General features: G+C 42.6%; 44 protein-coding genes and 1 pseudogene (2 of these 45 only partly in view). 21 read left to right on the top strand and 24 right to left on the bottom strand.

From position 1 onward, the window contains the following. The 4 genes and pseudogenes from J6836_RS17575 to J6836_RS17560 all read right to left on the bottom strand — a co-directional run. Nucleotides 1-1,383, bottom strand: partial view of a TonB-dependent siderophore receptor gene (locus tag J6836_RS17575; RefSeq protein WP_219245191.1) — the 5' portion only. The gene continues 762 nt to the left of window position 1, outside the view; 1,383 of the gene's 2,145 nt are visible here — the first part of the coding sequence; the start codon lies at nt 1,381-1,383; its stop codon lies beyond the left edge, outside the window. 135 nt (nt 1,384-1,518) lie between these two features. Then, nucleotides 1,519-2,361: a helix-turn-helix domain-containing protein gene (locus tag J6836_RS17570; protein WP_219245190.1), complete on the bottom strand. Its 843-nt coding sequence runs from the start codon at nt 2,359-2,361 to the stop codon at nt 1,519-1,521. Between the two features lie 121 nt (nt 2,362-2,482). Next, a complete protein-coding gene (locus J6836_RS17565) occupies nt 2,483-3,298 on the bottom strand; it encodes a hypothetical protein (RefSeq protein WP_219245189.1) in 816 nt (271 codons plus the stop codon). Between the two features lie 64 nt (nt 3,299-3,362). Next, nucleotides 3,363-3,895: pseudogene (locus tag J6836_RS17560) on the bottom strand (TetR/AcrR family transcriptional regulator). Nucleotides 3,896-3,989: 94 nt separating this feature from the next. Here J6836_RS17560 and J6836_RS17555 point away from each other — a divergent pair. After that, nucleotides 3,990-5,489, top strand: coding sequence for an MFS transporter (locus tag J6836_RS17555; protein WP_219245188.1), 1,500 nt, complete (start codon nt 3,990-3,992; stop codon nt 5,487-5,489). Between the two features lie 95 nt (nt 5,490-5,584). On the opposite strand, the gene J6836_RS17550 is transcribed toward J6836_RS17555, so the two are convergent. Next, on the bottom strand, nt 5,585-6,994 hold the full coding sequence (locus tag J6836_RS17550) for an MFS transporter (RefSeq protein WP_219245187.1): 1,410 nt from the start codon (nt 6,992-6,994) through the stop codon (nt 5,585-5,587). Between the two features lie 74 nt (nt 6,995-7,068). Between J6836_RS17550 and J6836_RS17545 the strand changes: the two genes are divergently transcribed. Continuing rightward, entirely contained in the window at nt 7,069-7,728 is a 660-nt protein-coding gene (locus J6836_RS17545; protein ID WP_219245186.1) for a helix-turn-helix transcriptional regulator, read from the top strand. On the opposite strand, the gene J6836_RS17540 is transcribed toward J6836_RS17545, so the two are convergent. The 5 genes from J6836_RS17540 to nagK all read right to left on the bottom strand — a co-directional run bounded on the left by J6836_RS17540 (nt 7,707) and on the right by nagK (nt 17,426). Next, a complete protein-coding gene (locus J6836_RS17540; RefSeq protein WP_219245185.1) occupies nt 7,707-8,273 on the bottom strand; it encodes a rhomboid family intramembrane serine protease in 567 nt (188 codons plus the stop codon). The two genes, J6836_RS17545 and J6836_RS17540, sit on opposite strands and share 22 nt — an antisense overlap. Continuing rightward, the gene (locus J6836_RS17535) at nt 8,270-13,210 is read right to left on the bottom strand and encodes a DNA repair ATPase (protein WP_219245184.1); all 4,941 of its coding nucleotides are present in this window, start codon (nt 13,208-13,210) and stop codon (nt 8,270-8,272) included. The genes J6836_RS17540 and J6836_RS17535 overlap by 4 nt, the downstream gene beginning before the upstream one ends. A 78-nt stretch (nt 13,211-13,288) precedes the next feature. Continuing rightward, entirely contained in the window at nt 13,289-15,490 is a 2,202-nt protein-coding gene (locus J6836_RS17530) for a flotillin family protein (RefSeq protein ID WP_219245183.1), read from the bottom strand. Between the two features lie 76 nt (nt 15,491-15,566). Beyond that, nucleotides 15,567-16,202: an OB-fold-containig protein gene (locus J6836_RS17525; protein WP_219245182.1), complete on the bottom strand. Its 636-nt coding sequence runs from the start codon at nt 16,200-16,202 to the stop codon at nt 15,567-15,569. 312 nt (nt 16,203-16,514) lie between these two features. Next, on the bottom strand, nt 16,515-17,426 hold the full coding sequence (nagK, locus tag J6836_RS17520; RefSeq protein ID WP_219245181.1) for an N-acetylglucosamine kinase: 912 nt from the start codon (nt 17,424-17,426) through the stop codon (nt 16,515-16,517). 278 nt (nt 17,427-17,704) lie between these two features. Between nagK and J6836_RS17515 the strand changes: the two genes are divergently transcribed. The 3 genes from J6836_RS17515 to ykgO all read left to right on the top strand — a co-directional run bounded on the left by J6836_RS17515 (nt 17,705) and on the right by ykgO (nt 18,878). Then, complete coding sequence (locus J6836_RS17515; RefSeq protein WP_219245180.1) at nt 17,705-18,328, top strand: YagU family protein; 624 nt, start codon at nt 17,705-17,707, stop codon at nt 18,326-18,328. A gap of 146 nt (nt 18,329-18,474) precedes the next feature. Then, nucleotides 18,475-18,735, top strand: a complete 261-nt coding sequence (locus tag J6836_RS17510) for a type B 50S ribosomal protein L31 (protein WP_219245179.1) — start codon at nt 18,475-18,477, stop codon at nt 18,733-18,735. A gap of 2 nt (nt 18,736-18,737) precedes the next feature. Further along, entirely contained in the window at nt 18,738-18,878 is a 141-nt protein-coding gene (ykgO, locus tag J6836_RS17505; RefSeq protein ID WP_004906789.1) for a type B 50S ribosomal protein L36, read from the top strand. Between the two features lie 84 nt (nt 18,879-18,962). Here the strand turns inward: ykgO and yidZ are convergent, their stop codons facing one another. Further along, nucleotides 18,963-19,931 (bottom strand): HTH-type transcriptional regulator YidZ, encoded by a 969-nt coding sequence (yidZ, locus tag J6836_RS17500; protein ID WP_219245178.1) that lies wholly within the window; start codon nt 19,929-19,931, stop codon nt 18,963-18,965. Further along, nucleotides 19,924-21,096, bottom strand: coding sequence for an MdtL family multidrug efflux MFS transporter (locus tag J6836_RS17495; RefSeq protein ID WP_219245177.1), 1,173 nt, complete (start codon nt 21,094-21,096; stop codon nt 19,924-19,926). The genes yidZ and J6836_RS17495 overlap by 8 nt, the downstream gene beginning before the upstream one ends. A gap of 331 nt (nt 21,097-21,427) precedes the next feature. Here J6836_RS17495 and asd point away from each other — a divergent pair, with 331 nt between their 5' ends. Further along, a complete protein-coding gene (gene asd, locus J6836_RS17490) occupies nt 21,428-22,534 on the top strand; it encodes an aspartate-semialdehyde dehydrogenase (protein ID WP_219245176.1) in 1,107 nt (368 codons plus the stop codon). Between the two features lie 78 nt (nt 22,535-22,612). Here asd and J6836_RS17485 read toward each other — a convergent pair whose 3' ends face one another. From J6836_RS17485 to dnaA, 6 genes are all read right to left on the bottom strand, one after another. Next, complete coding sequence (locus J6836_RS17485; RefSeq protein WP_219245175.1) at nt 22,613-22,960, bottom strand: DUF1622 domain-containing protein; 348 nt, start codon at nt 22,958-22,960, stop codon at nt 22,613-22,615. Between the two features lie 180 nt (nt 22,961-23,140). Next, nucleotides 23,141-26,035, bottom strand: a complete 2,895-nt coding sequence (locus J6836_RS17480; RefSeq protein ID WP_219245174.1) for an autotransporter domain-containing protein — start codon at nt 26,033-26,035, stop codon at nt 23,141-23,143. A gap of 377 nt (nt 26,036-26,412) precedes the next feature. Then, entirely contained in the window at nt 26,413-28,827 is a 2,415-nt protein-coding gene (gene gyrB, locus J6836_RS17475) for a DNA topoisomerase (ATP-hydrolyzing) subunit B (protein ID WP_219245173.1), read from the bottom strand. Nucleotides 28,828-28,845: 18 nt separating this feature from the next. After that, entirely contained in the window at nt 28,846-29,940 is a 1,095-nt protein-coding gene (gene recF, locus J6836_RS17470) for a DNA replication/repair protein RecF (protein WP_219245172.1), read from the bottom strand. A gap of 9 nt (nt 29,941-29,949) precedes the next feature. Beyond that, the gene (gene dnaN / locus J6836_RS17465; RefSeq protein ID WP_206085625.1) at nt 29,950-31,050 is read right to left on the bottom strand and encodes a DNA polymerase III subunit beta; all 1,101 of its coding nucleotides are present in this window, start codon (nt 31,048-31,050) and stop codon (nt 29,950-29,952) included. Nucleotides 31,051-31,055: 5 nt separating this feature from the next. Next, nucleotides 31,056-32,447: a chromosomal replication initiator protein DnaA gene (gene dnaA / locus J6836_RS17460; protein WP_219245171.1), complete on the bottom strand. Its 1,392-nt coding sequence runs from the start codon at nt 32,445-32,447 to the stop codon at nt 31,056-31,058. A 762-nt stretch (nt 32,448-33,209) separates the two neighbouring features. Here dnaA and rpmH point away from each other — a divergent pair. The 7 genes from rpmH (at nt 33,210) to J6836_RS17425 (ending at nt 40,095) form a co-directional block, all read left to right on the top strand. Next, the gene (gene rpmH, locus J6836_RS17455; protein ID WP_004906236.1) at nt 33,210-33,353 is read left to right on the top strand and encodes a 50S ribosomal protein L34; all 144 of its coding nucleotides are present in this window, start codon (nt 33,210-33,212) and stop codon (nt 33,351-33,353) included. A gap of 21 nt (nt 33,354-33,374) precedes the next feature. Then, nucleotides 33,375-33,734: a ribonuclease P protein component gene (gene rnpA / locus J6836_RS17450; protein WP_004906229.1), complete on the top strand. Its 360-nt coding sequence runs from the start codon at nt 33,375-33,377 to the stop codon at nt 33,732-33,734. Then, complete coding sequence (gene yidD, locus J6836_RS17445) at nt 33,698-33,958, top strand: membrane protein insertion efficiency factor YidD (RefSeq protein ID WP_102140049.1); 261 nt, start codon at nt 33,698-33,700, stop codon at nt 33,956-33,958. The genes rnpA and yidD overlap by 37 nt, the downstream gene beginning before the upstream one ends. A 2-nt stretch (nt 33,959-33,960) precedes the next feature. Continuing rightward, nucleotides 33,961-35,610, top strand: a complete 1,650-nt coding sequence (yidC, locus tag J6836_RS17440; RefSeq protein WP_219245170.1) for a membrane protein insertase YidC — start codon at nt 33,961-33,963, stop codon at nt 35,608-35,610. Between the two features lie 111 nt (nt 35,611-35,721). Next, the gene (gene mnmE, locus J6836_RS17435) at nt 35,722-37,086 is read left to right on the top strand and encodes a tRNA uridine-5-carboxymethylaminomethyl(34) synthesis GTPase MnmE (protein ID WP_219245169.1); all 1,365 of its coding nucleotides are present in this window, start codon (nt 35,722-35,724) and stop codon (nt 37,084-37,086) included. Nucleotides 37,087-37,377: 291 nt separating this feature from the next. Then, nucleotides 37,378-39,255, top strand: coding sequence for a trypsin-like serine peptidase (locus J6836_RS17430; RefSeq protein WP_219245168.1), 1,878 nt, complete (start codon nt 37,378-37,380; stop codon nt 39,253-39,255). A gap of 72 nt (nt 39,256-39,327) precedes the next feature. Then, nucleotides 39,328-40,095 carry a GNAT family N-acetyltransferase gene (locus tag J6836_RS17425; protein ID WP_255586252.1) on the top strand — a complete coding sequence of 256 codons (768 nt, stop codon included), beginning with the start codon at nt 39,328-39,330 and terminating at the stop codon, nt 40,093-40,095. Here the strand turns inward: J6836_RS17425 and fdhD are convergent. Then, entirely contained in the window at nt 40,092-40,922 is an 831-nt protein-coding gene (gene fdhD / locus J6836_RS17420; RefSeq protein WP_219245166.1) for a formate dehydrogenase accessory sulfurtransferase FdhD, read from the bottom strand. The genes J6836_RS17425 and fdhD overlap by 4 nt on opposite strands. 173 nt (nt 40,923-41,095) lie before the next feature. On the opposite strand from fdhD, the gene fdnG reads away from it, so the two are divergent. The 3 genes from fdnG to fdoI are packed head-to-tail and all read left to right on the top strand — an operon-like array spanning nt 41,096 to nt 45,755. Continuing rightward, nucleotides 41,096-44,143, top strand: a complete 3,048-nt coding sequence (gene fdnG / locus J6836_RS17415; protein ID WP_219245165.1) for a formate dehydrogenase-N subunit alpha — start codon at nt 41,096-41,098, stop codon at nt 44,141-44,143. Between the two features lie 11 nt (nt 44,144-44,154). Further along, complete coding sequence (fdxH, locus tag J6836_RS17410; RefSeq protein WP_219245164.1) at nt 44,155-45,102, top strand: formate dehydrogenase subunit beta; 948 nt, start codon at nt 44,155-44,157, stop codon at nt 45,100-45,102. Then, nucleotides 45,099-45,755 carry a formate dehydrogenase cytochrome b556 subunit gene (gene fdoI / locus J6836_RS17405; protein ID WP_219245163.1) on the top strand — a complete coding sequence of 219 codons (657 nt, stop codon included), beginning with the start codon at nt 45,099-45,101 and terminating at the stop codon, nt 45,753-45,755. The genes fdxH and fdoI overlap by 4 nt, the downstream gene beginning before the upstream one ends. Nucleotides 45,756-45,807: 52 nt before the next feature. Here fdoI and J6836_RS17400 read toward each other — a convergent pair whose 3' ends face one another. The 5 genes from J6836_RS17400 to manD form a co-directional block, all read right to left on the bottom strand. Next, nucleotides 45,808-46,458, bottom strand: coding sequence for a YoaK family protein (locus tag J6836_RS17400; RefSeq protein WP_219245162.1), 651 nt, complete (start codon nt 46,456-46,458; stop codon nt 45,808-45,810). 124 nt (nt 46,459-46,582) lie between these two features. Beyond that, nucleotides 46,583-48,070: a mannitol dehydrogenase family protein gene (locus tag J6836_RS17395; RefSeq protein ID WP_219245161.1), complete on the bottom strand. Its 1,488-nt coding sequence runs from the start codon at nt 48,068-48,070 to the stop codon at nt 46,583-46,585. Continuing rightward, nucleotides 48,051-49,466 (bottom strand): MFS transporter, encoded by a 1,416-nt coding sequence (locus tag J6836_RS17390; RefSeq protein ID WP_219245160.1) that lies wholly within the window; start codon nt 49,464-49,466, stop codon nt 48,051-48,053. Before J6836_RS17390 ends, J6836_RS17395 begins: the two co-directional genes overlap by 20 nt. A 60-nt stretch (nt 49,467-49,526) precedes the next feature. Beyond that, nucleotides 49,527-50,540, bottom strand: a complete 1,014-nt coding sequence (locus J6836_RS17385) for a Zn-dependent oxidoreductase (RefSeq protein WP_219245159.1) — start codon at nt 50,538-50,540, stop codon at nt 49,527-49,529. A 24-nt stretch (nt 50,541-50,564) separates the two neighbouring features. Further along, nucleotides 50,565-51,779, bottom strand: a complete 1,215-nt coding sequence (gene manD, locus J6836_RS17380; RefSeq protein WP_219245158.1) for a D-mannonate dehydratase ManD — start codon at nt 51,777-51,779, stop codon at nt 50,565-50,567. A gap of 281 nt (nt 51,780-52,060) precedes the next feature. Here manD and J6836_RS17375 point away from each other — a divergent pair, with 281 nt between their 5' ends. The 5 genes from J6836_RS17375 to selB all read left to right on the top strand — a co-directional run. Next, entirely contained in the window at nt 52,061-52,807 is a 747-nt protein-coding gene (locus tag J6836_RS17375) for an FCD domain-containing protein (protein WP_219245157.1), read from the top strand. A gap of 17 nt (nt 52,808-52,824) precedes the next feature. Continuing rightward, nucleotides 52,825-54,018, top strand: coding sequence for a mannonate dehydratase (gene uxuA / locus J6836_RS17370; protein ID WP_219245156.1), 1,194 nt, complete (start codon nt 52,825-52,827; stop codon nt 54,016-54,018). Nucleotides 54,019-54,728: 710 nt separating this feature from the next. Then, complete coding sequence (gene fdhE / locus J6836_RS17365) at nt 54,729-55,664, top strand: formate dehydrogenase accessory protein FdhE (RefSeq protein ID WP_219245155.1); 936 nt, start codon at nt 54,729-54,731, stop codon at nt 55,662-55,664. Nucleotides 55,665-55,686: 22 nt separating this feature from the next. Further along, on the top strand, nt 55,687-57,078 hold the full coding sequence (gene selA, locus J6836_RS17360; protein ID WP_219245154.1) for an L-seryl-tRNA(Sec) selenium transferase: 1,392 nt from the start codon (nt 55,687-55,689) through the stop codon (nt 57,076-57,078). Next, nucleotides 57,075-57,671, top strand: partial view of a selenocysteine-specific translation elongation factor gene (selB, locus tag J6836_RS17355; protein WP_219245153.1) — the 5' end (the start) only. It continues 1,272 nt past the right edge of the window; 597 of the gene's 1,869 nt are visible here — the first part of the coding sequence; the start codon lies at nt 57,075-57,077; its stop codon lies beyond the right edge, outside the window. Before selA ends, selB begins: the two co-directional genes overlap by 4 nt.

Here is a 57,671-nt window from a genome sequence, read left to right as displayed (position 1 = left end):
TTTTCGATTGCGTGTTTTGCTATTCGACCAATCTTCTCTACCGCTTAAAACCAAGATCACGCCGTTATTAAATTTCGCTTGCTGTTGTGCATAAATGCCTATTTGGTCGCTGGTTTGTAGCGTGTTGGACATCATATTATTGACAGGGCCGTAATCACCACCGTAGCTCGGGTTGTAAATATCGATTGAGCTCGCCTTTCCGGTCATCAAAATATAGTCTTCGCGGGTATGACGATAATCCACGCCTGCAAGTGAGGTCATTTCGATGTTATCTACCCACCAGTTAGCCTGTAAGTTGTTGTCTAAACTCAGAACATCACCTTTAATACGAAAATGGTAAGCCACACGGTTTAAGGTTTTCATATCGGGAGAAAGGTTCATTCCCTGCGCAATATTGGTATTTAAATCGGTATGGCTAAAACGTGCACCTGAGTGAGCCGAAAAGGTTTCGTTAAAATCGGTATCTAATTGATAACCAAGAGAAGCTTGAGTTCTGTCATTTTTTAACCCAGGCTCATCGAGGAAAACATTGGGGTTCACTTTACCGTTAGGGTTCGGAAGCAGCGTGCCATTTAACGGTAAGAAAGGCCGCGGGGCACCAAATTTATCATGGCTGTAATCGGCTAATACCGTGAATGTGGTATTGTCATTCGGTAACCAAGTAAAGGCTGGGGCGATATAAACTTTATCGTCTTTGATGTGTTTGATTTGCGTATCACTTTTACGTACCAGCCCTGTTAGGCGATAAAAGTATTTATCGCTGCCATCGATTGGGCCACTAAAGTCCCCTTGTAGTTGTCGGCGGTCAAAGTTACCCCCTTGCACCTCGATTTCATGAAGTGGTTGGTACAAAGGCCGCTTAGTAATTTGGTTAACAATCCCGCCCGGTGAGTTTTGACCGTATAAAACGGAAGAAGGACCACGAATGACATCAACGCGCTCTAAGCCATAAGGCTCCACTTTAGGCCAGGCTTGCGCGGTGGTGTTGCGTAAGCCATCTCTTAACATCCCTGTACTGGATGCATTAAAGCCACGGATATTTAAGCTATCAAAGCGCGATGATGCCGCCCCGTTGGTTTGTAGCACACCAGAGGTATAGCGCAGCGCTTCACCGACAGACTGTGCGTTATGCGCACTCATCTCGTCACGCGTGACAACACTGATGGCTTGTGGTGTTTCAATTAACGCTGTATTGGTTTTTGTTGCGCTGGTACTGCGTGTCGCTACATAACCCTCTATTTCCCCTGTTGGGGATTGTACAGGGGAGGCGGTGACGACAATTTTCTCGTGTTTGGCTTGATTGTTTTCTTTTGAATAGGCAGCAGACGAAAAAATTAATGAAATAACAGTAAGATAAATAGGTGAATACGGATAATTTTTCATTGAGACGCGAACCCTAGCAAGAAAGATAAAACGAGAATGTATCTCATTTACACTTTTTCGGTATTCACGTCGCTTTGGGTATTCGGACTATTTGTTTGTGAATATAAATATCCTATTGATTGGATTGATTAATAGTTAACACAATGTTTTAGGTGAAAAGCCAAATCGTTTACGAAAAGCCGTTGAAAGGTGTGCTGGTGAATAACCGACTTTCCATGCAATTGTCGAAACTTGTTCTGCACCAGTTGATAATAGGCGATAAGCCAACTGGAGGCGTTGTTCTTGGATAAATGGCGCAATAGAAGAGCCAAACAGTTGTTTAAATCCAAAATTGAGTTTGCGAATGTTGAGCCCTGAGAGTCGACTAAGTTGGTATAAACTTGGCGGTTGCGCTAAATCGGCTAGAATTAACGCTTTGGCTTCATTGAGTTTGCTTATGTCATGGCTGCTAAGTTTTGGGTGATGAATAGATTGGTGGCTTTGTTGGATGTGCTCAAATGAGTAAGCACAAAGCTCGAGTATTTTTCCCGTTAAATACATATCCCCAAGAGCTCCATTGAGAGGGCTGTTCAGTATTTGATTTCCTAACGCAGTGAGGACATTACCTGCGTGTTTAGAAAGTAATTGGGGCCCTTGATTTTTGGCAGCAAGTAGCAACTCGGGTTGTTTAATGTGAAAGGAATCGAGTAAGTGTTCAGATAAGCACACGGAGACATAACGCACGTCATCCGCTTGTAAAAAGCGTTGCTGGCTTTCTTGCTCGTGTTGGTTTGCAATCACGCATAATGATGCACCTGACAACGAAACCGTATTTTTATTATCAGGCTGGCATTCAAGTTCACCATTCATCATTAAGACGAGTTTTACCCCTTTCCATAAAGGCTCACTGACCCATTTCCCTGCTTCTGGGGTCATTTTTCCCCGCAAAAAGAAGGAATTGCTGTTTGGCAGTAGTGTTGTAACTTGGTTATTTTGCATACCACCAACCTTTGGGATATTGACGTTGTGAATAGTAATTCTAACTGATAATTATTATCATCACTACTAATAAAACCCAAGGATCTACAAGGTACTGGGGTTTATCTAATCCTCATTTAGATTATTTTTTTACTTTAAGTTTTAAATATTCACGAGTATATTTTGGAAATAAATCATACAGTTGGTTACTACCAAGGGAATTACGCCTTGCTTCAATGGGTAATGTGGCAAAATCTGCATCAATTAAGTGCAGTTTTCCTTGTTTGTCTTTTCTTACATTGCCATCAACGTTGTAGTCATGCAAGATTCTCCCGCGTGACTTAACGAATTGATAAGCTTCTTCCCCTGTAACAGATTGCCCATCAATAAATTTTGAAATTAAAACCTGTGCGCCATTTTTTAGTGTTAATACGCGGCAAAAATCTTTATTTTGATTAATATCTGCCAAGATCCGTCTACTACGGCCTAATTTAGCAAAGTGAGTAATTAGGTGTTGTCTATGTGTCGGTATTTTTATGGCGAAGTTGCCTACATGATAAGCGACCCCGTAGGATCCATCACCAATATAATTTTTTTCCTTTAATATAAGTATATTTGGGTCATTTAAATTTTCAGAACGAGATTTTAAGCATTCATCAATAAAAGTAGACTCTAGGATATTTTCTACATAAATATTTTTATCTTTTAATATATCAATAAATGTATTGATGTTTTTTGTGTTTTTTAATTTGATATTATCTATTTTTAATAAAAAACTATCTTTTATTTTATTGATAATAGATGTGTTTTTTGTTTTAAATAGATTCGTGATGAAATTTTTAATTGGATTTTTATTTCCGATTGAGTGGATATTATCAGTGATAAAATCACAATTACTTTTTGGGGCTGATGGAATGTAAATAGAGCTTTTAACGGGTGCTATCTGGGTGCTTTTCATGGTAATCCTCCATTTTTATAAACTATATAAAATGAAGAACTACCTCGATATCAAAAACAGATTTTTAGTTTAACTTTAATAAATTTTCCATATCACTAAATATAGATTGCCATTCACTATCATCGATTTCCATTAACCCCATATAGCGCAACATAAAAGCCCCTTCAGTTGCTAAAAATACCATGCGGGCTAATTTTCCTTTTTCTGTTGATGTGTCGAGGTTTGCGATGCGTTCCCGATACCAAATACGCGTGCTTTCGAGGTATTCAGGGGTTTGCAATAGCGAAGCCATCAATGAAGCGCCTTTTGCCATGGCGATTTTATCGTGCTGGTGGGTGGCTTGCATATGCGCCAAAACTTGGCCTTCTGGGGAGTTATCTTGTTCAACGGCTTGATTAAAAATCGTATCGTAGGACTGGCCCCATCGCTCAAACATTGCGTCGATTAAAGCGTCTTTATTGCCAAAACAGTATTGAACGCCCCCTTTGGAGATACCCATCGCTTTCGCAACCGCATCAATCGTTAGAGCTGCTGCACCTTGATGAATAACACAGCATCAAGCAGCTTTTCTCTGTCGATAGTTCGTTGACGTCCCATTTAGGAAAACCCCTTTTCAATACGTACGTATGGATTTATATTATAGCACGATCACCAATAAATGATGATCAAATAAACTCATTGAGAGAATGTTATGTTGACCGATTATAAGCGCTGGATAGTGCTTCTGTTAGTTTCAAGTGTGTTGTTTCTTATCGTTATTGATGTCACGGTGCTTTATACCGCGTTACCTAAATTAACGCACGATTTAGGGGCGACATCATCCGAAAAACTGTGGATTATGAATGCGTACCCGCTGGTGGTCGCTGGGTTATTGCCTGCTGCGGGGATGTTGAGTGACAAAGTCGGCCATAAGCGGATGTTTTTATTGGGACTGCCATTATTTGGTATCGCTTCTTTGTGTGCAGCATTTTCACCTACTGCAACCAGTTTAATTTTATCACGAGGTTTTCTTGCTGTTGGTGCGGCGGTGAGTATGCCTGCGACACTTGCCATTGTTAGGCACGTTTTTTTAGACCCAAAAGAAAGGGCGTTGGCGATTGGTATATGGTCTGCTGTGGCATCAGGCGGTGCAGCTATAGGCCCTTTAATTGGTGGAATTTTACTTAACCACTTTTGGTGGGGGTCAGTTTTCCTGATTAACGTCCCTGTCGTGTTACTGGTTATTCCTTTTGCTTATTACCTGATCCCGCAATGTGGTGGGCAAAGTCATAAAAAAATCGATATTTTAGGTTCAGTTCTAGTGCTAGTTGGCTTAATTGGTTCAATCTACGCATTAAAAGAGCTCGGTAAACCGTATATTGATTGGGTGAATGTACTGGTTGCAGGGGCGATTGGGGTTTTCTTTTTGGTGGCATTCAAACGCCGACAGATGGCATCTGAATCGCCCATGATTGATTTTGCGTTATTAAAGCAACCGAAATTCAGTGCTGGCATCATGATGGCGATTTTATCCATCGTGGTTATTGTTGGGGTTGAATTATTACTTAGCCAGCGTTTGCAGCTCGTTTTAGGGTATAGTCCATTTGTTGCCGCGTTGTATATCATCCCTATTCCATTGGCTTCTGTGATAGCAGCACCATTAGCGGGTATGTATTTGCATAAACTTGGTGAGGTCAAACTGACCCTTTTTGGCTTTATTTGTACATTAGTCGGTGTTGTCGGTTTAACGATGGTGTACCAAATCTCGACAGGGATTTTGTTACTGTCATTCCTTTTTTTGATTGGTTTTGGTTTGGGCGCCATTTTTACGACAGCGTCAACGACGGTGATGTTAAATGCCCCTGATGAAAAAGCGGGTATGGCAGCCTCAATCGAAGAGATTGCCTATGAAATTGGTAGCGTACTTGGCGTGACATTTATGGGTGGATTGATGAGTGCGATTTATACGTTAAAGCTCTCTCTACCAGAAGGTATAGCGGTTAGTGATAAAGTCTATGACAGTATTGATGAGGCGTTATTAGTGGCAGAAAAGTTACCTCAAGATAATGCGAGTTTATTGGTTAATCAGGCGAATATTGCTTTTGACCATGCATTTTTAGCGGTTATGGTCGCAACGATATTTGTTTTGTTAATCAGTATTATCGTTTTGCCTGTTTTCTTGCGGTCAAAAAAGACGTCATCAGTTTATTGATTTTCCTTTGTTTTTTCAAAACCTATCCAACCAGCAGTCAAACCTAATCGGTTTGTCAGTAGTCTGAGGGAGCAATTAGCTCCCTCTCTTCTTTTTTACTTCACTTTACGGATCAAAAAAATAGCTAATAATGGGCTAAGTGCGAATAACGCAAACAGCCAAATTGAAGCTTGTTGTGCACCCGCTATTCCCCCTGGGTTTATTAACCCGCTATTGTTCACGACCACACCAACTAATGCAGCAGAAAGAGCGGTAGCATACAGCTGAATTGTAATGATGGATGAGGAGGCTAAATTTTCTTCACCTTCAGGGGCGGCATTGAAAACACGCAGAACAAGGTGAGGCCAGCAAACGCCTATCCCAAGACCGACGCCCGTCATTGCCACTAAATACACAAGAAATAGCGGTAATGACTCAATGAGTTGCTGATTATGGGTTAAAACGGCTAACACAATCAGAGAGATAAATATGATGACCGGACCGGTTCGGATTATCTTCAGAACAATTGTTCCTGTTTTATTAGCGCTAAATAACGCACCGATAGTCCAGCCTGCCGCCATGATTGCGGTTAAATACCCAGCAGATAGTGGTGAGAAGTGATGGATTGTTTGTAAGAAATAAGGCACATAAATTTCAGTCGTCATACCGCCAACAAGCAAACACATGGTTAAGAAAATGACGCCAAGCGGGCTTTTCAGCGAATAACCGCCTGTGGGTAAAAGCCGTTTTCCGTTTTTACCATCTAAGCGTGCCATCGTAACTAACAAGGCAATACCGACAACTAAGCCAATAAGGTTTATCAATAGCTTGTCGGATAAGCTACCAATGGAAATGGCGAGCACTGAAATAACTAATAATGAAATCGCCAAGAACGGTATCTTATTATTCTGTGGTGTTTGAGATTGTTTTTTAGGTAATTGGTTAATCACAATAACGGAAAGAAATACCGCAACAGGAAGTAACGCCCAAAATGCCCAACGCCAGTGGCCACCTTGTGCGAAAATTCCCCCAATGGCTGGGCCGCATAATGTGGCTATTCCCCACATCCCAGACACAACGCCCATGGCTCGAGACCATAAATTTTCGGTAAAGACGATACGGATTAAGGCATAACTAAGTGCAAATAAAATTCCGCCGCCTAACCCTTGAAGAGCGCGACCGCCCAGTAAAACTAACATTGAAGGGGAGGCTGCACACCAAATGGAACCTAGTGAAAAGAGGGTGAGGGCGATTAAATACGCCAACTTTGGCCCAAAGCTATTGAGTACTTTGCTTGAGAGAGCGGAACCAACGATAGATGTAGCCACAAATAATGTCGTATTCCAGGCATAATATTCAAGGCCGCCAATATCATTTACGACACTTGGTAATATTGTTGTTACGATATAAATATTGATAGCATGTAAGGCAACGCCCCCAGTAAGGGCAATAGTCAGTAATGCATTGGTACCGCTGAGTAAATCAGCCCACTTAGCCTGTGGTAATGTCGATGTTTCATTGCTCATAGAGAGACCCGCTAGACGGAATAGGAAAAAAAGAGGTATTATCCAAGTAACAGCTTGGATAATAGAGTCGCATAATGATTAATGCAAGTAATTACTTTGATAATTTAAACCTAACACAAGCCGTCGATAAAGTGCTTTTTTGTATTAAAACCAAAGGGCCAATTTCGACGTCAGTGATTGCTAATGATTTAAATATGACAGGAGAAGCCGCAAGGCAACATATTCAAAAACTGACGTCGATGGGGTTAGTTGAAGGAGCTCAGTGTTTATCACAAACAGGCGCTGGTCGGCCGCGGCAAAACTGGGTGTTAACCGAATTGGGGCATCAGCGTTTTCCTGATACGCATGCTCAGCTGGCGTTACAGCTGATTGATTCCGTTCGGACAATTTTTGGCGATGATGGCTTGGAAAAGCTTATTCACCAAAGAGAGGTTGAAAGCCGTGAAAAATATATCAGCCGCTGCCAAAATTTACCGTTAGCTGAGCGCCTTGCTGTATTAGCTGAAGTTCGCAGCGAAGAAGGTTACATGGCAAAAGTTGAGCAAGAGGGTGAAGATTGGCTCTTTATTGAAAACCATTGCCCGATTTGCGCCGCCGCAACGGCTTGCCAAAATTTTTGCCGCTCAGAATTAGTGCTCTTTCAAGAAGTGATAGGTAAAGAGGCGAGTGTCGAACGTGAACAGTATTTGTTAGAGGGCGCAGGGCGCTGTGTTTACCGTATTTCAGTACGCTGACGGCTTTTTTCCCTTTTGGTGATTATCCAAGCAAACAAAATACCTGATAACGCGCCAGCAATATGGGATTCTGTCGAAATATATTGATGAACGGGTAATAAGCCGCTCGCCATTGCACCAAAATAAAATAGCACTAACAATGCGATGGCAATGTCAGTGATTTTTCGGCGTAAAAAACCTTGGGCAATCAACAACCCCCATAAGCCAAAAATCCAGCCACTCGCACCAACATGCACGGCATTGCGACCCACGAGCCACACCAGAAAACCACCCACAACAATAATAAATAGCGATGCAACAAGATAAAACTTGATGGTGCGGTGGAGTAATAGGGCGCTGAGTATAATCAGTGGGGGAAGGTTACTGAGTAAGTGATCCCAACTTCCGTGAATAAAAGGGGCAAACAGAATACCCACCAGCCCGTTGACAGTGCGAGGGATAATACCAAAAGGAATCAGTCCACCCGCGGTTAAGCTATTAATCAGCTGAATGCCAACTAATATGGCAACTAAAGCCACTAATAGCGTCACGCGGGGGTATTTCATTCCGCTTTACCTAATGCTTGAACGCTTTCGACTAAAGAGGCGAGCTGGACAACCACCCGATCACCAATATCTGTATTATCACCACCAAGGGCTTTATGGCGCATAAAGTCTTTCTTGATTTGTTGCCAGCGCTCGGCTTCTTTTCCGGTCAGTGTTCCTCGTAACTCAGCAAGTTTGAGTAAATTTTCCTCTGCACCCATCGTGAGCAATTGGGCTTCACCGAGGTAGTGGTCATCTAATAACCGCTCCAGTTCTTCATCATTCATAACAGAAGAGACTTTTTCGCTAAGTTTATTCATATTTCGGTAACTGCCCTGCAAACGAAATGCAGGTTCAGTGCGGTATTTATCCGACTGGGCGGCGCTGGCAATGTACTGTTGATTAACCTTCAATACAATGTCACGAAGTTTAATTAATTGTTTGATAACTGAAGTGATTTCATTAATTTCAGCATCGGAGTAAGGGTAACTTAGTGTATTGGTTGAAACCGATTTCCCCATGGCCTTATCAACAAGAAGGTATAAGTCATTGAGGTCTCTCAGTGCCAAAGGGGCTAAAACTGGGTTCGAAGTCAGGCTATTTTCGATATAGCTTAATGCGAAAGCATCATCCATCCCGCCTAATACCTCCCCGAGGTTATAGATATCGGCACGGTTGGCTAACATATCAGGGATACGGAACACTTCACCTGATTCGGTATAGGGGTTCCCTGCCATCACAACACAGAATTTCTTACCTCGCATATCGTAGGTTTTGGTTTTGTCTTTCCAAACCCCTTCAATACGTCGTGTTCCATCACACAGGGAAATAAATTTCTGTAAGAATTCGGGGTGTGTATGTTGGATATCATCCACATACAGCATGACGTTATTTCCCATTTCGAGGGCTAAATTGAGTTTTTCCAGCTCTTGCCTTGCGGTGGCATTCGGTGCCTGTGCAGGGTCAAGGGAAAGCACATCATGACCCAGAGCAGGGCCATTCACTTTCATGAAAATCAACCCTAAGCGATCGGCTGCGTACTCCATTAAGGTAGTTTTACCGTAACCTGGTGGAGAAATCATTAACAAGAGCCCCATGAGGTCGGTACGTTTCCCTTCACCCAGTGCGCCAATTTGCTTTGCCATGTTATCGCCAATAATTGGCAAATAGACGTCATTAATCAGCTTGTTACGGACGAATGAACTTAATGGCTTCGCTTTAAATTCATGCAGTTTTAGGCGGCTACGTTCTTCTGTGACGATACGTTGGCGCAAAGCTTGGTATTGGCGGAACTCAGGGATAAAGCGTTTTCGCTGCCCGCGCATTCGGCTAAAGTAATTATCCAAACTGAGTGACAACGTTTGGTTTTCAATGGTTGGGTGTTCCCCCAGTAAGCCACTGACTTTAAAGTAAAGATCGGCTTCACTGTAACGAGCAGAAGCGACTTTATCTAAAATAATAATGGCAATTGCACCGGGTATATAAGGCACCAGATGTGCAAATTCAGGGGTTGAGCACAGCCCTTGCAGCCAATTTTGAATCAATGACCAACGTTGAGCGTAGCGCGTACCTAAATTTTGCTGAGAACGATTGAAATCAAGCCACATGTGGGCTTCTTCTAAGCGGTCTTGTAATGCTAAAACCAGTTCTTTTGCATATTTGCTGTAGACCAATTCAATCGGTGTCCGTGCTAATGCAAAGCTGAGGTATTCCGCGGCTTGTGTTTGCTCATAACTTTGGCACTGGATTGGATTATCTTGTAAAAACAAACTGATATTGGCTTCAATTTCCGCTTGTAGATCAAGTAAGGCATTATCATTATGGAACAGCTGATGAATATTCATCGCGGTTCTGGCGCGTTCAGGCCAAAGTGCGGGGAACTCTTGGTTTTGGGCGGTTTCCCAGTAAATGGCAGCAATTGCCCGCGCAGTTGGACTATAACGCAGGAGATCGGCGCTTTCCCCAATAGGAATTAATTTTTTTAAGATAGCAATGGCATCATGGTCGTGAATACCCTTTTCATAGCCTTCTTTATAGCGCGGGCCTGCAAAATCACGCACGATTTTTTCCAGCTTTTCAGGGGACGTTAACGCACTGGTTAACAATGCCATGCTGAGTTCATCTTGGCGCTTAGCCGCTGAATAAATAATTGAATAAGCAAGGTATTCAGCGCGATAAACCGTCTCCGACTCAGATTCTAATGTTGCTGTCCAATATGGCTGTAACTGTGTGAGCTCTGTATTTTCGATAGGTTCTTGAAAATCAGTGCCTGTGAGATATACCCAAAGTTGGTTATTTTTAGGCAAGATAGTCAGGTCTAACTCTTGGGTGTTGACGCTAAAGCGGTGGCGACCCAATTTGATGACATTACCACCATCTTCAAAAATATCGGTTTTATCACGCAAAATGCGGATCGCTTGGTCGCGAGACGCTTTTAAGCGCGCATCGATATCATCGGCTTTAACGTTGTCGTTAATTTCCCGCAGTTTTTCGATGATTTCTCGCGTTTTTAACGCAAGTGGGTCTGAGGCAAAGAAGGCATTTAGCTCATCTTGAGATTGCAGACGGGTCGTTCGGCGTTGCAAGCTATCGAGTAGGCGGTCAGCGGCAGTTAATAAGTTTTGTGCGCGGCGCTGGCGGTCATCAATTAAAATTTGTTTATGGGATTCAAAGGTTTCGAGTAACTCTTCACGCTTGGCTAAGATATCATCAAGAAACTCATCGTGGCCACTAAACTGACTTTCCAGCTCTTCTAATTGAACCAATAATCTTGATAGCTGATCATCACAACGCTCTGGGTCTGTCGCAAGGGACAATGCGTTGGTGATCCCTTGGCTAAATAAGCGGAATTGTGCGCCAAATTGTGCCACAGTTTCAACGCTGGTTTGGGACTTACGCTTTTGTTGTAAGCGAGCCCGTGACTGATTCAACTGCGCATAAATTTGTGAAATAGAATCAATGATATGAGTTTGCTGAGTTACATCATTGAATGACAGTGATGCCATTAAGTTAGATAGCATATCCAAATCAGCTGACATTTTTTCCATGTCATTCATTGGGATATCTAATTGTGCGCTATTTTGCGCTTTTTCGGTTTGTTCTTCAAAAACCGTTAATTGTGCTTTAAAAGGTTGTAGTGCTTTATCACTAGCGAGAAAAACAGCGGTTTCTTGGGAGACATATTGTTGATTTTTTTCAATTTCACCTTCCATTTCGCTCAGTTTTTCTAAATCCATATAGCGAAATTCACGCAGCGAAATCAAGTGCCCACGTTGTGCGTTTAGGGCATTTAAACCATCTACAAATTGCTGAATATCATTCCAACTGTCGGGTAATGTGAGTGCTAGGAGCGATTTCTGGCGGCTAATGGCCTCATTCATCGATTTAGCCGACTGCTGGCGGATGCTCTCCACCTTTTCATACTCATCGAGTACTAATTCACTGGTTTGCGTGATTTCTTTGAGTAGCTTACCAATTTCTAAACATTGCTCATCACTAAACCAGTAGTACAAATCCAGCAAGTTTTTAGGTTGCTGGCTGAGCTGCTCATAGCGGGAGATAGAAACATGGTTGCCTTCAATCTCTTTGGCAACATGCAAGATTTCAGAAATACCGCGTACCAAATCTGCGTTACCAATTCGGCCAAAAAAGCCCCCACGGGTAGGCTGCTTATCCGCAAACTCATCGGAATAAAAAGGCGTTTGCCATACTTGCATTGGATGCACACGGGTGGCTTCTTCCCCCTCACCTTCAAACAGCACCATTTTGCCATCTTCAAGCATGGCATAGCCGTGCCCAATCAATGGAACGGATAGGGTTCGTTCAATCAGGTTATAGTTGAAAAGTGCGATGCGGCCTTGGTTCGGCGAATAAAAAACGTATAAAACGTCTTCCCCATTGGGTGAGCGACGCAAGCGGCGAAAACGCATACCATCCATCGGTTGCTCAAAGGTTTTGTATTCACCATTTTGCAGGTAATACCCACCAGGGAAAATAATACCGTGATCTTCAGGGAGTTGAACACAAGCCTGCCCAATGGCGTCAATGCGTTGCACAGACTGGGTCAGAGTGTTGTAAACCAGATAACGCCAGCTTTCTTCCCGATAAGGCAAAATCTTTAAAATAATCAAACTGCCCGTTTGGGCATATTCAATTTGCGCATCATCGAGGGACTGGTTTTTATCCAGCACCGCTTCACGGTAAATTCCCAAACCATCTTCAGTGTTATTTTCACACTTGATTGTTAAGTCACCACCGATAGTTTCAACGAATACGGTATCGAGGATATTAATGTGCGGGTAACGGCCATTTACGGTATCTTCGCGAGTGGTTTTTTGCCACTCAAAGTCATACGCGGGGGGCAGGGCGATATCGCGCTCCCCTCGATTATCAATATATTCAATACGTTGCTTATCGCTTGAAATCGACCAACGAAAAACGCGTACATCGGTAATGCGCTCGCCTATTTGGAAGCTAGCTAGCAGCTTGCCATCACGCTCGACAAGTTGCAGTAATTGGGTGTTTTTATAATAGGTATAGAGTTCAGTAAAATCCTGAACAAAGCGGGTATCATTTAAAAAGGTATCTTCATTGTCGACGGCTTCAACGTCAAATTCGCCTTCATTTTCAATCAAACGATACAATGAAAACACATCATCCAGATGCGTTTCTTTTTTTAATCCAAGGAAAACGTTATAACCAAATAACAACCATTCACCCACTCGAATAATATCTCGGGCTTGGCAGTTATTTTCAGTACGAATACGAATACGCCCAATAATATCCATTTGGCTTTGGCCAAATTCTTCTAGGCGTTTTTCATTGAGCTGTATGGCTTTTTGATGAAGTTGCTGGCCTTGTTCGGTCAGTCGCTTACGTAATATTTCATAAGCGCCCCCTTCTGCAACAGCACTATCGAGTATTTCTTGCTCGCGATCCGTTTCCTGAAAATCTGACATGGTGCAGCGAATTCCCTTAAGGTGGATGAAAAAATAAAGGCAATAGGGGGCAAAAAAGCCCCCTCAGATTTTGATTAACTAAAGTTGGTCATCAGCGGGTGGAACAGGTTTCGCTGTTACTGTTTTTGCTAATTGACCTGCGCCTTTTGCCGCCATAAATCCATTGATAAGGTCTTGAACTTCAGGGTTTTTCAGTAAAGCCGCTACATCGATTTTTTTATCTTCTTTGCTGCGGTTAATCAGCTTCTCGACATTTTCTTTGGCAAAGCTGCTCTTATCCATGAAGCCATCGACAGCCTTACCTAAGCTAAGTGCTTTAGAGAAAGTATTGAAGAAGCTGCCATCGCCGCCGACAATTTCGATGTTAGTTTTGCTAAGTGCTGCGGCCAAGACATCTGCCTGCTCACGGGCAATTTCTTTGTTCGCATCAATAGAGGCCATGGATTGTTCAAACTCTTTCTCGAGGCGCATACGGAATTCTTCATGGGAACGCGCGGTGTCACTGAGATGATCCATGGATTTGAATTTGTCAGTTAAACCGTCTGCTTCGGCTTTCAGGCGTTGGCGGATAACTTCTGCTTGTGCTGAACCTAATTGGCCTTCACCGCGTGCTTGTGCCGCGAGTTTCTCTTCAAGTACTTTCGCGTCAGCTAAACCTAATTTTTCTTTCGCGTTAGCTTGTTGCTCTTCACCACGCGCTTGCGCAGCGAGTTTCTCTTCTAGGATTTTTGCTTCGGCAAGGCCTTGTTGTTGCTCAGCTTTCGCTTTGGCTTCCATCACTTGCGCTTCGGTTAAGCCTTTTTCTTTCAAGCCACGAGCTTCGGCTAACAGTTTCTCTGCGGTGATATTGGCAAGCACTAAACCTTCTTTTTCTTCTGCTTCAGCCGTTGCTTGGCGAACGCGTGCTTCTGCTAAGCCTAACGCGGCGTGTTCTGCCTCAATCCCTTCCGCTAAGCGTTTTTTCGCTTCTGCTTGTTTGGCGGAGGCTTCTAATTCGGCTTGTGCCATGGTGCTGATTTCTTCCGCTTTGTGTTTCGCGCTGGCTTCATCGGCTTCGGCTCTTTTCACTTGGCGAACTAATAACTCTTCTGCTTCTGCTTGCGCATTGATCACGGTGACTTGGCGCATACGTTCAGCTTCAGACACTTCACGGACTTCTTTAATGCGCTCCTCTTCTTGTGCGACAGTTTTTTCAACGGCAACACGTTCGCGGATCACATTCGAGATATTTTTGCGTTCTTCTTCTAAAGCTTTTTCTTTTTCAATGCGTTGCAGTTCAACTTCGCGCTCACGGGCGACAATTTCTAATTCACGTGCACGGCTAACGCGCTCTTCTTCAATCGCAACGGCACGGGTGCGATTTTGTTGAGCAACTTCAACTTCACGCATACGGTTTTCTTCACGAATTTCAATCTCTTGCTGAGTTTGAATACGTGCTTGTTCTGATTTTAGGCGTTCTTCTTCTTGAACACGTAGTGTTTCCGCTTGTTCACGGGAACGAATATTGTCAATTTCACGTTTTTGACGAGCTTCTGCATCGGCTTGCTGGCGCTCTAAGGCTAAGCTAGCTTCACGCGTTTCCACATTTTTCTTTTGAATCGCTAACTCTTGGTCACGCTCTTTTTGGTTAGTTTCAATATTATGGATAGCGGTAATTTCAGTGATTTTACGAATACCTTCGGAGTCAAAGATATTGTTTGGATCAAGGGCGGATTTCGGCGTTTGCTCTAAGTAGTCAATGGCAACGTCTTCTAATGCATAGCCATTAAGATCTTTACCAATCACATCAACAATACGGTCACGGAAGTTTTGGCGGTCTTCAAAAAGCTTTGCTAAATCAAACTGCTTACCGACAGTTTTTAGCGCCTCAGAGAATTTTGCACTAAATAAGGTGCTAACAGCTTGGTGGTCAGAAGCACGGTCGACCCCAATCGCTTTTGCCACTTTCAGGACGTCTTCGGTGGTTTCATTCACACGTAAATAGAAGGCAACGGTGATATCTGCACGTAAGTTATCATGGCAAATCAAACCGTCTTTACCACGGCGGTCCACTTCTAATGTGAGAAGGGAAATGCGCATAAATTCTTTTTTGTAGATAACAGGGTAAACCAGTGCACCGGTGAAATGCACTTTGGGTTGTGACGACATATCGTTCACAATCAGTGCGGTACCTTGTGGAACTTTGATATAGAAGGCTTTAAATAATCCAAAGAAGCCTAAAATAATGACGATGATCCCGCCAATAATGGTTAAAAAGGGCATTAATGCAGCCAAATCCATATTTCTTCTCCATAGGTTCCGACGTGGTCGTTATTTTAAATAGGCAAGCAAAGGTTTATTGTCTATATCGTAAACATTAATGACGAAACTCATCTTCCGTCACGACTTGGTAACTGTGGGATTGCGCGTCATAGCTAATTATGATGACGCGATCACCCCGTTTTAAATTCTCGGTTGATGGTGCGCGTATCTGTAAAATTAACCCTGCACCGCCATCTTCCAGCGTCGCTTCCCCATTTTGTTCACTCACAGACCCTGAACGCACGGTCGCTAATTTGCCAATAAGCTGATGTACAGTCTTGGGTTTATTAAGGCTGACGAGTTTTTTACGAACGGGTTTTAAACATAAGGCGGTGAGGTGAAGGGAAATAAACAGTGTGATGGCAAATACGGCGAAGCCAACAAGATAGCGTAATAAAGTTGAATCAATAAAACGGATAAAACCATAAACGCAGAAGTAGCTGATAACCCAGCCAAATAGCGTAAATAAGGTTAGAATAATGGTGACTGGAATACCCGCTAAGCCCAGTTTAGTGAGCCAGCCCGCGAAGCCTGATGCATCAAGCCCAGCATCAAATTCAGTATCAATATTAAAGACATCAATATCGAGTAAGCCAAATGCAGCACATAGCCAATAAAAAAGCACAATAATGAGCAAACCACTAAAAATAATGGTGGGAAACATCAAACTACTCTGGAAAAACAATCCCATAAGATATTCTCTTTATTGTTGTTTCGGGTTAACGGCAGATGTTTTGTTTATGGCCTCATTGTATGTAACGCAATAATAGCGTTTTTAGTCAAAAGCTGTATCAGACAAGTCTTTATCGCCAATATTTAATAATATCTTGCTGTTTTCTAGTTATAATTTACTGAAGTTATTCTTAAAGTAGTAATGATAACCAAACCGATTGATATTGGGTTATTTTATCACCATTCACAAATGAATGATAATGATTATCATCTGAAAATAAAGGGAAATATGCTCCTTAGCAGACAATTGCCAAGGAGCAAGAAAGGAAAATTAGTCGATTAAGTTGAGGAAAGCCGCGCCGCGAGCTCCGCCTGAGTCACCATAGCGGGCTTTTTCAATGGCGGGTAAAGTGGCAATGCCATATAGGTATTGAGGAAGTACTTCAGGCAAACGTTGGTAAATTTCTTCAAATTGCGACAACCCACCGCCGAAGACGACTAAATCAGGGTCAAAAACTGTAATGACTTGCCCCATAAACATCGCGAGCACTGACATATATCGTTCAACGTGTTCAATAGCTTCAGGGCTTTGTTGATGGTATCGCTCAATAATTTCAATAGCAGAGCGTTTTTCCCCAGTAAATGCAGCATAAATACGTTCAAACCCAGGCCCTGAAAGGTAAGTCTCGAAACAACCTATTTGTTGACAGCCGCAGGTTATTTCTGGGACGGTATCCCCTAATAGTTTTGCCGCACGAACACTAAGGTTCATATGGCCAATTTCACCTGCAATGCCATTTTTCCCTGATAGCACTTTGCCATTAATGACAAATCCACCACCAACACCGGTACCTAAAATTAAGCCTAGCACGGTTGGGTAGCGCTTAAATTCTGGATCCCAAGCTTCAGATAAGGCAAAGCAATTGGCATCGTTTTCCACTTTTACGGAGCGCTGTAAAGTATTGGCTAAGTCATGGATCAGTGGTTTGTACTGCGCTGCAGGGACGTTAGTGGTAAATACGGTACCTTCTGCATGATTAACAATACCGGGAACACCAACGCCAATTTTCCCTTGGCAATTGAATTTTTCATCGGCTTCTTGGGTGAGTGCAAGAAAGGCATTCAGCAGAGCTTGGTAGTCATCTTTAGGAGTCGGAACGCGTTTTTGCCAGACTTGATTGAGTTCATTATCAAAGACTGCCAGTTCGATTTTGGTTCCGCCCATGTCAAAGCCGTAATACATTTTCCTCTTCCCCAAATGGTGTGTTTATCACCGGTAATGACGTATCCATTTGATAAACAATTAAATGGTCGTATGTGATGGCTTAATTATACAAAAGATTATGCCTAGAGAAATTATCGTTTTGGTTTTTATTTTTGTTCAGTGAGCTAGGTGCAGCAATTAGAGCGGTAATTATTTCTACTGGTGATTATTATTTTATTGATTCACATCATTTACGGATGTTCACAAAAAGAGAATAAATGGATCTCAAAAAAACTTAAGTCAAATAAAGAGGTTCTATGGCTCGGGGATTCTTTTATATCACAGAAAAAAAACGTCGCCGTTATGGTGTTGCTTTCTTTGTCGGTATTATCAGTGGAATTGTTTCTGCTTTCGTGAAGTGGGGGGCAGAAGTGCCTTTACCGCCACGTAGCCCAACCGACATGTTTAATGTGGCTTGTTCACCTGAAACGCTAATCCGCGTTGCGGAGCAAGTTGATTGCTCACGTAATTTCCTCAATCCACCGTATGTTTTTTTAAGGGATTGGTTGGGGATGGTGGACCCCAATGCCGCCGTGTACACATTTGCAGGGCATGTTTTTAATTGGGTTGGCGTGACGCATATTCTATTTTCATTAGTCTTTGCGATTGGTTATTGCATCGTTGCCGAAATTTTCCCAAAAATTAAATTATGGCAAGGCTTGTTAGCTGGGGCATTAGCTCAGTTGTTTGTCCATATGATTTCATTTCCTTTAATGGGCTTAACACCACCACTTTTAGATTTACCTTGGTACGAAAATGTCTCTGAAATTTTTGGCCATTTAATTTGGTTTTGGTCGATTGAGATTATTCGTCGCGATTTAAGAAACCGTATCACCGGTGAGCCAGATCCTGAAGTTCCGTTATCACAAGGTTATCGTTAAGGTTTTTGATTATCACCCCACTTACTGGCGTTATTAGAAAAATAACGCCAGTCTTCTTCTCTTTTCACTTTAGATAAAGAAAATAATTGCGCGCCATTTTTAAACGGTGTATTGTTATATTATAACATTACATTTAGGTGGTTATTATGAAACAAGGGATCCATCCTCAATATCGCACAGTGGTTTTCCATGACACCAGTGCGGATGCCTATTTCAAAGTGGGTTCAACGATTAAAACTGAAAAAACGATTGAATTTGAAGGCGAAACCTTCCCGTATGTCACGCTGGACGTCTCTTCTCAATCCCATCCGTTCTATACCGGAAAACAGAAATTAATTTCTCAAGAAGGGAAAACCGCACAATTTCAGAAACGTTTTGGGCGTTTTCTGCAAACAGAGGATAAGTAAACGTGAAAGTGTTGAGTTCATTAAAAACAGCAAAAACACGCCACCCAGATTGCCAAGTGGTTCGCCGTCGTGGGCGCGTGTATGTGATTTGTAAAACAAATCCGCGTTTTAAAGCAGTACAAGGTTGTAAGAAAAAACGTTAAATCTGCGTTTCATTTCCCTGTATTTTGATAAAGCTGGAATGTATGGATATATTTCGTACATCTCAGCTTTTAAATAACAATCAGTTATATTCCATTCATAAAAGCAGAAATGCCCGTTTTAATTTGCTCTCTTAACCATAATGTCTTGGAATTATAGGCATTTCGTTTATGCCACAACATTAAAAAAGGAATATCAAGTTGTTGGTACAAACTTTCGTCGATAGGGATCGGAAGGCATACTAAATTGAGTTTGAATTGATTGACATAATGTTGGCAATAACTTGGCGCACAGGTGACCAATGAATGCCCTGAATGAGATGCCATTAATAATGATTGTTCAAATGATGAGTACGATAAATGAATATGACGAGCGAGCTTTATACTTTGTAGTAGGTCATCTAAAGCCCAAGGAATGCGGTTGCTGTATTCAGTGCTAATATGTGGGTATTTCAGAAGGTTAGTTAAATTCCATTCTTCCTTTAGAAGTGGATGGTCCAGCCGTACAAAAGCGAGAGGCCTGTCAGTGAAGAGTATTTCAAAATTAAGAATATCTGGAATTAATTTAATGGATTCTTTTGATTTGTGATGACTTTCCCGACCTAAAACACCGATATCAGCATCACCAGCAATGATACTTGCAAGGGAGTTATAATCCCAATCATGGACTCTTACACTTGATTCAGGGTATTGATTTAATATTTTTAATGATAAGTCATGTAGCATGATGAGATTAAGAGGCGCTTCCATCATTAGACGGAAGTTGATCCCTTTGGGTTTTTCTGTATCGCGAATATTGGCTATATAGTTTGATAAATTTAAAAATTCAGGTAGTGATTTTTCAATTTGGTGCATTAGCGTAGTTGGAACTAACCCTTGCGGACTTCGAATAAATAAGGGGTCGCCAAACCAATCACGTAGTTTTGCCAATGATTTACTTACCGAAGATGGTGTCACAGATAAGCGGTTAGCCGCTAAGCTAACGCTACGTTCCTCAAGAAGATATTGCAAAATAACCAGTAAGTTTAAGTCTAATCGATGCAATATCTTATTCATAGATAGCAACCTTACTCTTCGTTTGAGAAACGGGTATTTTGAGTAATGTGAACCCAACCATACCTGTCACTAATAAGATAATTAAAAGCATATTTAAAGACGATATGCCAATCCAACCCATTATCCAAATATACAATGAAGCAAAGCTTAATTGCCCTATAGCTAATACTGAGCTGGCCAATCCAGCACGTTGAGTAAAGGGAGATAAGGCTTGGCTCATAATGATCCCAAATAACATTGAAAACCCAGCACCACAGAATGCAAATACGATGAATAACAGAGCTATGTGGTTAAGATAAGTCATAAAGACCAATAGTATTAATGCATTAAGTAAAAATAGGCTGAGTGCAGTATATAGGATGGATTGATTTTTAAATAAGGAAATTAATTTAGGCATTGAGAACGATGTCACCATACTGACTACAGCCAGCAACGCCATTGATGTTGAAAATTCCCCTGCCGTAAAATCAAGGTTAGTCATTAAGATGATAGGTGCAACATTGACATAGGTTAGAATAACAGCCATTCCGAGACAGGATATAGCTAAACGAGAAAGAAATAATTGATTAAACAATTGTTCATTTGATTGTGGTGACTTTTCTATTGTGGAAATTACAGGTTTAGTTTCTTTAATAGAAACTAAGCAGAAAACGAAGCTGAGTGCGGAATAAGCTGCCATGAAATAGAACATCGCAGACCAGTGATAGAACAGTAAAAGAATAAAACCGATAACTGGGGCAAGGACAGGGGCGATGCATGTGATACCATTCATGGCAGATAAAACCTGAGTTCTTACTTGAGCAGACAAGACATCACGTAATAATGCGAAGGTGACGACATAACAAAAACCTGCCCCAATTCCTTGCAGAAAACGAGCGCCTAGAAAGACAGAAACGGTTGATGCCGTGCCCACCATTACGGATGCAATGGTAAACAGCAGAGTTCCAACCAAGAGAACGGGTTTTCTGCCTATATGGTCGGCACACCAGCCAGCGATGAGCATGGTTGATGCCATGCCCGCAAGATAAATGGAAAATGCCATGTGTAATTGGCTTTCACTGGCTTTTAGGTCTACAGCAATGAGAGGAAGACCTGTTAGGTGTAGGTCAACGCCAATCGGATAAATTAACACTATCCAAAAACTAAAAAGGACATATTTTTTCATCGTGCAAGACTCATTTCTATGATAATTAGCTTGATTTTACTTGTCTGAGTAGGCTCTATGTAGGGATGAATGGCGAAAGGCAATTTTCCAATTTGGAAAAAATATTCAGATATTTCGTCGATCATTAGTTTTGTTACTAATCATTCAGTTAATAGTGATGAAATTCACTTGCACACTGGGGCATATTTTGTCAGGTTTAATACATCCGAAAAATTTCTAGCTTCAACTTATGTGAATGCCCGATGAATGATAAAAATGGCAGCATCTAAGAGGGCTTGAGTCGGAACTGGAAATTTCTTGGTAAAATATTAAACAAACAGGGTGAATAGAAATGAAAAATGTAGGATTTGTTGGCTGGCGAGGAATGGTAGGCTCTGTACTGATGCAGAGAATGGTTGAAGAGCGTGATTTTGATGGAATTCGTCCTGTGTTCTTTACGACCTCACAACATGGTGCTGAAGCACCTACTTACTGCGGCCACCGTAGTACGTTACAAGACGCGTTTGATATTGATGCACTAAAAGCATTGGATATTATCATTAGTTGCCAAGGTGGTGACTATACCAATGATGTTTATCCGAAACTGCGTGAATCTGGCTGGAATGGCTATTGGATTGATGCAGCATCTTCATTACGTATGAAAGATGATGCAATTATCATTTTAGACCCAGTGAATAACCAACATATCCAAGATGGATTAAATAAAGGCATTAAGACCTTTGTTGGTGGTAACTGTACGGTCAGTTTGATGTTGATGTCTTTAGGCGGGTTATTCACCAATAATTTAGTTGAATGGGCATCTGTTGCCACCTACCAAGCGGCATCAGGTGCTGGTGCACGTAATATGCGTGAACTTTTAGCGCAAATGGGTTCATTACACACACAAGTGGCAAAAGAACTGCAAGACCCAGCATCCGCAATTTTAGATATCGAGAAAAAAGTAACCGACTTTACCCGTAGCGGCACAATGCCAACGGATGCTTTCGGTGTGCCATTAGCGGGCAGTTTAATTCCGTGGATTGATAAAGCGCTGGAAAACGGCCAAAGCCGCGAAGAGTGGAAAGGCCAAGCGGAAACTAACAAAATCTTAGCAACAGGTAATAACATCATTCCAGTGGATGGTTTATGTGTTCGTGTTGGCGCACTGCGTTGTCATAGCCAAGCTTTTACCTTAAAACTGAAAAAAGATATCCCATTAAAAGAGGTTGAGCAACTGTTGGCTTCTCATAATGACTGGGTAAAAGTGGTGCCGAATGACCGTGAAATTACTATGCGTGAGCTAACACCCGCAGCAGTCACAGGTACATTAAGCACGCCAGTAGGGCGTCTGCGTAAACTGAACATGGGCCCAGAGTATTTGTCTGCCTTTACAGTTGGTGACCAACTGTTATGGGGCGCCGCTGAACCGCTGCGTCGTATGTTGAGAATTTTACTGTAATTACAAACGAATACCGAGTTTTATCAAGCCTGCACATGAATGTTGTGCAGGCTTTTTTCGTTAAAGGGGCTCGGTAATTTATTGTGTTTTGTGAGTATGCTGTTGTGGTTGGTGTTCTAATTCTTTTGCTAAGAAATAGTTCAGGAACGTTCTGATCACGGCGATGATACCTAATTTGATCAGGCTGTCTAAATCAGGGTCAACCGTGGTGGCTAAAATATCTGCGGCTAACTGAAATTCCAACGCAGTAGCTAGCCAGTCACCAAAACAATAACGTGCAGTACGCGCGATTTTGACACGGAACCACACAATCAATGTTTTGATTAAACCAATAATCACACAGATAACCGAAATAGCTTCTAACAATAATTGAAGCACGTGAACGCTAGAGCCTAATAATTCACGTAAAAAAGTTAACTCAAACATAAAAGCCTCGATATTTAGATGAAACTCAATGCGTTAACTATGGGCAAAGATTAGCAAAATATCGAGTTTTATTGTGGGTCTATCGTTTCTGACTTGTCTTTCAGAAAAACAAAAAATCGCCTAATAATCGATAATTTAATTTTTAGACGATTTTCAATCATATAATTCTGTCAGCAAAGGTTAAAACGACAAGGAAAACTTAGCATTAACATTGTTATTGTCGTAATCGTTAGATTTTAGCTTGCTGTAATCAAGAGATACTTTATAACCGTCACCAATGTCTAAATTTGCCCCAACCCTTGCAGTCACACTATCCCGAGGGGCATCAACGCTTTGTGAAACAAACTCAGCACCTGTTTGTGGGAACTTTAAGTTTATCTTTCGCTCTAGGTTGCCATATTGGTGTTGCCAGCCAAGTTCACCATATAGGCCAAGTTGAAACTGGCTGTTGAGAACCCAACGGTTATCAATACGTAGCCCTAACATGGAAAGTAAAGTGGCAGTGCTTTGTTTGTCAGCACTTAATATTGATCGAGTCCCATCTTCATACATGGCTTGGTTGTGTGTATTGATATAGGCAAAATTTGTAAAAGGCTCGATATTTATGAAAGACGTTGTGAAAGGATAAGCCGCTTCAATAAAAGCTTGGCTTGATGCAATGTCGTAGGTCGATGTATTGGTATCAGTAGACGTCTGTAGGTTCACATATCTTTTTATATCGATGGCAGTGCTGCTATATTCAAAACCACCTCGAAGAACAATCGGTTTTATGTGTGCGCCGCCATAAGCTGCTATATGGTAGCTGACATTATCGCTCGTGTTACCCGCGCTGGATAATGAACCTTGTGTGGCACCTAAGGCGATGCCCGCCATAATGCTATCATGATAAAACCGCTGGCCTAGGCCGATGAACACACCATTTGCAGAGGCGTTATAGCTGGTCGAATTATTGTCACTGGGCCTATTTTCTTGTTGAAATAGCGTGCTTAGCCAGAAGTCCCTTTTATTCTCATTGACCTGATTTAATGACTCGGAGGCGCGAACCTGCTCAAGCAGTTTTCGTCGAATAGGCAGCGTGTTGTTGATTTTATTTGATAATATATGCGCATGAATTGGTTTGGATAATTCATATATTGTATCTTTCACCGTGTTTTCATCAGACAATATCAGGCTGGTATATAACGGGTGCTGCTTTGGCAAAGTATCAAGTACGGTTGCAATGGCTTTTTGGTTTGGTGTTTCAGCGAAAGAGGCAAACGGTATTTCACTGCGTGAAAAGTTTAGGATGACGTCATTTGGTGAATACATGAGTTTAGATTTAACAAAGGTATAGCCGGGTTGTACCGAATCGAACTGGCCTTTTACCCCTTTTTTTGCACTCAAGATGACGTATTCTTTATCCAGCAACTGAACGATTTGTTCTGCGGTGAGCGCGGTTTTTTTACCCTGAAACGTAACACTGACAGCTCCTCCATTTAACACCGCTAAGCCTTGGCTATTAATCTTGTCACTTTTTCCATCCTCTGTAATTTCAACAGGATATAAGCTATTGGGTTCAAATGTGACAGAGTCGGCAATCTCGATAGTCACGGCTTTATTTTTGCCAGGGGTAATCGCCCCACCGCTTTTTACGGTTAAGTTGCGAATTGGTCCATTACCCTTAAGTAGCCCTCCATTATGAATACTGACATCGTGCATTTTCCCATTATTGATAACGAGCCCTGTGTGTATATCTAATGGGGAATTCAAACTACCGTTTATGGTTAGCTCCCCACCATTGACGGATGACCGTGTTGCGTAAGTATTTTCGCCAGCTAAAGTGATATAACCTTCGTTGAGGTGTAGGCCAGCAAAGCGATTGTTGCCTGATAAAATGAGTGTGCCAGTGCCGGATTTGATTAATTTCCCAGGGCCATGAATGTTTTTTTTCCACTCATCGTTAGTTAAATATGTCTCTAAGCTATACGCACTTTTGTTTTGGCTAATCATAAAGTCGTCATAGAAATAAGTCGGGCCATCATAAGCTTCAGGTAGATTGATTAACCCCCAATAAGTATTTGGGTCATCTTTATTGATGTTCCAACCTGAAATAGATTCAGGGGAATAGGCGGTATTGGCGATAATACTCAGCCGTTGTTCTTCGGTCAGATAGGCAAAACGCATCCGCAGTAAGTTATTGGCTAATTTAGGAAATTTATCGGGGGTGAGTGTGGGGATGGTATAGGCATTTCCAACTTTGGGGCTGCCTTCTGGTTCGGTAGCAAAGCAGTTATTGAGAGAATGCCGACATTGACTGGGTAAGCTGGAATAGGCATCTTTGGCTAAGGTAGCAAATGATTCAGCAATCTTGTCATCTGCTAAGTGTTGGGCAAGTAAATAATAATTCCCTGTTCGCGAAGCGATGATATCAGTTGGGAAATGCGCCCCAACGATGACTCTGCTTTCACCATATTCAGCAGCTCGGCTGTCTATCGCTTTTATTTTCTTAGGGAATAACATTGATAAGGTTGCTGCTTGTTTATAAGCACTCCAAGCATGGCCACTTGGGTACGATGAGCCTGTTATTTTTGTATAATCTGGCAGGTACTCACCATTGGGGTCGAGAACGTGTTTTGGCCGACCGCGAAGAAAATGGTCTTTTAAACTAAATTCCATCGCCTTTTCGGGCTGTTTAGGGTCTAACTGAGTGGTATGGCCTTGGTTAAATAAAGATTGCAGCTTTTTGAAGGGGCGATTCTCTGCTAAATCAATGTTCTGTTTATTTTCACCGAATATAACTTTATTAAATGTGCTTGATAAATAATCTTTTTTTTGGTTTTTATCCGCTTCTGCGAGTGTTTTTCGCTCACCCGTTATTTTTCTTTTTTCATGGTAAATCACCCTGTCTTTCTCTGCTGCGAGGGAGTTTTCAGAGGGGGGGGGTGTGATTGCTTCATTTTTAATGCCTTGAAGCCAGTCATTTCTTTTATCTAAAATTTGCTTTTCTGTATCTTCATAGCCTTTTAATGCCAATGAAGGATAAGCATAAAATATTGATACCAATATAATGGGTATAGATTTAAATGGGCTTTTCATTATATTCCTACAGGCTTATTTAGTGAGTTTTAAATTAGCGATATTCTGTTTTCAGAACGTAATCTGTTTTATGCCGAAGGAAATAAAAATAATAGAGTTATTTTTTTTGATTTAGATGTGTGTTTATTTGTTTTTTTATTTTTCTTTTACTGTGGTATTTGTTTATGTGTTTGATTTTAAGTGATTTTTATTTTGTTTTATCTGTGCTGGATAACGGTGTTTTGTTAGATGGTCGATAAGTTGAAAATAAGACTAAATTTATTTTTTCAATCTAATGATTAAAGTAAAAAAATATAATTTTAATACTATTTAATATTTAAATAAAAACCCCTGATATTTGCATATCAGGGGTTTTATAAATAGCACCAATATAATAATTAAATATCGATATTTGCGGCTTTTAAGGCGTTCTCTTCAATAAAGGCACGACGTGGTTCAACAGCATCACCCATTAATGTGGTGAAGAGTAAGTCTGTTGCGATTGCATCTTTCACTGTTACACGCATCATACGACGAGTTTCCGGGTTCATGGTGGTTTCCCAAAGTTGTTCAGGGTTCATTTCACCAAGACCTTTATAGCGTTGTACATACAGGCCACGACGTGATTCACGTGTTAACCAAGCCAGTGCTTCTTCGAAGTTGCTAATGTCTTGACGGCGTTCACCACGTTGGATGTAGGCACCTTCTTCAATCAGCCCACCAATGATATCACCTAAGTGAGTGATACGGCGGTACTCACTACCGTGTACAAAATCAAAATCGAGGTTGTAATCAGTATCAACACCGTGGGTGCGAATACGGATGGTTGGTTCGAACAATTGACGTTCACGGTTTTCGTTAATAGTGTAGCTGTAGGTGCTACCGAATTGCTCGTTGTCCGTTAAGCGCTGAACAAGCGTTTTTGCCCATTCTTCAACTTTTTCTTTGGTTTTTAAATCATCTTCCGTCAAAGTTGACTGATAAACCAAGCTATTGAGTAACGCTTGTGGGTAAAGGCGCTCAAGACGGCGAATAATACGGTGAGCCGCATTGTATTCAACAACCAACTTCTCTAATTCCTCACCTTTCATGGCTGGTGCATCTGCACTTAAATGCAGCTCAGCGCCATCAAGGGCGATAGAAATTAGGTAATCGTCCATCGCATCGTCATCTTTAATGTACTGTTCTTGTTTACCACGCTTCACTTTGTACAGTGGTGGCTGAGCGATAAAGATATGGCCACGCTCAACAATTTCAGGCATTTGACGATAGAAGAAGGTCAACAGTAACGTACGAATGTGTGAACCATCGACGTCGGCATCCGTCATGATAATAATGCTGTGGTAACGCAGTTTGTCTGGGTTATATTCATCGCGACCGATACCACAACCTAATGCGGTAATAAGGGTTGCAACTTCCTGAGAAGAAAGCATTTTATCAAAACGCGCTTTTTCAACGTTAAGAATTTTACCTTTCAGCGGTAGGATGGCTTGGTTTTTACGGTTACGGCCTTGTTTTGCTGAGCCGCCCGCTGAGTCCCCTTCCACAAGGTACAGTTCGGATAATGCAGGGTCGCGTTCTTGGCAGTCAGCCAGTTTACCCGGTAAGCCTGCTAAATCTAACGCGCCTTTACGACGTGTCATTTCACGGGCTTTACGTGCTGCTTCACGCGCACGTGCGGCATCAATAATTTTCCCAACAACGATTTTGGCGTCATTTGGGTTTTCCAGTAAATACTCAACCAGTTTCTCATTCATCATCGTTTCAACCGCAGTTTTCACTTCGGATGACACCAGTTTTTCTTTGGTTTGTGATGAGAATTTAGGATCAGGGACTTTTACAGAAATAACAGCAATCAGACCTTCACGGGCATCGTCACCTGTTGCGTTGACTTTGCTTTTTTTCTGATAACCTTCTTTTTCCATGTAGTTGTTCAGTGTACGCGTCATCGCGGCACGGAAACCAGCAAGGTGAGTACCACCATCGCGCTGTGGAATGTTATTGGTAAAGCAGTAAACGTTTTCTTGGAAACCATCATTCCACTGCATTGAAACTTCAACGCCAATACCGTCTTTTTCTGTAGAGAAATAGAATACGGATGGGTGGATCGGGGTTTTGTTGCGGCTTAAATACTCAACGAATGCTTTGATACCACCTTCATAATGGAAATGGTCTTCTTTTCCATCACGCTTATCAATGAGTTTGATAGAAACGCCCGAGTTTAAGAAGGATAACTCACGTAAACGCTTCGCTAATATGTCATATTCGAACTCAGTGACGCCTTTAAAGGTGTCCATGCTTGGCCAAAAACGGACGCGTGTCCCTGTTTGGTCAGTTTCACCAACAACGGTTAAAGGGCCTTGAGGCTCACCGTGTTTGTAGATTTGTTCGTGGACTTTGCCATCACGCTTGATGACTAATTCTAATTTTTCAGATAAGGCGTTAACAACCGATACCCCTACGCCGTGCAATCCGCCGGAAACTTTATAGGAGTTATCATCGAATTTACCCCCTGCGTGCAGAACTGTCATGATGACTTCTGCAGCAGAGACACCTTCTTCTTCGTGGATACCCGTTGGGATACCACGTCCATCATCCTGTACGGAGATAGAGTTATCGGCATGGATAGTGATAACGATATCGTCACAAAAGCCTGCGAGGGCTTCGTCGATAGCATTGTCGACAACCTCGAAAACCATGTGATGAAGACCTGTTCCATCGTCTGTATCACCGATATACATGCCCGGGCGCTTACGCACCGCATCCAGTCCTTTTAATACCTTGATACTTGAGGAGTCATATGTATTCGACATCAACGTTTCCTGCTCTTTCTATTCCTGAGGTTGAACTTCTATTTTGCCATGTTCTACGCTAAACATCTTGCTATTTGCATCTATCATATCATTAACTTGCTCGGGTGTAATGGCACTAACAAACACCTGTGCTTGCGTAGCTTTGAGGCGAGCTGCCAATAATTGACGGCGACCCGCATCGAGTTCGGAGGCAAAATCATCCAGCAGATACAGGCATTGCTGCCCGCTCTGACGGGTGAAAAACTCACCCTGCGCTAACCTAAGTGCACACATCAACAGCTTGAGCTGTCCCCGTGAAAGCATGTCTTCAACAGGAATCCCATTGGCTCTGATCCGCAAATCCGCTTTATGTGGTCCTGAAGCGGTGTAGGTTAGTGCTCTATCACGCTCAAATTGGCGTTCTAGTTGCTCTGAATAATCAATTTCTTTATCCCAACCACGTTGGAAGGAGACAGATAATGAAAATTCGGGTAAAAATTGTTGGCAAGTCTGCTCTATATTCTCTGCAATACCAGAAATATAGTCTTGTCGCCATTGACTTATTTGCTCTGAAAGTGGTGCTAACTGAGCATCCCAATGGCGAATTTGATCATAACGAGTGACTTGCCGTAAAGCGGCATTTCGCTGCTTTAATAACCGTTTTAAATCTGACCAAACAGAGAAAAACAGTGGGTCGTTGTGAAAACAGCCCCAATCAATGAATGCGCGGCGGTATTTAGGGCCGCCATTGAGTAAGGTAAAACCTTCTGGGGTAATCAATTGCATTGGCAATAATTTTGCGAGTTCAGCAATTTTATGGCCATCTGTTCCGTCAATTCGGACTTTACTGTCACCTTCGCGGTTTTTACTTAAGCCTAATGAAAGGTCGTTACGCGTTTCATCTAAGTGACTCAGTTTACCATGAAGAATAAATTGTTCTTGTTCATGGCGTATAACTCGGTTCGCTTGAATACTGCGAAATGCACGGCCATGGCCTAAAGTGTATATCGCTTCCAATATACTGGTTTTACCGCTCCCATTCGGGCCAATGAGAAAATTAAACCCATTGGCTAAGGAGAGATCCGCATTTTCTATATTTCGAAAATCGCGGATCAATAAACGCGAAAGGATCATAAATACCGATTATAAACGCATTGGCATGACGACATAAACTGCCGCTTTGCTGTCCGCATCTTCAATTTGTACGCTAGAAGTTGCATCAGTGAGTAGGAGTTGCACATTTTCACTTTTCAGCGCGTTAAGGACATCTAAGATGTAGCTGACGTTAAAGCCGATTTCCATTTCAGTGCCTTGGTAGCTGACGTCAACGATTTCTTCAGCTTCCTCTTGCTCAGGGTTATTCGCCGTGATGCGCAATTGATTTTCACTAAAATACAGACGGACACCGCGGAATTTTTCATTTGATAAAATTGCAGCACGGGAAAACGCTTGTTTAAGTAAGTCACAACGCGCTTCTAATGTTTTGTCTGGGTTTTTCGGTAACACGCGGCGGTAATCAGGGAAACGACCATCCACTAACTTAGACGTGAAGATAAAGTCCCCAACATGGGCACGAATATTGTTGCTGCCGATTTGCAATTGCAAAGGGGCATCGCCACCGTCTAATAAGCGCATTAACTCAATCACGCCTTTACGTGGTACGATCACGGAGTGAGACGGCAGAGATTGCCCAATATCCATCGCACAAACCGCCAAGCGGTGGCCATCGGTTGAAACCGTTCTGAGCATTTGGTCTTCTGTTTCAAATAACATACCGTTGAGGTAATAACGAACATCTTGGTGTGCCATTGAAAACTGAGTCGCTTCAATTAAACGTTTCAGTATTGATTGCGGAAGAGAAAATTCAACTTCGCTTTGCCAATCATCCAAGTTTGGAAAATCAGCCGCAGGCAACGTTGATAATGAGAAGCGGCTTCGCCCAGAACGGACGAGCAGTCTGTCATCATTGAGCTCTACATGAATTTCAGAACCCTCTGGTAATCCACGCCAAATATCGAAAAATTTGCGTGCGGGCACCGTTGTTGCGCCAACTTCATGTTCCCCTGTTAGGGTGACATTGGCCATCATCTCCATTTCGAGGTCGGTTCCAGTGAGTTGGAGGGTGCCTTCTTTTACCTGTAATAAAAGGTTACCTAAAATAGGCAGAGTTGGACGCCCACCTAAAGGACCACTAACCTGTTGTAACGGTTTTAATAACTGCTCGCGTTCTATTATAAATTTCATAGCAATTAAGATGATAATGTTCTGATTAAATTAGAAAAATCTTCTTTGATGTCATGGCTTTCTTCCCGTAACTGTTCAATTTTACGACAAGCGTGTAACACCGTGGTATGGTCACGGCCGCCAAAGGCATCCCCGATTTCAGGTAAACTATGGTTAGTCAGCTCTTTCGCCAGTGCCATTGCCATCTGACGCGGACGAGCGACAGAACGAGAACGACGTTTTGAAAGTAAATCAGCGACTTTAATTTTATAATACTCAGCAACTGTTTTCTGAATATTATCAATAGTTACCAGTTTTTCTTGTAGTGCTAATAGGTCACGTAGTGCTTCTCTGACAAAATCGATTGTTATCGCGCGGCCAGTAAAGTTTGCATTGGCAATCACACGATTTAACGCGCCTTCCAATTCACGGACGTTGGAACGCAGACGTTTTGCGATGAAAAAGGCCACTTCACCTGGAAGCTGAATCTCATTTTCATCCGCTTTTTTCATTAATATCGCCACACGCGTTTCAAGTTCTGGTGGTTCAATAGCGACGGTTAGACCCCAACCAAAGCGTGATTTTAAGCGATCTTCCACCCCGTTAATTTCTTTAGGATAACGGTCGGACGTTAAAATAATTTGCTGATTGCCTTCAAGTAGCGCGTTAAATGTATGGAAGAATTCTTCCTGAGAACGCTCTTTATTGGCAAAAAATTGAATATCATCAATTAATAATGCATCGACAGAACGGTAATAGCGTTTGAACTCTTCAATGGCGTTGTTCTGTAGAGCTTTGACCATATCTTGAACAAAACGTTCAGAGTGCATGTAAACGACACGTGCATTGGCCTTGTGTTGCATAATGCTGTTGCCCACAGCGTGCAATAAGTGGGTTTTACCTAAACCCGTTCCGCCATAAAGGAATAACGGATTATAAGCCCCACCTGGATTTTCAGCGACTTGTCTCGCCGCTGCGCGAGCCAACTGGTTCGATTTACCTTCAACAAAGTTATCAAAATTGTGCTTAGGGTTCACATTTGAACGGTAAGCCACATCAGGTTGTACTTTTGCTGAATTGTCCCAACTTGGTTTAACGGGCGCTGACGGTACGGCAAAAGCAGGCACTTCGTGAGTAGTACGAGCTTGAGGTGCTGCTGGCGCGACAGTAATCGGTTTATTGCCTACTTCAAAGTGTAGTGCAGGTGCGTCAGTTCCACAAAAGTCATTCAATAATTCGTTGATATTATTGATGTACTTATCCCTAACCCAGTCGAGAACGAAACGATTTGGGGCATAAAGAGCCAGCGTATTGTCGTTTAATTCAGCTTGAAGAGGGCGTATCCACATACTGAATTCTGTGGCAGGTAGTTCATCCTGCAATCGGGCAAGACATTGCTGCCAAAGCGAAAGTGACACGTTGGACTCCCCTAAACAAGGTCAATGGAACAAAAAAGAAGTACGGATGTAAATACAGAATTTTCTATGGGGCATTTTTTAAAACGACCCTAAGTGGTTTAGATTAACTTTAACTCACTGCATATTGCTGATCTGTGGATCAGAAATAGACCAGCGATCATACCGTAAAATTCGCCAGAGATCTTCATTCTTTTACACAGTTTTTATGCTTTTTATCCACAGGCAAATGTGATAAGGCATCGCTTATAAGGAAGACATTAGCTGGGGGATCTGAGTTTTTGTTATTTTTTCCACATGGCTGGGGATAACTTTAGACGATTTAGCGAAAATATTCCTTAAGATCAAAAAATATTTTTAGATCGCGGGAAGATCCTTGCGCTTTGGGGCGGAGTCCGTATAATCTTCCTCCCTGTGTACAGTGCTGATGTGATTTTTACACGAAACTGCGGTATACTTGTTGGGTTCTTTGTTCAGTTCTAACCTAAAGGTTAGGCATGAATACAGGCAAAAGCAGGTTGTCAGTCAGTATGAAAATAGAATCATGAGTTGACTGTCACAGCATATGTCGGCAAACCGGTCAGCCAGGCTATAAATAAAAGTGGTTTGATTGCGTCATTTTATTGACGTGACCCCCTATGTTTTATTACAATCCTGCCTCTTTCTATATTGTTGCGATAGAGGCACAGGTGTAAATCAGTTTCCACTGGTTGCCAACGCGTTTACTGAATCAGTAATAAATTTAAAAGTTAGGTAGAAATCGTTATGAAACGCACTTTTCAACCGTCCGTACTGAAGCGCAACCGTTCACACGGTTTCCGTGCTCGTATGGCCACTAAAAATGGTCGTCAGGTTCTGGCTCGCCGTCGTGCTAAAGGCCGCGCTCGTCTGACCGTTTCATCTAAGTAATAAAGCTAGCCCTCTATTCCAGTGGTTACGCTCGCTTTTACCCGGGAGTTACGTTTGTTAACTCCCAGGCATTTCGATAATGTCTTTAAGCAGCCGCAGAGGGCGAGTTCCCCAGAGATAACAATCCTTGGTCGCCTAAACGAGCTGGGGCATCCCCGCATCGGTCTTACCATCGCCAAAAAAAATGTTAAACGAGCTCATGAGCGAAATCGTATTAAACGATTAGCGCGTGAATACTTTCGTCTGCATCAACACGAGTTGCCTTCAATGGACTTTGTGGTATTGGTAAGAAAAGGGGTTGCCAATCTCGACAATCAACAGATCACGGAAGCATTGGATAAGTTATGGCGTCGTCATCGTCGCTTGGCTCAAAAATCCTGATCATGCTGATCAGAGGCTACCAACTGGCGATTAGTCCGTTGTTAGGGCCTCGTTGTCGCTTCAATCCTACTTGTTCAAATTACGGAATTGAGGCATTGCGCAGGTTTGGTATGCTAAAAGGGAGTTGGTTAACGGCGAAACGCGTATTAAAATGCCACCCTTTACACGCTGGTGGAGATGATCCTGTCCCACCCAGAAAAACTGATGATAATAGAGAATTATAACGATGGATTCGCAACGCAATCTTCTACTCATCGCTTTGTTGTTCGTGTCGTTCTTAGTTTGGCAGGCCTGGGAGAGCGATAAAGTTGCTCAGGACGTTAAAACTGTTCAAACTTCGCAACAAGCGGATATGCCAAGCAGTGATGCCCAAGCAGTAACTAGCAGTGGGCAAGGTAAGCTCATCACCGTTAAAACTGATGTACTGGATATTCGCATCAATACTCGTGGTGGTGATATCGATGAGGCTGACCTGTTAGCCTATCCTGCGACCCTTCATTCGGAAGACCCTTTCCGTTTACTGGAAACTAACCCAGGCTTTGTCTACCAGGCACAAAGTGGTTTGATTGGCCCTCATGGCCCAGACAACCCAGCAAATAATAACGGCGAACGTCCGCTATACTCTGCAGATTCTGCAACTTTCACTTTAGCGAACGGCCAAGACGTATTACGCGTCCCAATGTCATTTACGGATAGCAACGGTGTTGTTTACCAAAAAACGTACATTGTGAAACGCGGCCAATATACTGTTGAAGTTGAATACAGTATCCAAAACCCGACAGCACAACCGCTGACGTTGGCGTTTTTCGGTCAGTTAAAACAAACTATCGAATTACCAAAAGATCGTGATACCGGTAGCAGCAACTTTGCTCTGCACACTTACCGTGGTGCGGCGTACTCTTCTGATGAAAACAACTATAAAAAATATAGCTTTGGTGACATTGAAGATAAAAACCTGAGCCTGAGCACAAAAGGCGGCTGGGTTGCGATGCTGCAACAATACTTTGCGACAGCTTGGATCCCCGCAAGCGCAGAGAAAAGCACGTTCTATACCATCGACCTTGATAAAAAATCTGCCATCATTGGTTATAAGAGTGAGCCAATGACGATTGCCGCTAATGGCGCAGGTACTTATTCATCAACGTTATGGGTTGGTCCAGAAATTCAGTCTGAGATGGCAGCAGTTGCACCACACTTAGACTTAACCGTTGATTACGGTTGGTTATGGTTTATCTCTCAGCCATTATTTAAATTGCTGAAATTTATTCACGGTTTCGTGGGTAACTGGGGTATCGCCATCATCGTTATCACCTTTATCGTTCGTGGTATCATGTACCCGCTGACTAAAGCGCAGTACACCTCCATGGCGAAAATGCGTTTACTGCAACCGAAACTGGCTGCAATGCGTGAGCGTATTGGTGACGATAAACAACGTATGAGCCAAGAAATGATGGCGATGTATAAAGCAGAAAAAGTAAATCCACTGGGTGGATGTTTACCGCTGCTTATCCAAATGCCTATCTTCCTTGCACTTTACTATATGTTGATGGGTTCTGTTGAACTGCGTCACGCACCGTTCTTCGGTTGGATTCAAGACTTGTCTGCACAAGACCCGTATTACATCCTGCCAGTATTAATGGGTGTGACGATGTTTGTGATTCAGAAAATGTCACCAACCGCTGTAACTGACCCTATGCAGCAGAAGATTATGACGTACATGCCTGTCGTGTTCACCATCTTCTTCCTGTGGTTCCCATCAGGTCTGGTACTGTATTATATCGTGAGTAACTTAGTGACTATCATCCAGCAACAAGTGATTTACCGTGGTCTGGAAAAACGTGGTCTGCACAGTCGCGATAAAAAAGAGAAAAAATAATCTAAATTCTCATTGAGTTTAGAAGGCTTCACAAAGCCAGATTCTATAGTAACATTGAGGCGTTCCACTTCGGAGCGCCTCAATTTTTTTACGCAGAGACAGAGAAACATCATGCTGATTAACGATACTATCATCGCACAGGCAACACCTCCCGGTCGTGGTGGTGTCGGTATTTTACGTGTATCTGGCCCGAAAGCGGCATTAGTTGCCGAAACGGTTCTCGGGAAACTCCCTAAGCCACGTTATGCGGATTACCTCCCTTTTCGTGATGTGGAAGGGGCTGTACTTGACCAAGGTATTGCCATTTATTTTCCTGGCCCAAATTCGTTTACTGGGGAAGATGTCCTTGAGTTACAAGGGCATGGTGGTCCTGTTATTCTTGACCTATTATTAAGACGAATTCTTGCTATTGAAGGTATTCGTATCGCGAATCCTGGGGAGTTCTCTGAGCGTGCATTTTTAAATGACAAGCTCGACTTAGCCCAAGCAGAAGCTATCGCCGATTTAATTGATGCGAGCTCAGAACAGGCAGCGCGTTCGGCAATGAATTCTCTGCAAGGTGCGTTTTCTTCCCATATTCATCAATTGGTGGAAGCACTCACTCACTTGCGGATCTATGTGGAAGCCGCCATCGATTTCCCTGATGAAGAAATTGATTTCTTATCTGATGGTAAAATTGAAGCCAAACTTAATGAAGTGGTGGCAGACTTAGAACAGGTTCGCTCCCAAGCTCGCCAAGGCAGTTTGTTGCGTGAAGGGATGAAAGTGGTGATTGCTGGCCGCCCAAATGCAGGTAAATCGAGCTTATTGAATGCATTAGCGGGGCGTGAAGCGGCAATTGTCACTGATATTGCAGGAACGACCCGTGATGTCTTACGTGAACATATTCATATCGATGGGATGCCACTGCATATCATTGATACCGCAGGGTTACGTGAAGCAAGTGATGAAGTTGAGCGTATTGGTATCGAACGGGCGTGGAAAGAAATTGAGCAAGCTGACCACGTGTTGTTTATGGTGGATAGCACCACTACCAACGCTACGGAGCCGCAAGAGATTTGGCCTGAATTTATGGCGCGCTTACCTGATGAATTACCTGTTACGGTTATCCGCAATAAAGCCGATATGACGGGTGAGCCAGTAGAGTTTATCAATGATACCCGTTACCCATTAATTCGTTTGTCTGCCCGTGAAGAAAAAGGGATTGATTTGCTGCGCGATCACCTGAAAGAAACCATTGGGTTTAACAGCAATACGGAAGGTGGGTTCCTTGCGCGTAGTCGTCATTTACAAGCACTGAATGCGGCGGCCATTCACCTAGAACAGGGCTATGACCAGTTAGTGAATGCTCGCTCCGGTGAGTTATTGGCAGAAGAATTACGTTTAGCTCAACAAGAGCTGAGTGAGATCACGGGTGAGTTTACCTCTGACGACCTATTAGGGCGTATTTTCTCCAGTTTCTGTATTGGCAAATAGTTAAATCCGAGAGGGTATCAGCATATTATTGAGCTCGTGCTGATACCTTGCTGAAAAACAGCGGAATAAAGCATTTCATGTAAGTAATTACTTACTTTCTAATATTAACCTACCATTAAAATTGTTATTTACTCTATTATTTGTATTCTAATTAAATAATATATAGCAATGTTAATTTTTATATTATTTTTGCTGGGATAAAAAATCTATAATTAGCTTCGTAATTTAAATTTGAAATAAATAAAAATATTTATTAATAATCTTTGTTATTTTAAGTGAAAGGGATTGATAATGGATGTATATAAATTAGCACATTTTAATGAGAAAATTAATATTGATGTTATTAAAAATAATATTAAAGGAAAGATTCACTCTTTTTTTGTTGAACGTACTCATTCGACTTTTTTAAAATTGCACTTCTCAAATATTCATCTGCCACAAAATAGTTATGTTGAATTTGAATACGGGGATAGTGTTATACAACGAGAAAATTTTTATCAGATAAATGACACGGTAGTGACTATCCCAAGTAGCGGCGTGAATATTCGAGTTAGATTACCGTTACTTACTGATGTAGAACATGATTTTTCGTTTTTCCTAGATTCGATTGAGCACGATAATAACTCAAGAGTGATTATCGGCCAAGACGAACGAAAACCTTATATGTGTCATGAAGGAAGCCCAATTGCTGAGTATGCGTTATCAAGTGCGGCAGCGCGAATTGGTGGATGGGGGTCTTGTTCCTTAATTGGCAGTGAAAATCATGTACTCACTAATAACCATGTTGTTGAGAGTGACCTTAATTTAATCAATGGCGAAATATGGTTTAATTGGTTTAATGAGACTTGTAGTTCGACATCTACCGTGACTGAGCCGGTTCGTTTAAAGCCAGGTAGAATATTAAAGCGAGGGATCAGTTCTAGCGATAATGACTATGCGTTATTTACATTAAATGAATTTGATTATGTCAATTCTAATGTAAAAGCATTATTTGGTGGGCTTGCATTAAGCCATAATAATCCTGTTAAAGGTGAGAATATTTATGTTCCACAATATGGTGATGGTGGATTACGCCCAATGTATATTGGCGATATAAAAAATGGCAAATTTGCTGAGATATTAAACGTTGAAAATAATGGCAACAAAATAGTTCACAATGCTGATACTCAAGGGGGGTCATCAGGTTCTCCTGTTATATCAAGAGTCAGTAATCAGATAATTGGATTACATTGGGGGGGCGGGAGTGTCAATGTTGGCGTTTCGGCACAAAAACTGAATATTGAGTTAGGCAATTTTATTGATAAGAGCAATACCCCGATTACTGGGTTAGGAAAAATTGCATCAACCAATCTCGAATTAACGCCAATTAGTTCATTCGACACACTCATTCCAATATCTTTAAGTGAAGGAAGCCGAATTCAGCCTTTCGATACCGTTAAAATAGAAAATCATGATAATTATTCAACTGTGTCTGTTGAGGCGCTCGATTTAATCACAAATGAAACATTTCCTCTTATCTTTAAAGCATGCTTAGTCAAAGAGGATTACCAAGGACACCTCCAAGGTGATATCACTGGTGATGTTTTCTTAAAACTCTATGATTTTGTTATTGAAAAAAACGGTATATCTAAAAGTTGGTTCACTTTTAAAATATCTGATGATGCACATAACATTAAAAACCATGTTATTAGGCTGATTTTTGATCATTATGACCCCTATGAGGTGCCATTTGATATCGAAAGTGCTGAAGTGTTGGTATTGAACCTTAGCCAAGATAAAAAAAATACGACAAGCTACACGGTAAATGGCAACGATTATTATGGGTTTGTTGCTTTGTATCGCGGGCAGGGACCTCTGTCTTTGGTCTGGTCTGAAAAAGCATACTCACTGGTAAAGGGGCTGTTAAAGAATTCATTAGGTGATGAAGTCCTTGTTAATTTCAGAGCTTCTCGCCAAACAGAGTGCGCTTCGAACTCAATGAATACAGCTGCTGCATGTAGTTCCCAGAATAAATTCTCTCGGCTAGAATTGGAATATTTGCCTAAAGATAACCCACATCTTGTATTAGAAAATTGTGTTTATGAAGGGATCATTCCGTTACAGGCAAAATCGTGGCAAGGGGAACCTAGTAAAAATATTTTAGTTAAAGTCTCTTTACGGTCCGAATAACTACCGTAATTTAATATTTCCCTATAATGCATCGCTTAATAAAATAACCTATAAAAATGGATGAGCAGAAAAATGTTAATTAACATATCCAGTTACGCACAACGTCCTGACCTTCTTAATGAATGCGAGCAATTTCTCGATAAACTGTGGCCACAGTTTATGAGCGAATCCGCCATTAGTGATGAATATTGGGAAAGGCTTGATGGTGAGCCAGATAGCCAGTTTCAATTTATTGCTACTGTGAATGATAATGACGAAGAAAAGGTCATTGGTATTATTCGTTCCGTACCATTTTTATGGTCAGATGATGATTTTACTAAGCTGGCAGAGATGGGGTGGGATGATATTTTCAACTTTGCGATGGGAAATCAAGGCAGTGGTGAATCGTATATTTCTGCGTTATCTGTAACCGTTGACCCGCAATATCGTGGCCATCAAATCCCCGCTTTATTGATCAATGCATTAAAACAAGCCGCAAAAGCATACGGGGCAAAAGCGATTATCGTCCCTGTACGGCCAACATTGAAGCACCGATATCCATTACAGGATTTTGACTCATACTGTGCGTGGAAAAATGCGCAGGGGGAGCCTTTTGACCCGTGGATCCGTACACATTGGCGATTAGGGGCGACTATTTTAGGTCCAGTCTATCGTTCGATGGTGATCCAAAGCTCAATCACTAATTGGGAAATGTGGACAGGAATGCGTTTTCCACAGTCTGGTGAATACATTGTCCCTAACGCATTGGTGCCAGTTATTATTGATGTGGAACGCCAGCAAGGTGAGTATATCGAGCCTAACCTGTGGATGCTGCACCCACTTTCAGGCTCAACATGTTAATCCGTAATACGGCAGCCATGGGTAAACACTGTGGCTTTCCCTTGGCGGCAAAAACCGACTAACGTTAGGTTGGCTTTTTCTGCGACTTCGATGGCAAGTGCGGTAGCAGCGGAAACGGCAAACAGAATTTCTGCACCGCAGCTTGCGGCTTTTTGCACCATCTCATAACTGGCTCGGCTGGAAACTAATACTGCACCCTGCTGCCATTGATGGCGGCTTTTCATTCCCAAAAGTTTATCAAGGGCGACATGGCGGCCAACATCTTCACATCCACCGACTAATTGGCCTTCTGGGGATATCCATGCGGCGGCATGGGTGCAACCTGTCAGTGCGCCAATTTCTTGCACTTTTTTCAGTTCATGTAGGGCATTATCGAGGTGCGATAAAGAAAAAGTTTGGGTAAAAGGTAGTGGTGCGATAGGTTTAAAAATCTCATCAAGTTGCTCTGTACCACAAATACCACAGCCTGTGCGACCCGCTAAATTACGGCGACGTTCTTTGAGCTCCATGAAGCGGCGGCTGGATAATTCCACGTGAACTTCAATTCCCCGATTGCAGCCTTCAACGATATCAATTCCGCGAATTTCATCACTGGACTGTATTATTCCCTCGGAAAGAGAAAATCCGACAGCGAAATCCTCAAGATCTTTTGGGGTTGCCATCATTACCACATGGGAAATGCCATTGAACACTAATGCAACAGGATATTCTTCTGCAACGTAATCTTTTACTGGTGAGTTGAGGTTGCTTTTTTGTTGCACAATTGTGCTATTTAAGCCAATCATTTTGGTGATTTTGGAGTCATTTGTAGTATTTGTTTCATACATTAGATGAATTCCTAGCATTAATGATACATAATATTAATTATGGGTAAAAAGAATTTACACCATTTGCCGGGCAATGAACCCGGGACGTAAGGAAGACGTTGAATAAGAACAGTTTACCTGATTATCGCAATTGACGTTAGGTAAACATGAGCAATGTAAATGAGGAGATCCCCATGCAAGTCAGCAGAAGGCAGTTCTTTAAGATCTGCGCTGGCGGTATGGCAGGTACGACGGCAGCGGCGTTAGGTTTTGCACCTGCAACCGCGTTAGCGTCAACGCGCCAGTATAAATTACTGCGTGCGAAGGAAACCAGAAATACCTGTACCTACTGTTCTGTCGGCTGTGGGCTGTTAATGTACAGCCTCGGTGATGGCGCGAAAAATGCAAAAGAGAGCATTTTCCATATTGAAGGGGACCCGGATCATCCGGTAAACCGTGGTGCACTTTGTCCGAAAGGTGCTGGACTTATCGATTTCATCCACAGTGAAAGCCGCCTGAAATACCCAGAAGTGCGTGAAGCGGGTACAAATGAGTGGAAACGTATCACGTGGAACGACGCATTTGATCGTATCGCTAAGTTGATGAAAGAAGACCGCGATGCGAACTACATCGAGAAAAATAAAGACGGTGTCACCGTTAACCGTTGGCTGACCACAGGTATGCTGTGTGCATCAGCAGGAAGCAATGAAAGCGGTTTTGTTACACAAAAATTTACCCGCGCTCTCGGCATGCTTGCCGTAGATAACCAAGCGCGTGTCTGACACGGACCAACGGTAGCAAGTCTTGCTCCAACATTTGGTCGCGGTGCGATGACCAACCATTGGGTTGACATTAAAAATGCAAACCTAATCGTTGTTATGGGTGGTAATGCGGCAGAAGCGCATCCAGTCGGTTTCCGCTGGGCGATGGAAGCTAAAATCCATAACAAAGCCAAATTAATCGTGATTGACCCACGCTTTACCCGTACTGCGGCAGTGGCGGATTTTTACACGCCTATCCGTTCTGGTACTGATATTGCGTTCTTATCAGGTGTTATCAAATACTTACTGGATAATGAAAAAATTCAGCGTGAATACGTGGAAGCGTATACCAATGCGAGTTTAGTTATCCGTGAAGACTTTGGTTTCGATGATGGCCTGTTCACGGGTTATAACGAAGAAAAACGCCAATACGATAAAACCACGTGGAACTATGAGATGGACGAAAACGGCCTTGCGCTGCGTGATCCAACTCTGAAACACCCACGTTGTGTACTGAACTTATTAAAGGAACACGTTAGCCGTTATACGCCAGAAGTGGTGAATAACATCTGCGGTACGCCAATCAAAGACTTCTTACAAGTCTGTGAATACCTTGCAGAAACCAGCGTAAAAGATAAAACAGCGTCGTTCTTATATGCGTTAGGTTGGACTCAACATACGGTGGGTGCGCAAAACATCCGTACGATGGCGATGATCCAATTGCTGTTAGGTAACATGGGAATGCTGGGTGGTGGTGTTAACGCACTGCGTGGTCACTCGAATATTCAAGGTTTAACGGACTTAGGTTTGCTATCTCAAAGCTTACCGGGTTATCTGACACTGCCGTCAGAAAAACAAACCACGTTAGAAACCTATTTAGCAGCCAATACGCCGAAAGCAACAGTTGCAGGCCAAGTGAACTACTGGGGCAACTACCCGAAATTTTTCGTCAGTATGATGAAAACGTTCTACGGTGATAAAGCGCAGAAAGAAAATAGCTGGGGCTTTGATTACCTGCCTAAGTGGGACCAAGGCTACGACGTACTGCGTTATTTCGAGATGATGGATAAGGGCGAAGTGAATGGCTATATCTGCCAAGGCTTTAACCCGTTAGCATCATTCCCGAATAAAAATAAAGTGGTTAAGTCGCTGTCAAAACTGAAATACTTGATCACCATTGACCCGCTGAATACTGAAACGTCGAATTTCTGGCAAAACCACGGTGAAATGAATGATGTGAATCCAGCGGAAATTCAAACGACAGTATTCCGTCTGCCTTCATGCTGTTTCGCGGAAGAAAATGGTTCGATTGTTAACTCAGCGCGCTGGTTACAATGGCACTGGAAAGGTGCAGATGCACCGGGTGAAGCCATCAGTGATGGTGAAATCCTGTCGGGTATTTTCCACCGTTTACGCCAAATGTATGAAAAAGAAGGTGGCGCAGTACCTGAACAAGTACTGAGCATGACATGGGATTATTTAGATAGTGATAACCCAACACCGGAAGAAGTGGCACGTGAAAACAATGGCTACGCACTAGTTGACCTGAAAGACGCTGACGGCAACGTCATTGTGAAGAAAGGTGAATTGCTGAGCTCGTTTGCCCAGTTGCGTGACGATGGTTCAACGGCGAGTGGTTGCTGGATTTTCGCTGGTAGCTGGACACCGAAAGGTAACCAAATGGCTAACCGTGATAACTCTGACCCAACAGGTCTGGGTAACACATTAGGTTGGGCATGGGCATGGCCTTTGAACCGTCGCGTCATTTATAACCGTGCATCGGCAGACCCAATGGGTAAACCGTGGGATCCGAAACGTCAAATCCTTGAGTGGGATGGCAGCAAATGGACAGGGATGGATATTCCTGACTATAGCAATGCGCCTCCGGGAAGTGGTGTTGGTCCATTTATCATGCAGCCTGAAGGTATGGGACGTCTGTTTGCACTGGATAAAATGGCCGAAGGTCCATTCCCAGAGCACTACGAACCTATCGAAACGCCGCTGGATACTAACCCACTGCATCCAAATGTGGTGTCTAACCCTGCGGCTCGTGTGTTTAAAGACGACTGGGCGCAAATGGGTAAAGCGACAGAATTCCCTTATGTGGGAACGACTTATCGCTTAACAGAACATTTCCACTATTGGACAAAACACGCCCTGTTGAATGCCATCATTCAGCCACAGCAGTTTATCGAAATTGGTGAGCGCTTGGCGAAAGAAAAAGGCATCGAGCAAGGTGATACGGTGAAAGTGAGCTCTAAACGTGGCTACATTAAAGCGAAAGCGGTGGTCACCAAACGTATTCATACGCTGAAAGTGGCTGGAAAAGATATCGATACCATCGGTATTCCAATTCACTGGGGCTTTGAGGGTTTGGCTGTGAAAGGCTTTATTGCGAACACCCTAACACCGTATGTGGGTGATGCGAATACACAAACACCGGAATTTAAATCATTCCTTGTTAACGTGGAAAAGGTGTAAGGAGATAAATTATGTCAATGCAATCTCAGGACATTATTCGTCGCTCTGCCACCAATTCCCTGACTCCCGCGCCTCAGGTGCGGGATTATAAGGAAGAAGTCGCAAAGCTTATCGACGTAACGACCTGTATCGGCTGTAAAGCCTGTCAGGTCGCGTGTTCCGAATGGAACGATATCCGTGACAAAATCGGCACCAACGTTGGGGTGTATGACAACCCAACGGATTTAACCGCGAAGTCATGGACGGTAATGCGTTTTTCTGAAGTTGAAGAGAACGATAAATTCGAATGGCTAATTCGTAAAGATGGCTGTATGCACTGTGCTGACCCGGGTTGTTTGAAGGCGTGTCCTTCAGAAGGCGCGATTGTTCAGTACAAAAACGGTATCGTTGATTTCCAATCAGAGCACTGTATTGGTTGTGGTTACTGCATCGCGGGTTGCCCGTTTGATGTACCACGTATCAATCCAGAAGATAACCGTGCATACAAATGTACGCTGTGTGTTGACCGTGTTGAAGTGGGTCAAGAACCTGCGTGTGTGAAAACATGCCCAACGGGTGCTATTCACTTCGGTACTAAAGAAGACATGATTGGCATGGCGGGTGAGCGTGTTGAAGAGCTGAAAACTCGTGGTTATGCAAATGCAGGTTTATACGACCCCGCGGGTGTTGGTGGTACGCACGTGATGTACGTCTTGCACCATGCAGATAAACCTCAGTTGTATCACGGATTGCCGGAAAACCCGACAATCAGCCCAACAGTCACTTTCTGGAAAGGTATCTGGAAGCCATTAGCTGCGGTTGGTTTTGCTGCAACATTTGCAGCGGCCATCTTCCACTATGTGGGTATTGGTCCAAACCGCGTCTCCAAAAAAGATGAAGAAGAAGCTTTAGAAGATTTGCATAACGCAATGTCATCTGATGATACTTCCAAATCAAAAGAAGGGGAGAGTCAGAAATGATACCAGATGATAACGACAAAATTATCCGTCATAAGCCGATTGAAAGGATCAATCACTGGGCGGTTGTGATTTGCTTCTTGTTCACTGCAATCAGTGGCTTAGGGTTTTTCTTCCCATCGCTAAACTGGTTCATGAACATTTTAGGCACGCCACAGCTGTCGCGTATTTTGCATCCATTCGTGGGTACGGCGATGTTCTTGCTGTTCGTCTTCATGTTCTTCCGTTATTTCCACCATAACTTCATTAATAAAGAAGATATCAAGTGGGCAAAAAATATCGGTAAAGTACTGAAAAATGAAGAAGCGGGTGATGTAGGTCAGTATAACCTCGGTCAAAAAGGGGTGTATTGGGTGGTCACTATCTGCTTATTGGCGCTGGTGGTCACCGGTGTCATTATGTGGCGCCCATATTTTGCTGAATACTTCCCAATCCCTGTGTATCGTGCAGCGATTCTGATCCACTCACTCTCTGCGATTGCGTTGATCATTATGATTGTGGTTCACGCTTACGCGGCGATTTGGGTGAAAGGCTCAGTTCGTGCGATGGTCGAAGGCTGGGTAACCCGTGGTTGGGCAAGAAAGCACCATCCACTGTGGTACCGCCAACTTCTTGAAAAAGAAAAGCAAGAAAAACAACAGCAAGAGAAAAACTAAGTTTTATCTTTTCTGTTTAAAAAGCCCACAATTGTGGGCTTTTTTTTATCTATTAATCGGTTATGGTCAGGCTATAGACAAAAGCCAGTGACAACAGTATCAACACAAAAGAAAAACCGAGGAATTGGTAATTAACGGATAACACCCCGCCCGTGAGTCCCCCAAAAACAAAAGATAACACAGCGAGGAATAACACTTTTTTGCTGCTATCACCTTGTACATTTTTTAAAAAGGCATTGATGCAGGATGTCGTCATCCCTGTAACATAGGTTGAGTGAATGCCTACCGAGCCGGCCTTGTTAAAAAAGCCATTTTGTAACCCCATTGATAAACTAATGATAAATATTACGATATTGTCTGAATAGACGGTATGGGCGAAGAAATAGAGCGCAAACACTCCAGTAAATAATACAAGTGATAAACCAATCAGAAAACGGTAATCACGCAGTGAATTATTTTTTAATCGCTGCCATGAACCAAAGCAGGTTCCTAGAAAAAAGCCGCAAATAGAAACCGCAGAAAGCAGTAGCATTGGCCAATCCAACTTGGCGAGGTACACCATGCTTAAAATACTGTTCCCTGTCAGATGCCCGGTGAAAACTTCGAAAATCACGAAAGAGCAGGCATCGACAAACCCGCCAATAAAGGCCAATAAGAGGAAAAAGGGGGTATGGGAGTTGGCTTCAAATTGGAATAATGACATGGTTATTTTGCCGCTCATCAAAATAGATAGTGATGGTGAGTATATGCATTATTTGAGAAATAATAAAAAAACCTGATACGCAGAGTATCAGGTTTGAGAGTTAACGACGCTTATGAGCAAATAATTACAGCGAATGTTCGCGGTTTAATGCTTCAATGGTTTTTTTCGCACCGTTATCACGCAGTGACAGATAAAACGCAGTCACTTTTTCAGTGAATAACGGGTTGTTGACCAACTCTTGGGTAAACAAACTTTCCAGTGAAAGCAATGCCTTAACGCGGTTTTCATCATCCTGACTTTGCGCCACCAGTTCAGCCAGTTTAGCGGCCTGTGGGTCACTCACTTGAATATCCGCACCCTGATCATCTTTTCCACTGACATATCGCATCCACCCTGCAACGGCTAATGCTAAATAATCAAATGATTGGCCATTTTTCAGGTGAATTTGAATCGAATCCAACAAACGTTGAGATAGTTTTAGGGTTCCATCCATCGCAATTTGCCATGTACGGTGTTTGAGCCCTGTATTTTTAAAGCGTTCAATTAACGCGTTTGCATACTGAGGTAAATCGACATTTTTAATGGAAAGTGTCGATGCTTGCTCATTCACCATCAAATGGTAAGCCGCTTTTTCATAAGCACTGTCTTGCATACATTCATTAATGTACTGATAGCCTGCTAAGTATCCCAAGTAAGCAAGGAATGAGTGGCTGCCGTTTAACATGCGCAGTTTCATTTCTTCAAACGGGATAACATCCGCGACTAACTGAGCTCCTGCTTTTTCCCATTCTGGGCGGCCTGCAACAAAGTTATCCTCTACCACCCATTGCTTAAAAGGCTCACAGGCAATTGCGACTTTATCAACAACAGTCCCTAGCTGAGATTGAATTTTCTCTGCGGTTTCAGGGGTCATTGCAGGTACAATTCTATCTACCATGGTTGAAGGGAAGGTCACATTTTCTTCAATCCATTTGGCTAACTCAGGGTCACGCTTTGCCGCCATCGCAAGGATAACATTTTTCGTAATATGTCCATTTTCGGGCATATTGTCGCAGGACATCACGGTAAATGGTGCTAACCCTAATGCTTTGCGGCGACTAAGCGCTTCAACAATCACGCCAGGCAATGATTTAGGTGCTTCAGGGGACACTAAATCATGTGCAATAGCGGGGTTATCAAAATCAATTGACCCAGTTGATGGAACGTAGCAATACCCTTTTTCTGTAACCGTCATGGAGACGATAGCAATATTTGGGTCTAACATACGATTGATAACAGCATCAATACCGTGAATGGTTGGGTGTAATGCCTCTTTCACGACGCCAACGGTACGGGTTTGCCAGTTATCACCTTGCATTTCAACAACGTTATACAAACAGTCTTGAGCCAGTAAATCTTCGATTTGCTGCTCGCCACCCACTAAGTTAACTTCACAAAATCCCCAATCACTTTGGTGATCCGCCGCTAAAATGTCTGCAAAGATGGCTTGGTGGGCGCGGTGAAACGCGCCGAAACCCAAGTGAAGCATTTTAACGTTAACCTGATTTCTATCGTAGTTAGGCACTTTGATAGTCGCAGGGAGTTGATTTAGGTTATTGATTGACAGTTGCATATTTGGCCTTACCTTTACTTTTTTGTTGCTCAACTTCTTCAACCGCATCCAGTGGGCTGGTTAAGTCACGGTCTTTCACTTCAGGCATGATGATTGCGGTAATTAATGAAATAGCTGAGTAGATAATGATCATGATAGCGATCGGCCACCAACTTCCTGTAATACTGCAGAAGATACCTGCAAGCACAGGGCCCAAGCCGGAAGCGATTAACCCACCAATTTCTTTCGCGACAGCCATACCAGTGAAGCGGTTACGTGAGTTGAACATTTCAGCCATCGTAATATTTTCGAGCGCAAATAATCCGAGAACTGAACAGTTGTGAACAATAATAATACAGATGGTGATTAAGCTGACACTGTTGGCCCCGTTAACGATGACAGAAAGCATCGGGTAGGCGAGCAGCATCGCGGATAAGCTAAGGATAATATAAGGAATACGGCGACCAAATTTATCCGATAGCAGGCCAATCACAGGGATTGTGAGGAACCCGACAATGGAGCTGATCATGATCGCATCAGTTGGAATGCTTTTATCGAATAAGAGACTTTGAACTAAATAACCCGCAAGGAACGTTTGGATAAGCCCTGAGTTACCCGCTTGACCAAAACGGATACCTGTTGCCAGCCAAAATGCTTTCGTTTTGAACATCGCAAAGAAACTTTCTTTTGGTGGAGCTTGAACGGCAACTTTCGTTTCTTGCTCTTCCGCATTTTGAACTTTCTCAAATACTGGGCTTTCTTTGAGGTTCAGTCGCAGCCAGACAGCAAACAGCATCACAACAAAGCTTGCTAAGAATGGTACACGCCAGCCCCAAGCCAGTAAGTCTTCTTTGTCTAACCAGAAGAACATGAATGCCCAGATAGCGGTTGCGCTCAGTGTTCCACAGTTTGTTCCCAAACCAACCAGTGAAGCGACAATACCGCGGCGGCCTTTTGGTGCATATTCAGCGAGCATGGTTCCTGCGCCTGAAATTTCGGCACCAGCACCTAAGCCTTGAATAATACGCAAGAGAACTAACAGTAAGGGGGCGAGGATACCAACTTGTGCGTAAGTCGGTAATATCCCAATTAAGGTAGTACACACCCCCATCATGGTGATGGTAATGAATAACACTTTCTTACGACCGATTCTGTCACCCATTTGACCAAAAAATACGGCACCGACAATACGAGCAACATATCCCGCACCATAGGTACCCATCGCGAGAATTAATGCCATTGATGCTGATTGTTCAGGGAAAAAGATTTGGTGAAAAACAAGTGCTGCGCCTAACGAGTAAAGCTGAAAATCCATAAATTCGAGGGCGGTTCCAAGCCAACCAGAAACAGCAGCTTTGGTGAGGTCCCCAGAGCTACGTTCGACTTTCCCTGATTGGTCTATCGACTGAGTATTCATATTATTATCCTATTAATCACGTCGGGTAGTATTTAAAATAATTATTTTTTTGTAATAAAATTAAAAGGTTAAAAGAATTTTACAGCAGGTTTTTTGGTCTTTCTCAAAGGTCAAAATTGCATCTTGTGCCTCAGTGAATGGGAACTGATGGGTTAAGATTTTGGTTGGATCAATCTTGTTAGACTCAATCCAGCTAATCACCTCTGGGAATTTTTTCGCATTCAGGCGTGAAGAGAATAAAGAGATCTCTTTACTGGTAATGCTTTGCTGTGTCACGGAACTTGGCTCACTCGAGAATCCCATAATAGATACTCTCGCGGCAGGAGAAGCAATCAAAATCGCTTCTTGTAAAATAGCAGGGTGGCAAGCGGCATCTAACACAACTGTTGGGCGTAGATTTAAGGCCTTAAGTTGCTCAGGAAGTGGCGTTTGTGAGTTATCAATGACGATATCGGCTCCACAAGCTGTTGCTCTGGCTAATCGCTCAGCAACGCGGTCAACCACAATTAAGGTTTTGACTTGGTACACACCTTTTAAAACTTGTGCGCATGTTAGTCCAATTGTGCCTGCGCCATACACTAAGGCGACATCGTCTTTGGTTGGATGAACATGTGAAGTCACGTTGGCGGCGATAGAGTAAGGCTCAACAGTGACTGCACACTCATCACTGATTGAATCAGGGATGGTATACGCATTGGCAGCAGGTACCGTAACATACTCTGTAAAGCCACCATCAGTATGAACGCCTAAGACTTCTAAGGTTTCACAGACATTTGGTTTACCAATTGAGCATGGATAGCAATGACCACAACTGAGCACTGGGTCGATAGAGACGCGTTCACCGATACGTTTGCTATCCACACCGCTACCGACTTTTTCAATCACACCAAAGAATTCATGGCCGATGACACGAGGGTATTTTGCAAATGGATTATGACCACGATAGATATGGCTGTCAGAACCACAGATACCTGCTAAGCGAACTTTGATTCGTACCTGATTTTCAGCAGGCTCTGGGATCGCACGCTCTTCAATTAATAAGGTGTTCGGTTCTTTTATCACTACAGCTTTCATATTTAACTCCGAATTATCTAAAAATTACCAATTCCATAAAGTGCCGTCTTCGAGACGCGCAACAGGGAGGTATGCTGGGTTGTACGGGTATTTCGCTGCCAGTTTTTCATCAAAATCGATACCTAAACCGGGCTTATCACTTGGGTGCATGTAACCGTCTTTAAATGTCCAATTTGGGGTAAAGACAGAGAGCATTTCTTCGGAGTACCCCATAAATTCTTGTACACCAAAGTTGGGTACCCATAGGTCAAAGTGCAGAGCAGCAGCGTGACAAATAGGGGACAGATCAGATGGGCCATGTGAGCCCGTTCTAACTTGGTAAAGTGAGGCAAAATCGGCAATTCGACGCATACCGGTAATTCCACCCGCATGGGTAATAGTGGTGCGGATATAGTCGATCAGCTGTTCTTCGATGAGTTGCTTACAGTCCCAAATGCTATTGAAAACTTCGCCAACAGCGATTGGGGTGACGGTGTGCTGGCGGATCAGTCTAAAGCAGGATTGGTTTTCCGCTGGTGTTGGGTCTTCCATCCAAAATAAACGTGCATCTTCAATACGTTTACCGAAGCGAGCCGCTTCGATTGGTGTTAAGCGGTGATGTACATCGTGTAAAAGGTGTTCATTAAAGCCGTATTTATCGCGAACGGCTTCAAACAGCTTTGGCATGAAGTCGAGGTATTTTTCGGTTGACCAAAATTGTTCTTCAGGGTGATGGCCTTTGGTTGCTGGCTCGTAAGCAAGGTTTTGGCCTTTGCTTTGACCATATGTCGTTGCCATTCCAGGGATACCGCATTGCACGCGGATAGCTTTAAAGCCTTTTTCTTTATATTTTGCGTAGTTATCTAATGCTTCAGGAATATCTTTACCTGTTGTATGGCAATACACCATCACGCCTTCACGGGATGCGCCACCGAGTAATTGGTATACAGGTAAATTGGCAATTTTCCCTTTGATATCCCATAGGGCCATATCGATAGCGGAAATGGCGGACATGGTAACAGGGCCCCTACGCCAGTAAGCCCCTTTGTAGAAAAATTGATAAATATCTTCAATTTTGTGTGGGTCGCGACCTATTAGCTGAGGGCATAAATGATCTCTTAGGTAAGAAACTACGGGCAATTCACGACCATTAAGGGTCGCATCACCAAGGCCATACACACCCTCATCGGTCGTAATCTTTAATGTGACAAAGTTACGACCGGGGCTACATACAAATACTTCTGCGTTTACGATTTTCATTTTTGCCCGTATCCCTATTCATGTTAACCAACTGATCAACCAAATCTGCCAGAAATCGGCTAACTGGTTTTCTTATTGGTTGACCAAATTTGCTTTTTTTCACTCTATCAACCATAAAATTAAAAGACAATGACTAAAAAGCCGACAATAAGTGAAGGTGATCACAAATTGGTTAACTAATTCATCCAAAATAATGGATAAATTGGTTGACCATTAACGGGAGTGACGATAATCTACAATGGAAGAACTAAATTTAATTCGACAACGCGTTGTACATATATATGAAAACTCAATACCGCTCGTACCAGTACCTAGGTCAGCAGTTAAAAGAGCTCATTGCTTCTGGTGAATATCCGATAGGAAGTCGTTTAATGCCAGAACGTGAGATCGCTAAAAAATATGATGTTAGCCGCTCATTGGTACGTGAAGCGCTCATCATGCTGGAAATTGAAAAATTGGTGTCTATCAAGAAGGGGTCTGGCGTTTATGTGATTAATCACCCAGATTCGCTGATTGAGGAAGTGAAAAACATCGATCATGGCCCTTTTGAAATCTTGCAAGCACGACAAGTGATTGAAAGTGCAATTGCGGCTTGTGCTGCGTTATCTGCAACAAAAGCCGATATTCAAGAAATTCGCGCTTTGCTTGAAGATGAGCGAATTAAGGTCGCTCAGAATGAAAGTGATGATGAAAATGATCATAAATTCCACGTGTTAATTGCTCGCGCAAGCAAAAATGACATGATGGCAAAGATTATTGATGATATTTGGTCTGTCAGACGAAATAGCCCAATGTGGGATAAGTTACATGAGCATATCGATAACACGACTTACCGGAAGAAGTGGTTGATTGATCATGAAAATATTTTAAATGCACTACAAAAGCGTGACCCTGAATTGGCGAAAAAAGAGATGTGGCAACACTTAGAGAATGTCAAAAATACTCTAATGCAGCTTTCGGATTTTGATGACCCCAATTTTGATGGTTATTTATTTGAAACAATTCCTTATCAGACTATTTTTGAATAAGCGAAGGAGATGTACTCATGGAGCATACGTGGCGTTGGTATGGACCTAATGACCCAGTTTCTTTAAGTGATGCAAGACAAGCGGAGGCGACAGGGATCGTCTCTGCTCTCCATCATATTCCAAACGGTGTCGTTTGGAGTGTTGAGGAAATATTAAAGCGTAAGGCTATCATAGAGGAAGCTGGTTTAGTTTGGTCTGTCGTTGAAAGTATTCCTGTTCACGAAGATATTAAAACTCAGCAGGGTGATTTTGAAACTTACATTCAGAACTACCAGCAAAGTATTCGCAACTTAGCATCGTGTGGTATTAAAACAATTTGCTATAACTTCATGCCAATTCTTGATTGGACACGTACCGACCTTGGTTATACGTTACCTGATGGTTCTAAAGCATTACGTTTTGATAATATCGCGTTTGCGGCGTTTGAAATTCATATCTTAAAACGTGAAAATGCAGCTGAGAGTTATTCAGAAAAAGAAGTGAAAGAGGCGGCTGAATATTATGCAGCAATGTCTTCTGATGATATTGATAATCTAATTAAAACGATTATTGCAGGGTTACCCGGTGCTGAAGAAGGCTATACTCTAGACCAGTTCCGTGAGCGGTTAGCGATTTATAATGATATTGATAAAAACCAATTACGTGAAAACTTGCGTTATTTCTTGCAGAAAATCGTTCCTGTCTGTGAAGAAGAAAATGTCGTATTAGCGATTCACCCTGACGATCCTCCGCGCCCTATTTTAGGTCTGCCACGTATTGTTTCAACGATTGAAGACATGCAGTTTATTAAAGAAAGCTGCGATAGCATCCATAATGGTTTTACCATGTGTACAGGCTCATATGGTGTGCGCGCAGATAACGACCTTGTGAAAATGATTAATACATTTGGTGACCGTATTCACTTTACACACTTGCGTTCAACGGTGAGAGAGGAAAACCCAAATACATTCCATGAAGGCAACCATATTGCGGGTGATGTCGACATGTTTGAGGTTGTTAAAGCAATTTTAGCGATTGAGCAAAAACGTTACGAAGCGGGTTTAGCACCGATTCCTATGCGGCCAGACCATGGTCACCAAATTTTGGATGACTTGAAAAAAGTGACAAACCCAGGTTATTCCGCGATTGGCCGTTTAAAAGGGCTGGCGGAAGTAAGAGGGTTAGAATTAGCACTGAAACGGATGTATTATCCAGAATTATTAAAAGCATAAATTAACTTCATCATATTTGCTTCTACTATTTGGTATGAATTAAATATCAAAGAATTAAGTATGCTTAAAAATACGCGGCCAAAATAAATTGGTCGCGTATTAAACATATTGTTAAGTTATTTTAAATTTATTTTTTATCAACAATCCAATCCTGTTTTGCAAAAATAATAAATAGGTCACCTGACTTAATAACTCTCTCATTTCTATGGCCTCAGTTATAATTCAGCTTTAAAGCTATACCAAAGAAAATTAATACAGTAATTTAAATATCCTTGTTAATGTTTCAATAAAAATTTTATTTAACTGTATTTATTTGCTTATTAATTATTCTTAGCTTGTTAAAGATTGATTAACCTCACAGGTTATTGACAATAATAGGTTGGCCGCCATAATCAGCAATTTATGACCCTGAAATAGGGTGATTTGCATCCGTAGAAACGCCGTTTTATCTGCGATTGTGCATCATAATTATTGTTTGCTTAAGGTAAATTTGTCTGCGTTTTTTCTCTCGTTGCTCACAAAACCCTTATCAGATCAAACAGCGGTCTTGATACAGCGGCATCAAGGTAGCGACCTAGCCATTTTTGTTTTATCCTGAACACTATATAGCAGCAATTTACGCTGATGGCATAAAATAGGAATGATAAATTTGTGTATAGGCTTACTCTATGCGCAAAAAATCGTTCAGAAAATAGAAAAGTGAGAATGCAATGGGTATTCGTATCGTTCCTAAAGAAGAGTTAGGACAAGAAAGATTAAAAGAAAAAGGCATTGGTTTTATTCCGCCAGTACTGTTCCCTAACTTAAAAAGCTTATATCAACGTCGAGCTGAAAGGTTGAAAGAGCTTGGCATTGGTGAGCATCCTTTTGCAAATTACCTTAATTTTGCTGCTGAAGTCGCGACAGCGCAGCATAATGCGCAGCATGATAATCCATTAGATGTTGATATGACTGACATTTTAGCGCGTTCAGTTAACACCAATCATTCACCATTGGATACTAAAACGCTACCTCGTACAACGCATTGGCATAAATTATTAAAATCGATAATTGCTGAATTAATGCCTGTTGTGCCTGAATCCGTCCGTCCTGCACTCGAAAATTTAGATAAAGCATCTGAAAATGAATTAGAAGCTATGGCGTCCGCGTTATTAAACGAAGAGTTTGAAAAAGTCCCAGCGGATAAATCCATGTTTATTTGGGCGGCGCTTTCTGTTTATTGGGCACAAATGGCGGCAAGCATTCCTGGTAAAGCTCGCGCAGAGCACGGTGATCATCGCCACTTCTGCCCTGTCTGTAACAGCATGCCGGTTTCCAGTATTGTGCAAATCGGGACATCACAAGGCCTGCGCTATTTGCACTGTAACTTATGTGAAACTGAGTGGCACATGGTACGTGTGAAATGTAGCAACTGTGAGCAAACGGGTAAATTGAATTACTGGTCACTTGATGATGAAAATGCGGCGGTTAAAGCCGAAAGCTGTGGTGATTGCGGTAGCTACCTCAAAATTCTTTACCAAGAAAAAGAAGCCAAAGTAGAAGCGGTTGCAGATGACTTAGCCTCAATTATTCTTGATGCACGTATGGAAGAGGAAGGTTTTGCTCGTAGCAGCATTAACCCGTTCCTTTTTCCCGGCGAAAAATAAGCGGTAACAGAGAATTGCGATTATGGTGGAAGCAAACTTAGCGTTATATCGGCAATTACCTTCGGTTGATAAGTTATTGCAGCTTGATGAAGTGCAAATATTGGTTGAGCAGTCAGGGTTGCACTGGGTTACTGCGTGCTTGCGTGAAATGCAGGAGCAAGCGCGAGAGTGTATCTCACGGCAAGGGAAGTTACCCGATTGGCACACTGACTGGCTAAAAGAGCTAGCAAAACGCCACGATGAATTAGGCCAAAGCGCATTAAAAAATGTCTTTAACCTAACAGGAACGGTGTTGCATACCAACCTTGGGCGAGCTGTGATGTCCAAAACAGCGATTGACACAGTTAGCAAAGTGATGAGTTCACCTGTCACATTAGAATATTCTCTGGATGGTGCAATGCGTGGTCATCGCGACCGCGCGATTGCCGATTTGCTCTGCGAACTAACGGGCGCAGAGGATGCATGTATTGTTAATAATAATGCCGCAGCGGTTTTGCTGTTGCTTGCAACGGTGGCAAATGGCCAGCAAGTGATTGTTTCTCGAGGCGAGTTAGTTGAGATTGGCGGCGCTTTTCGTGTGCCTGATGTGATGTCCCAAGCGGGATGTCAACTTGTTGAAGTGGGGACAACGAACCGTACTCATTTACGTGATTATGAAAATGCGATTAATGAGCGCACTGCATTATTAATGAAGGTGCACACCAGCAATTATAGCATTGAAGGCTTCACGGCAGAGGTCGAAGGCCATGAGTTGGCTGAGCTAGGCCGTAAATATCAACTTCCCACCGCCATTGATTTAGGCAGTGGCTCGATGATTGATATGACAGAATATGGCTTGCCAGCTGAGCCGATGCCACATACCTATCTATCTCAAGGTATTGATTTAGTGTCTATCTCGGGTGACAAACTGCTTGGTGGCCCGCAAGCGGGGATCATTCTTGGGAAGAAAAAATGGATAGATGCCATTCAAAAACACCCGTTAAAACGTGCTTTGCGGGTCGACAAAATGACCCTAGCTGCGTTAGAGGCCACGTTAACGCTTTATCTTACCCCTGAAAAACTGATCAATGATTTACCGACATTGCGTTGGTTAACCCGTGAGCCCGAAACAATTCGCCACAGTGCAGACAATGTGTTAGTGGCTTTACAGGCATTCTACGGGGACAAATTTATCGTTGAAATTGAGCCTTGCTTGTCACAAATTGGTAGTGGCTCATTACCCATCGATAGGTTGCCAAGCTTTGCGATTACCTTTGCCCCCCTCAATGGCAAAGGAGGGACATTGGAGCAATTAGCATCTCATTGGCGTCAGTTGCCTCAACCTGTGATTGGCCGGATGAAAGAAGGAAAATTGTGGCTTGATTTGCGCTGTCTCGATGATGAACATGCATTATTACAGGTTTTACTTTCATGATTTTTGCAACTGCGGGCCATGTCGATCATGGTAAAACATCACTTATTCAAGCCATTACGGGTATAAATACCGCCCATCTTCCTGAAGAGAAAAAACGTGGGATGACCATCGATTTGGGCTATGCTTATTGGCCGCAACTTGATGGCAGCGCAGTTGGTTTTATTGATGTTCCAGGGCATGAAAAATTTTTAGCCAACATGTTGGCGGGAATTGGCGGAATCAACCATGCGCTTCTCGTGGTGGCGTGTGATGACGGCGTGATGGCTCAAACCCTTGAACACTTGTCTATTTTAAGGCTTGCGGGTTGCCAAGATATTACGGCCATTTTAACGAAAGCGGACCGCGTTGATGACTTACGCATCGAGCAGGTAGCTGAAGAAGTTAGAGCTGAATTATCTCGACAAGGCTGGACCGATACCGCGTTGTTTATCACGTCAACCCAAGATGGGCGTGGTATTGATGAATTACGCCAATACTTGCAACAGCTACATCAGCAAAGCGAATTACATGAAAATTTACAGCGCCGTTTTCGTTTAGCAATTGACCGTGTTTTTCATGTTAAAGGGGCGGGGATTGTTGTGACAGGAACGGCT

The organism is Providencia sp. R33 (genome assembly GCF_019343475.1).
Lineage (GTDB): Bacteria > Pseudomonadota > Gammaproteobacteria > Enterobacterales > Enterobacteriaceae > Providencia.
Note: the sequence above shows the minus strand (reverse complement) of the source record. Positions and strands in the feature narration are given on the sequence as shown.

Coding starts and splice junctions, on each gene's coding strand:
- recF (WP_219245172.1), bottom strand. CDS start 29,940: ATGATCCTTTCGCGTTTATTGATCCGCGATTTTCGAAATATAGAAAAT.
- J6836_RS17530 (WP_219245183.1), bottom strand. CDS start 15,490: ATGGATTTGGCTGCATTAATGCCCTTTTTAACCATTATTGGCGGGATC.
- fdxH (WP_219245164.1), top strand. CDS start 44,155: ATGTCAATGCAATCTCAGGACATTATTCGTCGCTCTGCCACCAATTCC.
- J6836_RS17535 (WP_219245184.1), bottom strand. CDS start 13,210: ATGTCAGATTTTCAGGAAACGGATCGCGAGCAAGAAATACTCGATAGT.
- J6836_RS17550 (WP_219245187.1), bottom strand. CDS start 6,994: ATGAGCAATGAAACATCGACATTACCACAGGCTAAGTGGGCTGATTTA.
- manD (WP_219245158.1), bottom strand. CDS start 51,779: ATGAAAATCGTAAACGCAGAAGTATTTGTATGTAGCCCCGGTCGTAAC.
- J6836_RS17545 (WP_219245186.1), top strand. CDS start 7,069: ATGATTAATGCAAGTAATTACTTTGATAATTTAAACCTAACACAAGCC.
- J6836_RS17510 (WP_219245179.1), top strand. CDS start 18,475: ATGAAACAAGGGATCCATCCTCAATATCGCACAGTGGTTTTCCATGAC.
- J6836_RS17540 (WP_219245185.1), bottom strand. CDS start 8,273: ATGAAATACCCCCGCGTGACGCTATTAGTGGCTTTAGTTGCCATATTA.
- fdhD (WP_219245166.1), bottom strand. CDS start 40,922: ATGTATGAAACAAATACTACAAATGACTCCAAAATCACCAAAATGATT.
- fdhE (WP_219245155.1), top strand. CDS start 54,729: ATGGGTATTCGTATCGTTCCTAAAGAAGAGTTAGGACAAGAAAGATTA.
- J6836_RS17495 (WP_219245177.1), bottom strand. CDS start 21,096: ATGAAAAAATATGTCCTTTTTAGTTTTTGGATAGTGTTAATTTATCCG.
- fdoI (WP_219245163.1), top strand. CDS start 45,099: ATGATACCAGATGATAACGACAAAATTATCCGTCATAAGCCGATTGAA.
- yidD (WP_102140049.1), top strand. CDS start 33,698: ATGGCGTCGTCATCGTCGCTTGGCTCAAAAATCCTGATCATGCTGATC.
- J6836_RS17570 (WP_219245190.1), bottom strand. CDS start 2,361: ATGCAAAATAACCAAGTTACAACACTACTGCCAAACAGCAATTCCTTC.
- J6836_RS17385 (WP_219245159.1), bottom strand. CDS start 50,540: ATGAAAGCTGTAGTGATAAAAGAACCGAACACCTTATTAATTGAAGAG.
- J6836_RS17390 (WP_219245160.1), bottom strand. CDS start 49,466: ATGAATACTCAGTCGATAGACCAATCAGGGAAAGTCGAACGTAGCTCT.
- nagK (WP_219245181.1), bottom strand. CDS start 17,426: ATGTATTACGGCTTTGACATGGGCGGAACCAAAATCGAACTGGCAGTC.
- J6836_RS17430 (WP_219245168.1), top strand. CDS start 37,378: ATGGATGTATATAAATTAGCACATTTTAATGAGAAAATTAATATTGAT.
- J6836_RS17400 (WP_219245162.1), bottom strand. CDS start 46,458: ATGTCATTATTCCAATTTGAAGCCAACTCCCATACCCCCTTTTTCCTC.
- J6836_RS17480 (WP_219245174.1), bottom strand. CDS start 26,035: ATGAAAAGCCCATTTAAATCTATACCCATTATATTGGTATCAATATTT.
- yidC (WP_219245170.1), top strand. CDS start 33,961: ATGGATTCGCAACGCAATCTTCTACTCATCGCTTTGTTGTTCGTGTCG.
- J6836_RS17395 (WP_219245161.1), bottom strand. CDS start 48,070: ATGCAACTGTCAATCAATAACCTAAATCAACTCCCTGCGACTATCAAA.
- J6836_RS17525 (WP_219245182.1), bottom strand. CDS start 16,202: ATGGGATTGTTTTTCCAGAGTAGTTTGATGTTTCCCACCATTATTTTT.
- J6836_RS17565 (WP_219245189.1), bottom strand. CDS start 3,298: ATGAAAAGCACCCAGATAGCACCCGTTAAAAGCTCTATTTACATTCCA.
- J6836_RS17515 (WP_219245180.1), top strand. CDS start 17,705: ATGGCTCGGGGATTCTTTTATATCACAGAAAAAAAACGTCGCCGTTAT.
- rpmH (WP_004906236.1), top strand. CDS start 33,210: ATGAAACGCACTTTTCAACCGTCCGTACTGAAGCGCAACCGTTCACAC.
- J6836_RS17425 (WP_255586252.1), top strand. CDS start 39,328: ATGTTAATTAACATATCCAGTTACGCACAACGTCCTGACCTTCTTAAT.
- asd (WP_219245176.1), top strand. CDS start 21,428: ATGAAAAATGTAGGATTTGTTGGCTGGCGAGGAATGGTAGGCTCTGTA.
- mnmE (WP_219245169.1), top strand. CDS start 35,722: ATGCTGATTAACGATACTATCATCGCACAGGCAACACCTCCCGGTCGT.
- gyrB (WP_219245173.1), bottom strand. CDS start 28,827: ATGTCGAATACATATGACTCCTCAAGTATCAAGGTATTAAAAGGACTG.
- J6836_RS17555 (WP_219245188.1), top strand. CDS start 3,990: ATGTTGACCGATTATAAGCGCTGGATAGTGCTTCTGTTAGTTTCAAGT.
- uxuA (WP_219245156.1), top strand. CDS start 52,825: ATGGAGCATACGTGGCGTTGGTATGGACCTAATGACCCAGTTTCTTTA.
- J6836_RS17375 (WP_219245157.1), top strand. CDS start 52,061: ATGAAAACTCAATACCGCTCGTACCAGTACCTAGGTCAGCAGTTAAAA.
- yidZ (WP_219245178.1), bottom strand. CDS start 19,931: ATGAATAAGATATTGCATCGATTAGACTTAAACTTACTGGTTATTTTG.
- selA (WP_219245154.1), top strand. CDS start 55,687: ATGGTGGAAGCAAACTTAGCGTTATATCGGCAATTACCTTCGGTTGAT.
- dnaN (WP_206085625.1), bottom strand. CDS start 31,050: ATGAAATTTATAATAGAACGCGAGCAGTTATTAAAACCGTTACAACAG.
- J6836_RS17485 (WP_219245175.1), bottom strand. CDS start 22,960: ATGTTTGAGTTAACTTTTTTACGTGAATTATTAGGCTCTAGCGTTCAC.